The 57,671-nt window shown below is 43.7% G+C and carries 51 protein-coding genes (2 of these 51 running past the window's edge); 30 read left to right on the forward strand and 21 right to left on the reverse strand.

Annotated elements, in window-relative coordinates; genetic code table 11:
• Nucleotides 1-889, reverse strand: the 5' portion of a protein-coding gene (locus ITG09_02105) for a divalent metal cation transporter (GenBank protein UPR52465.1). It extends 389 nt beyond the left edge of the window; 889 of the gene's 1,278 nt are visible here — the first part of the coding sequence; it begins with the start codon at nucleotides 887-889; its stop codon lies beyond the left edge, outside the window.
• Between the two features lie 156 nt (nucleotides 890-1,045).
• On the opposite strand from ITG09_02105, the gene ITG09_02110 reads away from it, so the two are divergent.
• On the forward strand, nucleotides 1,046-1,780 hold the full coding sequence (locus ITG09_02110; protein ID UPR52466.1) for an RNA pseudouridine synthase: 735 nt from the start codon (nucleotides 1,046-1,048) through the stop codon (nucleotides 1,778-1,780).
• A 34-nt stretch (nucleotides 1,781-1,814) separates the two neighbouring features.
• Entirely contained in the window at nucleotides 1,815-2,777 is a 963-nt protein-coding gene (locus ITG09_02115) for a D-2-hydroxyacid dehydrogenase (GenBank protein ID UPR52467.1), read from the forward strand.
• 112 nt (nucleotides 2,778-2,889) lie between these two features.
• On the opposite strand, the gene ITG09_02120 is transcribed toward ITG09_02115, so the two are convergent.
• The 4 genes from ITG09_02120 to argR all read right to left on the reverse strand — a co-directional run bounded on the left by ITG09_02120 (nucleotide 2,890) and on the right by argR (nucleotide 8,050).
• Nucleotides 2,890-3,327: a universal stress protein gene (locus ITG09_02120; GenBank protein ID UPR52468.1), complete on the reverse strand. Its 438-nt coding sequence runs from the start codon at nucleotides 3,325-3,327 to the stop codon at nucleotides 2,890-2,892.
• Nucleotides 3,328-3,434: 107 nt separating this feature from the next.
• The gene (locus tag ITG09_02125) at nucleotides 3,435-6,014 is read right to left on the reverse strand and encodes a TRAP transporter permease (protein UPR52469.1); all 2,580 of its coding nucleotides are present in this window, start codon (nucleotides 6,012-6,014) and stop codon (nucleotides 3,435-3,437) included.
• 254 nt (nucleotides 6,015-6,268) lie between these two features.
• A complete protein-coding gene (locus ITG09_02130; protein ID UPR52470.1) occupies nucleotides 6,269-7,237 on the reverse strand; it encodes a TAXI family TRAP transporter solute-binding subunit in 969 nt (322 codons plus the stop codon).
• A 342-nt stretch (nucleotides 7,238-7,579) separates the two neighbouring features.
• The gene (gene argR / locus ITG09_02135) at nucleotides 7,580-8,050 is read right to left on the reverse strand and encodes a transcriptional regulator ArgR (GenBank protein ID UPR52471.1); all 471 of its coding nucleotides are present in this window, start codon (nucleotides 8,048-8,050) and stop codon (nucleotides 7,580-7,582) included.
• Between the two features lie 332 nt (nucleotides 8,051-8,382).
• On the opposite strand from argR, the gene mdh reads away from it, so the two are divergent.
• Nucleotides 8,383-9,318 carry a malate dehydrogenase gene (gene mdh / locus ITG09_02140; protein ID UPR52472.1) on the forward strand — a complete coding sequence of 312 codons (936 nt, stop codon included), beginning with the start codon at nucleotides 8,383-8,385 and terminating at the stop codon, nucleotides 9,316-9,318.
• 129 nt (nucleotides 9,319-9,447) lie between these two features.
• Nucleotides 9,448-9,639: a hypothetical protein gene (locus ITG09_02145; protein ID UPR52473.1), complete on the forward strand. Its 192-nt coding sequence runs from the start codon at nucleotides 9,448-9,450 to the stop codon at nucleotides 9,637-9,639.
• 80 nt (nucleotides 9,640-9,719) lie between these two features.
• Here the strand turns inward: ITG09_02145 and ispB are convergent, their stop codons facing one another.
• Nucleotides 9,720-10,691, reverse strand: coding sequence for an octaprenyl diphosphate synthase (ispB, locus tag ITG09_02150; protein UPR52474.1), 972 nt, complete (start codon nucleotides 10,689-10,691; stop codon nucleotides 9,720-9,722).
• Nucleotides 10,692-10,959: 268 nt separating this feature from the next.
• Between ispB and rplU the strand changes: the two genes are divergently transcribed.
• From rplU to folA, 6 genes are all read left to right on the forward strand, one after another.
• Nucleotides 10,960-11,271, forward strand: a complete 312-nt coding sequence (gene rplU / locus ITG09_02155; protein UPR52475.1) for a 50S ribosomal protein L21 — start codon at nucleotides 10,960-10,962, stop codon at nucleotides 11,269-11,271.
• Between the two features lie 19 nt (nucleotides 11,272-11,290).
• The gene (gene rpmA, locus ITG09_02160; protein ID UPR52476.1) at nucleotides 11,291-11,548 is read left to right on the forward strand and encodes a 50S ribosomal protein L27; all 258 of its coding nucleotides are present in this window, start codon (nucleotides 11,291-11,293) and stop codon (nucleotides 11,546-11,548) included.
• Nucleotides 11,549-11,870: 322 nt separating this feature from the next.
• Complete coding sequence (gene cgtA / locus ITG09_02165; GenBank protein UPR52477.1) at nucleotides 11,871-13,043, forward strand: Obg family GTPase CgtA; 1,173 nt, start codon at nucleotides 11,871-11,873, stop codon at nucleotides 13,041-13,043.
• A 330-nt stretch (nucleotides 13,044-13,373) separates the two neighbouring features.
• Nucleotides 13,374-14,141 carry a threonine/serine exporter family protein gene (locus tag ITG09_02170; protein UPR52478.1) on the forward strand — a complete coding sequence of 256 codons (768 nt, stop codon included), beginning with the start codon at nucleotides 13,374-13,376 and terminating at the stop codon, nucleotides 14,139-14,141.
• On the forward strand, nucleotides 14,141-14,614 hold the full coding sequence (locus ITG09_02175; GenBank protein UPR52479.1) for a threonine/serine exporter family protein: 474 nt from the start codon (nucleotides 14,141-14,143) through the stop codon (nucleotides 14,612-14,614). Before ITG09_02170 ends, ITG09_02175 begins: the two co-directional genes overlap by 1 nt.
• A 40-nt stretch (nucleotides 14,615-14,654) precedes the next feature.
• The gene (gene folA, locus ITG09_02180) at nucleotides 14,655-15,134 is read left to right on the forward strand and encodes a type 3 dihydrofolate reductase (protein UPR52480.1); all 480 of its coding nucleotides are present in this window, start codon (nucleotides 14,655-14,657) and stop codon (nucleotides 15,132-15,134) included.
• Nucleotides 15,135-15,241: 107 nt separating this feature from the next.
• On the opposite strand, the gene ITG09_02185 is transcribed toward folA, so the two are convergent.
• The 6 genes from ITG09_02185 to lptD form a co-directional block, all read right to left on the reverse strand.
• Nucleotides 15,242-16,045, reverse strand: coding sequence for a symmetrical bis(5'-nucleosyl)-tetraphosphatase (locus tag ITG09_02185; GenBank protein ID UPR52481.1), 804 nt, complete (start codon nucleotides 16,043-16,045; stop codon nucleotides 15,242-15,244).
• Between the two features lie 31 nt (nucleotides 16,046-16,076).
• Nucleotides 16,077-16,457, reverse strand: coding sequence for a Co2+/Mg2+ efflux protein ApaG (gene apaG, locus ITG09_02190; protein ID UPR52482.1), 381 nt, complete (start codon nucleotides 16,455-16,457; stop codon nucleotides 16,077-16,079).
• Between the two features lie 80 nt (nucleotides 16,458-16,537).
• Nucleotides 16,538-17,353, reverse strand: a complete 816-nt coding sequence (gene rsmA, locus ITG09_02195; protein ID UPR52483.1) for a 16S rRNA (adenine(1518)-N(6)/adenine(1519)-N(6))-dimethyltransferase RsmA — start codon at nucleotides 17,351-17,353, stop codon at nucleotides 16,538-16,540.
• On the reverse strand, nucleotides 17,350-18,342 hold the full coding sequence (gene pdxA, locus ITG09_02200) for a 4-hydroxythreonine-4-phosphate dehydrogenase PdxA (protein ID UPR52484.1): 993 nt from the start codon (nucleotides 18,340-18,342) through the stop codon (nucleotides 17,350-17,352). The genes rsmA and pdxA overlap by 4 nt, the downstream gene beginning before the upstream one ends.
• Complete coding sequence (gene surA, locus ITG09_02205; GenBank protein ID UPR52485.1) at nucleotides 18,329-19,627, reverse strand: peptidylprolyl isomerase SurA; 1,299 nt, start codon at nucleotides 19,625-19,627, stop codon at nucleotides 18,329-18,331. The genes pdxA and surA overlap by 14 nt, the downstream gene beginning before the upstream one ends.
• Before the next feature lie 43 nt (nucleotides 19,628-19,670).
• Nucleotides 19,671-22,025 carry an LPS assembly protein LptD gene (gene lptD, locus ITG09_02210; protein ID UPR52486.1) on the reverse strand — a complete coding sequence of 785 codons (2,355 nt, stop codon included), beginning with the start codon at nucleotides 22,023-22,025 and terminating at the stop codon, nucleotides 19,671-19,673.
• A gap of 149 nt (nucleotides 22,026-22,174) precedes the next feature.
• On the opposite strand from lptD, the gene djlA reads away from it, so the two are divergent.
• Both djlA and ITG09_02220 read left to right on the forward strand, forming a co-directional pair.
• Nucleotides 22,175-23,029 (forward strand): co-chaperone DjlA, encoded by an 855-nt coding sequence (gene djlA, locus ITG09_02215; GenBank protein ID UPR52487.1) that lies wholly within the window; start codon nucleotides 22,175-22,177, stop codon nucleotides 23,027-23,029.
• A 59-nt stretch (nucleotides 23,030-23,088) separates the two neighbouring features.
• Nucleotides 23,089-23,634: a DUF924 domain-containing protein gene (locus ITG09_02220; protein UPR52488.1), complete on the forward strand. Its 546-nt coding sequence runs from the start codon at nucleotides 23,089-23,091 to the stop codon at nucleotides 23,632-23,634.
• A 100-nt stretch (nucleotides 23,635-23,734) separates the two neighbouring features.
• Here ITG09_02220 and ITG09_02225 read toward each other — a convergent pair whose 3' ends face one another.
• The 5 genes from ITG09_02225 to leuA form a co-directional block, all read right to left on the reverse strand.
• On the reverse strand, nucleotides 23,735-24,520 hold the full coding sequence (locus ITG09_02225) for a DUF547 domain-containing protein (protein UPR52489.1): 786 nt from the start codon (nucleotides 24,518-24,520) through the stop codon (nucleotides 23,735-23,737).
• A gap of 157 nt (nucleotides 24,521-24,677) precedes the next feature.
• Entirely contained in the window at nucleotides 24,678-25,280 is a 603-nt protein-coding gene (gene leuD, locus ITG09_02230) for a 3-isopropylmalate dehydratase small subunit (GenBank protein UPR52490.1), read from the reverse strand.
• Between the two features lie 14 nt (nucleotides 25,281-25,294).
• Complete coding sequence (leuC, locus tag ITG09_02235; GenBank protein UPR52491.1) at nucleotides 25,295-26,707, reverse strand: 3-isopropylmalate dehydratase large subunit; 1,413 nt, start codon at nucleotides 26,705-26,707, stop codon at nucleotides 25,295-25,297.
• A gap of 117 nt (nucleotides 26,708-26,824) precedes the next feature.
• Nucleotides 26,825-27,916 carry a 3-isopropylmalate dehydrogenase gene (leuB, locus tag ITG09_02240; protein UPR52492.1) on the reverse strand — a complete coding sequence of 364 codons (1,092 nt, stop codon included), beginning with the start codon at nucleotides 27,914-27,916 and terminating at the stop codon, nucleotides 26,825-26,827.
• 97 nt (nucleotides 27,917-28,013) lie between these two features.
• Nucleotides 28,014-29,561 carry a 2-isopropylmalate synthase gene (gene leuA, locus ITG09_02245; protein UPR52493.1) on the reverse strand — a complete coding sequence of 516 codons (1,548 nt, stop codon included), beginning with the start codon at nucleotides 29,559-29,561 and terminating at the stop codon, nucleotides 28,014-28,016.
• Between the two features lie 567 nt (nucleotides 29,562-30,128).
• Here leuA and ITG09_02250 point away from each other — a divergent pair.
• From ITG09_02250 to ITG09_02295, 10 genes are all read left to right on the forward strand, one after another.
• Nucleotides 30,129-30,788 (forward strand): TetR/AcrR family transcriptional regulator, encoded by a 660-nt coding sequence (locus tag ITG09_02250; protein UPR52494.1) that lies wholly within the window; start codon nucleotides 30,129-30,131, stop codon nucleotides 30,786-30,788.
• Nucleotides 30,788-32,125, forward strand: a complete 1,338-nt coding sequence (locus ITG09_02255; GenBank protein ID UPR52495.1) for an HlyD family secretion protein — start codon at nucleotides 30,788-30,790, stop codon at nucleotides 32,123-32,125. The genes ITG09_02250 and ITG09_02255 overlap by 1 nt, the downstream gene beginning before the upstream one ends.
• Complete coding sequence (locus ITG09_02260) at nucleotides 32,122-35,229, forward strand: efflux RND transporter permease subunit (GenBank protein ID UPR52496.1); 3,108 nt, start codon at nucleotides 32,122-32,124, stop codon at nucleotides 35,227-35,229. Before ITG09_02255 ends, ITG09_02260 begins: the two co-directional genes overlap by 4 nt.
• Nucleotides 35,230-35,434: 205 nt before the next feature.
• Nucleotides 35,435-35,959: a phosphatase PAP2 family protein gene (locus ITG09_02265; GenBank protein UPR52497.1), complete on the forward strand. Its 525-nt coding sequence runs from the start codon at nucleotides 35,435-35,437 to the stop codon at nucleotides 35,957-35,959.
• 51 nt (nucleotides 35,960-36,010) lie between these two features.
• Nucleotides 36,011-37,066, forward strand: coding sequence for a glycosyltransferase (locus ITG09_02270; GenBank protein UPR52498.1), 1,056 nt, complete (start codon nucleotides 36,011-36,013; stop codon nucleotides 37,064-37,066).
• A gap of 346 nt (nucleotides 37,067-37,412) precedes the next feature.
• On the forward strand, nucleotides 37,413-38,372 hold the full coding sequence (leuO, locus tag ITG09_02275; GenBank protein UPR52499.1) for a transcriptional regulator LeuO: 960 nt from the start codon (nucleotides 37,413-37,415) through the stop codon (nucleotides 38,370-38,372).
• A gap of 201 nt (nucleotides 38,373-38,573) precedes the next feature.
• The gene (locus ITG09_02280; GenBank protein ID UPR52500.1) at nucleotides 38,574-40,382 is read left to right on the forward strand and encodes a long-chain fatty acid--CoA ligase; all 1,809 of its coding nucleotides are present in this window, start codon (nucleotides 38,574-38,576) and stop codon (nucleotides 40,380-40,382) included.
• 460 nt (nucleotides 40,383-40,842) lie between these two features.
• A complete protein-coding gene (locus ITG09_02285; protein UPR52501.1) occupies nucleotides 40,843-42,582 on the forward strand; it encodes an acetolactate synthase 3 large subunit in 1,740 nt (579 codons plus the stop codon).
• 1 nt (nucleotide 42,583) lies between these two features.
• Complete coding sequence (gene ilvN / locus ITG09_02290) at nucleotides 42,584-43,078, forward strand: acetolactate synthase small subunit (GenBank protein ID UPR52502.1); 495 nt, start codon at nucleotides 42,584-42,586, stop codon at nucleotides 43,076-43,078.
• A 113-nt stretch (nucleotides 43,079-43,191) separates the two neighbouring features.
• Nucleotides 43,192-45,075: a sensor domain-containing diguanylate cyclase gene (locus ITG09_02295; protein UPR52503.1), complete on the forward strand. Its 1,884-nt coding sequence runs from the start codon at nucleotides 43,192-43,194 to the stop codon at nucleotides 45,073-45,075.
• A gap of 584 nt (nucleotides 45,076-45,659) precedes the next feature.
• Here ITG09_02295 and ITG09_02300 read toward each other — a convergent pair.
• Together ITG09_02300 and pykF are read right to left on the reverse strand one after the other, a co-directional pair.
• A complete protein-coding gene (locus ITG09_02300; protein ID UPR52504.1) occupies nucleotides 45,660-46,331 on the reverse strand; it encodes an FCD domain-containing protein in 672 nt (223 codons plus the stop codon).
• Between the two features lie 175 nt (nucleotides 46,332-46,506).
• Entirely contained in the window at nucleotides 46,507-47,919 is a 1,413-nt protein-coding gene (gene pykF / locus ITG09_02305) for a pyruvate kinase PykF (GenBank protein ID UPR52505.1), read from the reverse strand.
• Nucleotides 47,920-48,348: 429 nt separating this feature from the next.
• On the opposite strand from pykF, the gene ITG09_02310 reads away from it, so the two are divergent.
• Nucleotides 48,349-49,119 (forward strand): DeoR family transcriptional regulator, encoded by a 771-nt coding sequence (locus ITG09_02310; GenBank protein UPR52506.1) that lies wholly within the window; start codon nucleotides 48,349-48,351, stop codon nucleotides 49,117-49,119.
• Nucleotides 49,120-49,226: 107 nt separating this feature from the next.
• Nucleotides 49,227-51,059 carry a glutamine--fructose-6-phosphate transaminase (isomerizing) gene (gene glmS, locus ITG09_02315; GenBank protein UPR52507.1) on the forward strand — a complete coding sequence of 611 codons (1,833 nt, stop codon included), beginning with the start codon at nucleotides 49,227-49,229 and terminating at the stop codon, nucleotides 51,057-51,059.
• A gap of 114 nt (nucleotides 51,060-51,173) precedes the next feature.
• On the opposite strand, the gene ITG09_02320 is transcribed toward glmS, so the two are convergent.
• Entirely contained in the window at nucleotides 51,174-52,442 is a 1,269-nt protein-coding gene (locus ITG09_02320) for an O-acetylhomoserine aminocarboxypropyltransferase/cysteine synthase (GenBank protein ID UPR52508.1), read from the reverse strand.
• A 578-nt stretch (nucleotides 52,443-53,020) separates the two neighbouring features.
• Between ITG09_02320 and ITG09_02325 the strand changes: the two genes are divergently transcribed.
• Complete coding sequence (locus ITG09_02325) at nucleotides 53,021-53,503, forward strand: hypothetical protein (protein UPR52509.1); 483 nt, start codon at nucleotides 53,021-53,023, stop codon at nucleotides 53,501-53,503.
• A 15-nt stretch (nucleotides 53,504-53,518) separates the two neighbouring features.
• The gene (locus ITG09_02330) at nucleotides 53,519-53,947 is read left to right on the forward strand and encodes a DUF2787 family protein (protein UPR52510.1); all 429 of its coding nucleotides are present in this window, start codon (nucleotides 53,519-53,521) and stop codon (nucleotides 53,945-53,947) included.
• Nucleotides 53,948-53,990: 43 nt separating this feature from the next.
• Here the strand turns inward: ITG09_02330 and ITG09_02335 are convergent, their stop codons facing one another.
• A complete protein-coding gene (locus tag ITG09_02335; GenBank protein UPR52511.1) occupies nucleotides 53,991-54,863 on the reverse strand; it encodes a WYL domain-containing protein in 873 nt (290 codons plus the stop codon).
• Between the two features lie 235 nt (nucleotides 54,864-55,098).
• Between ITG09_02335 and ITG09_02340 the strand changes: the two genes are divergently transcribed.
• The 4 genes from ITG09_02340 to ITG09_02355 form a co-directional block, all read left to right on the forward strand.
• Complete coding sequence (locus tag ITG09_02340; GenBank protein ID UPR52512.1) at nucleotides 55,099-55,365, forward strand: hypothetical protein; 267 nt, start codon at nucleotides 55,099-55,101, stop codon at nucleotides 55,363-55,365.
• A 300-nt stretch (nucleotides 55,366-55,665) separates the two neighbouring features.
• On the forward strand, nucleotides 55,666-55,845 hold the full coding sequence (locus tag ITG09_02345) for a hypothetical protein (protein UPR52513.1): 180 nt from the start codon (nucleotides 55,666-55,668) through the stop codon (nucleotides 55,843-55,845).
• Between the two features lie 212 nt (nucleotides 55,846-56,057).
• The gene (locus ITG09_02350; protein ID UPR52514.1) at nucleotides 56,058-57,173 is read left to right on the forward strand and encodes a hypothetical protein; all 1,116 of its coding nucleotides are present in this window, start codon (nucleotides 56,058-56,060) and stop codon (nucleotides 57,171-57,173) included.
• A gap of 288 nt (nucleotides 57,174-57,461) precedes the next feature.
• A protein-coding gene (locus ITG09_02355) for a hypothetical protein (GenBank protein ID UPR52515.1) crosses the window boundary here: on the forward strand, nucleotides 57,462-57,671 show its start. Its footprint extends 561 nt past the window's final position; only the first 210 of its 771 coding nucleotides appear in the window; it begins with the start codon at nucleotides 57,462-57,464; the stop codon falls past the right edge of the window.

The raw sequence follows: 57,671 nt of genomic DNA on the forward strand, positions 1-57,671 counted from the left end.
TTAATGGACGAGACCATTCACCAATTGTAGAAGCGTAGATACCGACCAATTGATGGGTGAAGCCAACACCAGAGCGAGACAGTTCAACACCAGTTCCGTGAAGTACCAGTGCACCTAAAGCAACGAATACCAGAGCAAGCAACGCTGTGCCAATGTAGCCTACATTGAAATCGAACAGTGCTGATTGAGCGGTCACCTCTTGTTTCTCTTTTTGGCTTTTTAGCCACATAGAGGTGATGCTTGAGATCTCGATAGGAGCTGGCATCCAACCCATGGTTACCACGATAAAGCCGATAGCAGCCAATGACCAAGGCGACGGTGGAACAAAAGCAGCATCAGGTTCGACTGGAGAGCCAATAGCAATCGCAACAGCAGCCAAGGTTGTGATGGTCAAGATCGCCATGATCGCTTTAGATAGTGTATCGAGAGCACGATAATGGCCAGCAAACAGAATGATCAAACAGGTCGCTAAAACGATCATGCACAATGTGCTGGTAGCCAAATCAAAAGGAATAAAGTAGCTAAGCAAGCTTGCACTGAATAACAGTAAGGCTGCGGTATTCACAACGGCCGAAATAGCACTCAAAATAGAAAAGATCACAAGGTAAGGACGACCTAAGTTAGAGTAACCTTCCACCAAGCTTTGACCCGTTCCCAATGTATATTGGATGCCGGCTTTAAAGAACGGGTACTTAAATAGGTTCACTAGGATAATAAGAGCGGCAAGTTGCCAGCCATATATCGCCCCAGCTTTAGTAGATGCAACTAAATGTGAACCTCCCACAGCAGCTGCAGCCATCATGATACCTGGGCCAAGAGACTTAATTAACGTTGATAGGGGAGCAGAGGTTTGTGCTTTTGTTGTTGTGGTTTTAACCGTACTTTCCATCATTTTTCCTTTGATGCTGACTTCTTATTTTCCGTTCCCCTATCAATACCATGTTTTGTAAGGTCGTCAACTTTTATGTACAAAAAAGACTTAAATTGTATTTTTTAATAAACAACTTGACCATAAATTATTATTTAACAGTAACTAGAGGCTAGAATGGCGTTAGAACATTACGCACCACCACGTGACCCCTGGATTGATATTGTTTATCAAGATGACGATATTCTTGTGGTGAATAAACCTGCTGGCTTACTTTCAGTTCCTGGGAGGTTACCAGAGCATTACGACAGTATGTGGAGTCGCCTAGTCGTGGATTTTTCAGATATTCAGGTGGTGCACCGCTTGGATATGTCGACATCAGGCTTGATGCTGTTGGCTAAGCATAAGCAGGCTGAGCGCTATCTGAAGAAGCAGTTTCAATATCGACTGACACACAAACTCTATTACGCGCGAGTATGGGGTCTCGTTGAAGAAAAAGAAGGCGTGATAGACCTTCCTCTTATTTGCGACTGGCCAAATCGCCCGAAGCAAAAAGTGTGTTTCGAGGATGGTAAATCATCTCAAACTCGCTATGTGGTTGAGCAAGAAGAGGCACAAACGACCTTATTGAAGCTACTGCCTATCACGGGACGATCTCATCAGTTGCGAGTGCATTGTATGGAGATGGGGAATCCAATTGTAGGTGATGAGTTTTATGCCACGCCAGATGCGTTTAATTATAGCGATAGGTTAGCTTTGCACGCGTGTGAACTCAGTTTTTATCACCCGGCCAATGACCAGTTATTCAAAGCCTTTGTCCCTTGTGACTTTTATCCTCAAGCACGACCGCAAATTGAACAGCACTTTGAAATTGCGCCAGAGCTTCCAGACTACAGTAAGCTAAAAGCTTAGAATGATTCAATTGATATAAACTCAAGGACGTACAATGCCGAAGTTTAAAGTGGTCTTTCTCGACAGAGCCACCATCCCATCTCAAATCCATTTAAAACCGCTCAGCTTTGAACATGAGTGGTTGGAGTATGATTTTACTGCTCCAGAGCTCGTTGCTGAGCGCGTTGCGGGAGCAGATGTTGTTATCACCAATAAGGTTGTGCTCAACGCTGATAATTTGGCTCAAGCACGACAACTCAAGTTGATCGCAGTGTCAGCGACTGGCGTCAATAATGTCGATATCGACTATTGCAAGGGTAACAATATCGCAGTAGCTAACGTGCAAGGCTATGCGACTCAGTCGGTACCTGAACATGTGATAGCTATGCTGTTTACGCTAAAACGAAATCTTGTTGGCTACCATCAAGACATTGAAGCGGGAGAGTGGCAAAAGGATAAACAGTTCTGTTTCTTTACACATCCGATTCAAGATGTGGCAGGCAGCACATTAGGTTTAATCGGCAGTGGCAGTTTAGGGCAAGCGACTGCGATACTGGCTAAAGCGATAGGTATGAAGGTCATTTTTGCAGAGCGTAAAGGGGTAGATTCTTGTCGAGAGGGGTATCTGCCTTTTGATACTGTGTTGCAGCAAGCGGATGCGATCAGCTTACATTGTCCGTTGACCGAAGCGACTCGAAACCTGATTTCAGAGCAAGAGTTAGCAATGATGAAACCAAGCGCGGTGCTGATCAATGCGGGGCGTGGAGGGCTTGTCGATGAACAAGCTTTGGTTGAGGCTTTGGTAAATCATCAGATTGCGGGTGCAGGCATGGATGTGTTTACACAAGAGCCAGCAGACAACTCGAATCCACTATTGGCTAACAGTCACTTACCTAACTTACTGCTAACACCACATGTGGCGTGGGGCAGTGACAGCTCAATTCAAAAACTGTCGGATATCTTAATGGATAACATCGAGGCATTTGTTGAGGGTAAGCCACAGAACTTAGTGAGTTAGTTCATTCATGATATGAGTGGCTTTATGGACGCCAATTAAGCGTTTCAGAAACAAAAAGGTTGGCTTTTAGGCCAACCTTTTTAGGTGTTTATCTTAACGTTTATCGAACGGGTTAACCTTGAGGCTTAACCACTAACACATTGATTGGTGAGTTCTGTACGACTTTACTCGCGACTGAACCCAGTACAACTTTGTCGATTTTTGAACGCTTGTGGCTAGGCATGACGATAAGGTCAGCACCAAGTTTTTCCGCGTAATCTAAAATCGTTGTGTAAGTCTTGCCTTCGGCAACGTGAACTTTATACACCACTTCATCGTCAATGTGCTTGTCAGCAAACTCTTTCAGCTGATTTTTAACATCAAGCTTCATTTGGTTCGCCGCATCTTTCGGGAAGTAAGATGCAACCATCGACATGTGAATGCCAGGTAATACGTTCAAGATGTGGATTTCAGCATTACTGTGTTTCGCGTGCCATACCGCTAGCTCGACTGCTTTATCAGAAAAGCCTTTGTCGTTAAGATCAACGGGAACAAGGATTTGTCTATACATGTATTCGTCTCTTTTTGAGCAGCGCTTAGCCAATACCAAACGCTGTAATTATCTTTTCCATGTAGTAAAAAAGCCAAATAGATTAGAGCGCTACTTGGCTCTATCCATTACGCGCTAATCTCATCCTTACGAGCACGCCTTCTTTGGTTCATCGCTAAACCAATCAAAATCAGTAGGGCAGGCAAGAATACCCACTCTTTCATTGGTCGTTCTGCGTCTTGGATAACCGATTTAATTTCCCAATCAAAGTCAATGCCAGCGGCTTCTGCAGGGCTACCAAACTCAACCATATCAACAATCATCTTGTCGTCAGTTTGTGTCAGCATTAGGCCCATTGAAGCAATGCGGTCTTCACTTGTTGTTGCAGAATCTTCAAACGGAAGGCGAACTGTCTTCTCAGAATAGTTACCTTCTAAGTTTTCGCCACCTACTCTCAATTCAAGTGATTGTCCCACAGATAGATTTTCTGTGATTTGAGCGATCTCAACTCCAGGTGAAAGAACTTTCTCTGGATAAATCATGTCCCACCAGAAACCCGGGCGGAAGAAAGAGAAGGTCAGAACGATAAGCAGTATAGTTTCCCACCACTTGTTCTTGGTGAACCACCAACCTTGAGTTGCTGCTGCAAAGATAAGTACCGCAGTAACAGAAGAGAAAATCGTTAGTGCTAAGTGCCACCAAGAATCAATGCCCATCAACAGTAGTTGGGTATTGAAGATGAACATGAACGGCAAGATCGCGGTCCTGATATCGTAGGTAAAACCTTGAATACCTGTACGAATTGGGTCTGATTTCGCAATTGCGGCGGCCGCAAAGGCTGCCAGACCTACCGGAGGTGTGTCATCCGCAAGAATACCGAAGTAGAACACGAATAAGTGAACCGCAATCAGTGGAATGATCAATCCGTGCGCTGCACCTAACGTAACAATTACTGGTGCCATCAGTGTTGAAACAACGATGTAGTTCGCCGTTGTTGGCAAGCCCATACCTAAGATCAAGCTGATTACCGCAGTGAATAGCAACATAAGAATGATGCTACCGCCTGAGATGAACTCAACGAAATCAGTCATTACAAGGCCGATACCCGTCAGAGTCACCACGCCTACAACCGTACCTGCAGCAGCTGTCGCTACACCGATACCGATCATGTTACGTGCGCCTGAAACCAAGCTTTCTGCTAGGTCAACGAAACCCGCTTTAGTTTGCTCAGCAAGATCGTCCGATTTGTTCATCAGAGTCATTAAAGGACGCTGAGTGATCAAAATGAAGATCATGAATACTGTTGCCCAGAATGCAGATAAACCTGGAGAGAAGCGCTCAACGGTTAGACACCACACTAGTACGACAATCGGTAGTAAGAAGTGAAGACCTGATTTAATCGTTGGGCCTGGGTCTGGAACTTCAGTAAGCTCAGCATCGATTTCCATGCCGCCTTCAGCTGCGTATTTTGCTGATACGCGAACCAGAGCAACATAAGCGATCAATAACGCCACAGTTACGATAGGTGTTGCAGCATCGCCAAATACATCTTTCGTCCAACCGACACCGTAGTAAACCGCGGCACTGATAACACACAGACCTAAAATGGTACCAGTGAAAGACAGTAGGCTTTGTACGATAGTTGGTGTATGGCGACGAGGTAGGCCTGTCATGCCTGCTTTACATGCTTCTAGGTGAACAATGTAAATCAGAGCGATGTAAGAGATCAGAGCTGGCAGTAGTGCTGCTTTGATAACTTCTACATACGAAATACCCACATACTCAACCATCAAGAATGCTGCTGCACCCATAATAGGTGGTGTTAGTTGACCATTCGTTGAAGCCGCGACTTCTACGGCACCTGCTTTAGTACCTGGGAAGCCAACGCGCTTCATTAGCGGGATAGTAAAGGTACCCGTGGTTACCACGTTCGCGATAGATGAACCTGATACCAAACCAGACAGACCTGATGCAACAACAGCTGCTTTCGCTGGGCCGCCTTTCATGTGACCAAGTAGTGAGAATGCGACCTTGATAAAGTAAGCACCGGCACCGGCACGTTCTAGCATTGCACCAAACAGTACAAACAAGAATACAAATGACGTTGATACACCAAGAGCAACACCGAATACACCTTCAGTTGTTAGCCACAGATGCGACATTGCCTTGTTTAGGCTCGCACCTTTGTGGGCAATCACGTCTGGCATGTGAGGGCCGCCAAAGGTGTAAAGTAGGAATACTGCTGCCACAACCATAAGAGGTGGACCCAAAGCGCGTCGTGTTGCTTCAAGCAGTAAAACCATACCGAATACGGCCGCAACAATATCGAATGTTGTTGGTGCGCCCGAGCGCTCAGCGAGTTCAGTATAGAAAATATAGATATAAGAAGCTGAAAAGCTACCTACAAGCGCTAGTATCCAATCGACTGCGGGGATGCGATCCCTAGGCGAGTTCTTCATGGCTGGATAAGCGGTAAAGGCTAGGAAAATAGCAAACGTAAGATGAATTGCTCGAGCTTCAGTGTCGTTTAAAATTGCGAAGTTAAAAATGAACGGCAGCGGAGATGCATACCAAAGTTGGAACAGTGACCAACATAGAGGCACAAACCATAAAATACGGCCTTGGATACCACGAGGGTTACGCGCACCAGTATCTGATTGTGCCACCATTTCTTGCACATCTGGAGACGGTGTTGTTGTCTGCGTCATGTACTTTATCCTTATTATTGATGGTCTGCCTTTTCTTACGAACAACCAAACGTTATTTATTTCCTATCAATTGTAGTGAATGGAAAAGGAAATGCGTTCTTTGTTCGTCTTTGTCTTAGGCTTGATACGAAGGTAAGTTCTCCAAATTGGAGAAACTTAAAGGGTTGTTCTTTTCACTTAAGTTATTTTTATAAACGTGAAAAGCCAATAAGGAGGGCTGGCCTCCTTATTGGTATAGTAGGCTTAAAGTAGAGTTACTTTAGAAGGCCTACTTCTTTGTAGTATTTTGCTGCGCCTGGGTGAAGAGGGATAGAGATACCCGCTTTAACCATGTCTTCTTTTTTCAGGTTAGCAAATGCTGGGTGTAGGCGTTTGAAGGTAGCGAAGTTTTCAAATACTGCTTTAGCAACGTTGTATGCAACTTCTTCAGAAACGTCTGAAGTTGTTACCATAGTTGCTGCAACACCGAAGCTGTTTACGTCAGCGTCTGTACCACGGTACATGCCAGCAGGAACTGTGCTGTAAGCGTAGTATGGGTTTTCAGCTACGATCTTGTCGATCTGTGGACCTGTTGCTGAAACCAGTTTTGCATCACAAGACGTTGTTGCTTCTTTGATTGATCCGTTCGGGTGACCAACCATGTAGATGAATGCATCAATCTTGTTATCACAAAGTGCTTGTGAACGCTCAGAGCCTTTAAGTTCAGAAGCAAGCTTGAAGCTGTCGTTAGTCCAGCCCATAGCGTCCATTACAACACCCATCGTTGCACGGTCACCAGAACCTGGGTTCCCAATGTTTACACGCTTACCAGCTAGGTCAGACACATTGTTGATGCCAGCATCGGTACGAGCGATGATGTTGAACGGTTCTGTATGTAGAGAGAACATCGCGCGAAGTTTTTTGTATTCGCCCTGATCTTTGAACTTACTTGTACCGTTGTAGCCGTGGTATTGCCAGTCCGATTGAACAACACCGAAATCTAGTTCACCAGCACGGATGGTATTAACGTTGTAGATTGAACCACCAGTAGACTCTACAGAACAACGAATGTTGTGGTCTTTGCGGCCCTTGTTCACTAACTTACAAATCGCACCACCAGTTGGGTAGTAAACACCCGTAACTGAACCAGTACCAATCGTGATGAACTCTTGAGCGTTAACAGCGCCAGCGCCCATTACAGCAGCTGCAATAGCACCAACTTTAATAAGTTTGGTAAATGCCATGAATTTCCCTTCCTTTATTCATTATTAACCCTGAAACAAGTGTAGTTGCTTCTGGAGTTTCCTATTTGGAAACGGCACCTTTTTCAATCCATGTGATGAAAAAGTGGCTGAATAATATCAAAAATTGGCAGAAAATTACTCAAATGTTAAAAGATATAGCTAAAAAATCTAACAAATGACGGTTAGATCTCGTGTTTAATTTGCTATTGAGTTTTTTAAAATCAATGGTTTAGTGGGTTTTAAGAGGGGAGGGTATGGATATCTTAGGATGTGATTTGGATCACGAAGCGAATAGATGTTCATGATCCATTAGTAGCTGTGATAGTTATGAAACTATGACAATTATCCAGCGTATTCAAACAGTTCGCACACTGAATCAAACAGTTGCTTAGTGGTCACTGACAAGGTTGGAGTAATGAAGATAGTGTCATCACCTGCGACTACGCCCAGTATACCTTCCGACTTACCTAGTGAGTCTAATAAACGAGCAATCAGTTGCGCAGCACCAGGGCCTGTGTGTATCACCACCAATGCATTGTTGTGGTCAATGTCTAGCACCAACTCTCGTAAAGAGCTAGAAACGGTCGGAACACCAAGCTCAGCAGGAAGACAGTAAACCATCTCCATTTTTGCGTTACGAGTTCGAACGGCACCAAACTTGGTTAACATACGCGAGACTTTAGACTGGTTGATGCTTTCAAAACCTTCGTGTTTTAGGGCATCCACAATTTCGCCTTGTGAGCCAAAACGTTCTTCTTTTAGTAAGGCTTTAAATGCACGAACTAAGTTGTCTTGCTTTTCTGTATTGCGCATATGTCATTCTTATTCATTAACAAAGATGTTTGCATATTCTCGCATACATATTCAATTTTAGCCAAAACATCCCTGTAATTTGTTAGTCATATCACTGTAAATGTTTAATAGAATAATGTGTTATTTGCGACGACTTATTTTGTTATTTCAGATGATTATCGCCATAATGCGAACTTGCTGTGTAGCACGGTTTTATTGACTTGCGCGAAGTCGCAAAGCTAGCGTTAATTGATTGTAATCACTTTGTGATTAATATAGTTTTTTAACTTAGATTTAGCTCAAGAATTACCCTACAAAGAATCTATAAGAGAAATCTCTCAAGGAGAATAACAATGAAAGTAGCTGTTATTGGTGCCGCTGGTGGCATCGGTCAAGCCCTAGCCCTACTACTAAAGAACCGCCTACCTGCTGGTTCAGATCTTGCACTTTACGATATTGCACCGGTAACTCCGGGTGTTGCTGCCGATCTTAGCCATATCCCAACGCCTGTTTCTATCAAAGGTTACGCCGGTGAAGATCCAACTCCAGCACTAGAAGGTGCGGATGTTGTACTTATTTCTGCAGGTGTTGCTCGTAAGCCTGGTATGGATCGTGCGGATCTTTTCAATGTGAACGCTGGCATTGTTAAGTCTCTTGCAGAGAAAATCGCAGTTACTTGTCCTACTGCTTGTGTTGGTATTATCACTAACCCAGTAAACACAACAGTCCCAATTGCGGCTGAAGTATTGAAGAAAGCGGGTGTTTACGACAAGCGTCGTCTATTTGGTATTACGACTCTTGATGTGATTCGTTCTGAAACGTTCGTTGCTGAACTAAAAGACAAAGATCCAGGCGACATCCGTGTTCCTGTTATCGGTGGTCACTCAGGTGTAACTATTCTTCCTCTACTTTCTCAAGTTGAAGGCGTAGAGTTCACTGACGAAGAAATCGCAGCACTAACGACTCGTATCCAAAATGCAGGTACGGAAGTAGTAGAAGCTAAAGCGGGTGGCGGCAGTGCGACACTATCTATGGGTCAAGCGGCTTGTCGCTTCGGTCTTGCACTAGTGAAAGCTCTTCAAGGCGAAGAGAACGTGATTGAGTGTGCATACGTTGAAGGTGAAGGCGAGCACGCACCATTCTTCGCTCAACCAGTTAAGCTAGGTAAAGAGGGCGCAGAAGCGATCCTTAGCTATGGTGAACTGAGCGACTTTGAGCGTAACGCTTTAGATAGCATGCTTGAAACGCTAAATGGCGATATTGAGATTGGTGTTGAATTCGCTAAATAAGCGATAGATAGCTGAACTCTGCTAAAAAGACAGTTAATGAAAGTCGATCATTGTGATCGGCTTTTTTGATCCTTGTATTCAACCCACTCGTATTCTTTTTGTTATTACGAAGAATTAGGGTATTGGATTATGACTAGAGTACAAAAGGGAATGAATGTTAACTATCTAGGTCGCTTGGGCAAGATATTGGTTATCGATGAGCAAGAGCAGTTCGCTTTGTTTGAGTCTTACAACAGTCATAAGCAATATGCGGTTCCGTTGGAAGAACTTGAAGAGATAGAAGTGCAATTACCTTTATCATTAGAATCGAGTCGATATTAAAACCCAGAGTAATATCTAGCAGGATCAAAAAAAGAGCCAACCGGCTCTTTTTATTATATAGCTGTTTACTTAGCTTCTATTTACTTGCTACGTTTTACTGCAAGGTGAGCTAGCGTAGTTAAAGCCTGCTTATATTCTGAATCAGGAAGAATAGAAAGCTCAGCTATCGCTTTATCAGCTTCTTCATAGGCTTTATTGGTCGTGTACTCTAACGAGCCTGTCTCTTTCATTACAGACATAATGTCGTCGAGACGTTCCATACCATTGGCTTTTTCGATCGCTTCACGAATCATGCTCGCTTGGTCTGGAGAGCCATTACGCATTGCGTAAAGCAACGGTAACGTCGGTTTACCTTCTGCTAGGTCATCACCAACATTTTTACCCATCTCTTTACCATCAGCGGTGTAGTCCATCACATCATCAATAAGCTGGAATGCCGTTCCTAGGTATTTACCGTAGTTTTGCATCGCCGTTTCGATTTCAGGTGAAGACTCTGTAAGAATCGCGCCGATTTGGGTTGCGGCTTCAAACAAACGAGCGGTCTTTGAATAGATCACCTGCATGTAGCTTTCTTCTGTAGTGTCTGGGTTATTACAGTTCATCAATTGTTGAACTTCACCCTCGGCGATCACGTTTACTGATTCGCTCATTAGCTCAAGGATCCTTAAAGATCCTAGCGTCGTCATCATTTGGAATGAGCGGGTATAAATAAAATCACCAACCAAAACGCTAGCTGCATTACCAAACGCTGCGTTGGCTGTTGCTTTGCCGCGTCTCATGTCCGATTCGTCGACGACATCATCATGAAGTAAAGTTGCTGTGTGAATAAACTCAATAAAGGCAGCTGAGGTGATATGAGCTTCACCTTGATAACCAAGAGCGCGAGCAGATAAAAGAGCAAGCAAAGGACGTAGGCGTTTGCCACCGCCGCTAACGATATAAAAACCAAGCTGGTTGATTAAACTTACGTCAGAATTAAGTTGGGCTTGAATTGTTTCATTCACTTTTGCCATATCATTGGCAGTAAGCGTTTGGATAGCTTTAAAATCCATTGTTCATCCGGCTGAAGTTAGACCCTGTAAGGCTTATACGTTGTATTTAATTGTTGAATAATACACTAAAAAACGTTGATTAATACATCACTTAAGGGCATCATTGCCGCACTTTTCTTTGGCGAACATGTTTTCGCCAATATTTTAAAAATATGGCTTGTCATAGCGCCATGATTCCCGTAGAATCTGCGCCCTATTGATTAGTTTAGCGCACACCCGAGTTGTACAATTAACAACCATAGGCTGTGCGGAAAAAGCGGAGTAAAATATGTACGCTGTTTTCCAATCTGGTGGCAAACAACACCGAGTAAGCGAAGGTCAAACACTTCGTTTAGAGAAATTAGACGTTGAAACTGGTGCAACTGTTGAATTTGATAAAGTTCTTCTTGTTGCTAACGGCGAAGAAATCGCTGTTGGTGCACCTCTTGTAGAAGGTGGTAAGGTTACTGCGGAAGTAGTACAACACGGTCGTGGCGATAAAGTAAAAATCGTTAAGTTCCGTCGTCGTAAGCACTCACGTAAGCAAGCTGGTCACCGTCAGTGGTTCACAGAAGTGAAAATCACTGGCATTAACGCTTAAGTATTAGGAGAGTTTAACAATGGCACATAAAAAAGCTGGCGGTTCTACTAATAACGGCCGCGATTCAGAAAGCAAACGTCTTGGTGTTAAGCGTTTTGGTGGTGAATCTGTTCTTGCAGGTAACATCATCGTTCGTCAACGTGGTACTAAGTTCCACGCTGGCACAAACGTTGGCATCGGTAAAGACCATACTCTTTTCGCTCTTACTGAAGGTAAAGTGAAATTTGCAGTAAAAGGTCCTAAAAACCGCAAGTTTGTAAGCATCGAAGCTGAGTAATTTAATCTTTAACTAGATTATTTATACTAGCTTTCAAGCTGAATTCAAAAGCCCTGCCGATTCGGCAGGGTTTTTTATTTATAGCGAGAATAAAAAAGTAGACGCTCTGGCTTTAGTTTGAGAATCAGTTTGGTTTTTGATAAACAGTTTTGTTTTAAGAAGCCGTTTGTTTTTTAAGAAACAGAAAGCAAAGAACCTCTCCTTATTTGTTCCTTGGTTGCAGATCGATCTAGATCTTAGGTGATCGATCTAAACACGGATCTGCTAGAATTTATATCACTCCTTGATGAGTGGTAACGCAACGTAAGTGCGGAGTTAAAAAATGAAATTCGTTGATGAAGCATCAGTAAAAATAGAAGCCGGTGATGGCGGTAATGGTACAGTAAGCTTTTGGCGCGAAAAATTCGTCGCTAAAGGTGGTCCTGACGGCGGTGATGGCGGTGACGGCGGCGATGTTTACATCCAAGCGGATGAAAACTTAAATACGCTGATCGATTATCGTTTTCAACGTTTTTACAGCGCTGAACGTGGCGAGAATGGCCGCGGTGGTAACTGTACTGGTAAACGTGGTAAAGATATTACACTGAAAGTACCTGTAGGTACTCGTGCTGTGGATATCCACACCAACGAAATCGTTGCTGAAGTTGCTGAACACGGCAAGAAAATCATGGTTGGTAAAGGCGGTTGGCATGGTCTTGGTAACACGCGTTTTAAGTCGTCTGTTAACCGTGCTCCTCGTCAAAAGACAATGGGTACTAAAGGCGAAGTTCGCGAACTACGTTTAGAGCTTCTTCTATTGGCTGATGTTGGTATGCTTGGCTTACCAAATGCAGGTAAATCTACCTTTATTCGCTCAGTATCTGCTGCGAAACCAAAAGTCGCGGATTACCCATTTACTACATTGATCCCAAGCTTGGGTGTAGTGAGCGTGGTTCCTGAGAAGAGCTTCGTTGTTGCTGACATTCCTGGTCTAATCGAAGGCGCAGCTGATGGCGCAGGCCTCGGCATTCGTTTCTTGAAGCACCTTGAGCGTTGTCGTGTTCTTCTTCACATGATCGATATTTTACCGATTGATGGTTCTGATCCTATTCAGAACGCATTGACGATCATTGACGAGCTAGAGCAATACAGCGAAAAAGTGGCGGAGAAACCTCGCTGGTTAGTATTCAACAAAGTTGATCTAATGCCTGAAGAAGAAGCGGACGAAAAGATTCAAGAAATTGTCGAAGCTTTAGGTTGGGAAGGCGAGTACTTCAAGATCTCTGCTGTAAACAAGATCGGTACGAAAGATCTTTGCTTCAAACTAGGTGAGTTCATGGAGAACCTACCTCGTGAAGTTGAAGCTATTGAAGAAGAAGAAAAAGTTAACTTTATGTGGGATGACTACCATAAAGATGCGATGGCCGGTAAGAATGTCGTTACTGAAGATGACGACGATTGGGATGACTGGGATGACGAAGAAGATGACGGTCATGTTATCTATGTTCGTGACTAATCCTCATCGTTTCTTATAAATACTTTGGTCGCTTCTTCTAAAGCACACTGATAGTTTTACTAAACCGCAATGAAAATTGCGGTTTTTTTGTATCTAAATCATTATGTCTTATCAAATTTTAATGCAGAATTTATTTCTAGATAATTAATACCAATCGTAGTAAATAACTGGTCACCCTAGCTTGTTAAAACGCTCGATAACTGCGTTAGAGATTTTGATTGTAGAATAACTACTTATCGAAAATCTCTGCCTTGTTCTCAAGCTTTTTTCCTGCGCTATTTCTGATCACTTACTTACTGTGATTGGTATAACGCCTATGGGAAGGAAATCATGGCATCAGAACAAAGAGCGATCTCAAGGTTAGTCGCTCAATCAGGACAAATGTTATTGGCACACGGCGCTGAGAGCACATTAGTCGGCGATATTATGCGCCGCATCGGTATTGCTTGTGGGGTGAATGAGGTTGAAGTTGCACTGTCAGCCAATGCGTTGGTCGTGACAACAGTAATGGATGATCACTGTATAACGACTACTCGAAGCTGTGCTGATCGTGGCATTAATATGCAGGTTATCACCGATATTCAACGTATTTGCATCATGATGGAGAAGGGAATTCTTGATTATGATTTGGCGAATAAAAAGATTCAAAACATCAGCCCCGAGCGCTACAACCGTTGGTTAGTGGTTGTGATGATAGGGTTATCATGCGCCTCTTTTAGTCATCTAGCCGGTGGGGATTGGCAAGTCTTCATGATGACCTTTATCGCTTCAGCTTGCGGTATGATCGTCAGGCAAGAGATTGGTCATCGCCATTTCAATCCGCTATTAAACTTTGCTATCACAGCATTCGTTACTACGACCATTTCAGCGCAAGCGGTTCTTTATAACATCGGTGGTCAACCCACTATCGTGATGGCTTCTTCTGTGCTGATGCTTGTACCCGGTTTCCCTCTGATTAACTCTGTCGCTGATATGCTCAAGGGTCACATCAATATGGGTTTGGCGCGCTTTACTATGGCCAGTTTATTAACTTTAGCGACGAGCTTGGGCATTGTCGCGGCGATGAGTTTATCGGATGTTTGGGGGTGGGCGAGCTAATGAGTATTTTTGAACTGTTTTTAGGTTTACTCAACGATATGTTTTTCGCAGCGATTCCTGCGGTTGGGTTTGCATTGGTATTTAACGTTCCGCAACGCGCTTTAATTTATTGTGCACTAGGTGGTTCTATCGGTCATGGTAGCCGTTATCTGATGATGCACTTTGGTATTCCAATCGAATGGGCAACATTCTTCGCCGCGACTGTTGTTGGCATGATAGGGGTTCATTGGTCGCATAAACTGTTAGCGCATCCAAAGGTTTTTACGGTTGCAGCCCTAATTCCTATGATTCCTGGTGTATTTGCCTTTAAGGCGATGATTGCCATGGTGGAGATTAACAGGGCCGGCTACACACCAGAATTGCTGGCAATGTTGATGGAGAACTTTTTAAAATCGATGTTCATTATCGCAGGTCTTGCGGTTGGCTTAGCTGTGCCTGGGCTGTTATTCTATCGCCGTAGACCTATCGTCTAGCTTCAATTTTACTCTCATGTAAGGACAGGACCTTCGATTTATGATCATCAGTATGATAGCGGCAATGGCAGACAATCGTGTAATCGGTAAAGACAATCAGATGCCTTGGTATTTACCTGCGGATTTTGCATGGTTTAAACGCTCGACGATGGGTAAACCTGTCGTGATGGGACGTAAGACCTACGACTCAATTGGTCGCCCTTTACCGGGTCGGCTAAATGTCGTAATCAGCCGTGATGAGAGTTTAAAGATTGAAGGTGTAACGACGGTTACTTCTATTGAAAATGCTCTGGAGCTCGTTAGTGATGTTGAAGAGGTGATGATTATCGGTGGCGGTTCAATCTATGAAAGCTGTCTCCCTAAAGCAGATAAGCTGTACCTGACTTATATCGATTTTGACGTTGATGGTGATACTCAATTCCCAGATTGGGGAGAAGGTTGGAAGCAGAGCTTTAGCGATACGTATCAAGCGGATGAGAAAAACAAATACAATATGGAGTTCGTGATTCTCGAGCGCTAACTATGCTGAAAATCGTTCGGCTCTGAAGAGTGCTTGCGCTACCGTTCCAGCTAGCGCAAGCTTCTCGTATCTCGTATCTCGTATCTCGTATCTCGTATCTCGTATCTCTAAAGCGCATCTTGAGTGAAAAACTTTTTATCTTCCCAGCGAAGTGCCGTCAATTGTCCTCCCCAAACACACCCTGTGTCTAAACCAATCACATCTTTCCCTGAGTAGCCTTCTAATGCAGCCCAGTGTCCAAATAAAACCGTCTTATCCAGTTCTATACGTTGTGTAAGGTCAAACCAAGGTACCAAAGGCTCAATGGTAATTTCGTTTGGTGGAAGTTTACAGGCCATATCAAGTCGACCATCAGTAAAGCAAAATCGCATTCTAGTCAGACTGTTGATCGCATAGCGATAGCGCTCAATGCCTTCTAAATCTTGATGCCATAAATCAGGCGTATTGCTGTACATATTCTCGATAAGCCATTGCCATTGTTCTGATTTTAATAAGTCAGCTATTTCTCGGCTTTCGATACGTGCTCGTTCTAGATCCCATTGCGGTGAGATACCTGCATGAGACATTACGAACTCTGAATGTTCCTGAATTAAAGGTTGTTGCCTTAGCCACTCAAGTAACGTCTCCCTATCTTCTGCATCAAGGATAGTTTGAGTTTTATCTTTTGGTTTGGCTGAAAAGAGGCCTAAGGATACCGCAAGGAGATGCAAGTCATGGTTGCCTAATACAACCTTAGCTGCGCCACCAAGGTTGCGAATAAAGCGTAGTGTCTCCAATGATTTAGGACCTCGAGCGACTAAATCACCAGCGACCCATAAAGTATCTTTGTGTTTATCAAAACTGATAGTTTCAAGCAGCAACTGAAGTTCGTCGAAGCACCCTTGAATGTCTCCGACAATGTAATTCGACAAAATAATTTCCTGTAAGTAGTAGAGATGTGTACTAATTAAGAATGTTAGGGATGGCGAGCCTGAACGGGTCGACTTCAGTTATGAAATCGATGCCTTTGTGATCGGTCATCACATAGTGACCCTGCATGACACCCACTGGGGTCTCGATGACAGTACCGCTTGTATAGGTGTATTCGTCGTTGGCTTCAATTACAGGTTGCTGCCCAACCACACCTTCACCTTCAATAGTGAGTTGTTTGCCGTTGGAGTCAGTAATTAGCCAGCGACGTGACATAAGTTGTACCGTTGTTTTACTGAGGTTTTTGATGGTAATGATGTAAGCGAAGACGTAACGATTCTTCGTTGGCTCAGATTGTTCTTCTATGTACTTAGAGTGAACCTGGCATTTGATACAGGGCGTAGATATATCCATATTCGCACCTTTTATTGTTGATATACTTTAAAGTATTACATAAAAAAGGCTCCTAACCGAAGTGTAGGAGCCTTTTTTATTTATTTGTCAGCGTTGTGACTGTCGTACAACCAGTTTGCCATGTCGACAAACTGCTCGAGCGTTAAGTTCTCAGGGCGCATGCCAGGGTTGATACCTAGCTCTTCAAGCACTTCCTTATCGATCAAGCTCTTGTAGCAGTTACGAACTGTTTTACGACGCTGGTTAAAGCCTTCTCGACATACGCGATCAAGCCATTTCAGATCTTTTGCCGGGTAAGGTAGCACTTCGTATGGCTGTAGGCGTACAACGGCTGAATCTACTTTCGGTGGCGGAACGAAGGCCGTTGGTGGCACTTCTAGCACTGGCGTTACTTTACAGTAATATTGAGCCATTACCGTTAGACGACCATAAGCTTTAGTACCCGGGCCTGCTGCTAGGCGGTTCACCACTTCTTTTTGAAGCATAAAGTGCATGTCTTGCACATCTTTATGGAATTCAAAAAGGTGGAACATCAATGGTGTAGAGATGTTATATGGCAAGTTACCGAAGATACGCAGCTTGTTGTTAGGCTTTACAAGTTGTTCGAAATCGAACTTCATGGCATCACCTTCATAGATCGTTAACTTCTCAGCAAGATCTGGGTGATTACGCAAACGTTCTGCAAGGTCTCTATCCAATTCGATAACAGTAAATTTATCGACAAGCTTACCCACAGGCTCAGTAATTGCACCAAGACCTGGACCGATTTCTACTAGGTTTTGACCTGGTAGTGGGTTAATGCTCGATACGATGCCATCAATAATGTATGGATCGTTAAGGAAGTTTTGACCAAAACGTTTACGCGCTTTGTGCCCTAAGTGGACATCATTTCTCATTGCTTTTTCTCTACTAATTCAATGGCGTGCGTGAGCGCTGTTCTAAAGCTCCCTGTATCGGCTTGGCCTTTCCCTGCCAAGTCTAAGGCGGTACCGTGGTCGACTGATGTGCGAATAAACGGTAAGCCAAGCGTGATGTTCACTGAGCGACCAAACCCTTTGTATTTCAATACCGGGAGTACTTGGTCGTGATACATACCTAAAACAGCATCTGCATCTTGCAAATATTTTTCATTAAAGATGGTATCTGCTGGCAATGGGCCAACTAAATTGATGCCATCTTTTTGGCGAATTTTTTCTAGCGTCGGGGTGATGGTTTCAATTTCTTCACGCCCTAAGCAACCATCTTCACCAGCATGTGGATTCAAGCCACACACGTAGATAGTTGGTTTCTCAATAGCAAATTTTTCAACTAAATCTTTATTCAGAATAGCAATAATTTGCTCTAACCTGTCTTCGGTCACTGCTTGAGATACATAAGCTAGTGGGATGTGCGTTGTTACTAGCGCAACACGCAACCCTTCAGTTGCCAACATCATCACTACCAGTGGTGTATTGGACTTCTCTGCAAAAAACTCGGTATGGCCGCTAAAAGCAACACCAGCTCGGTTAATTACACCCTTATGAACAGGGCCGGTGACAATAGCATCAAATTCATTATTCATACAGCCAATTGCTGCGGTTTCTAAAGTATTTAATACGTAATGACCGTTAGCCTCGTTGAGTTGACCTGCAACTGCTGTTTCAGCGAGTGGGACGTGTTTCACTACCAACGTACCTGCGCGTTGAGGTTGCTTAGCTGCGTTTGCGTCATAATCTAGCAGATCGACGTCGATGCCAAGGAGCTTAGCTCGCTCAGATAGCAGTGTTTTATCTGCACAAACCACGAGTTGGTGAGGCCAGCTTTCTTGAGATAGAGCCAGAGTCAAATCTGGACCTATCCCTGCGGGTTCACCTGCGGTTATGACAATACGTTTAGTTGTTGTCATCTTGGTCGCCCTCAACCATTTCAACAAAGGCACTTGCTCTTACTTCTTGTAGCCAAGCGCCAGCTTCTTCGTTGAATTTACGGTTAAATAGAATTTGGTAAGCTTTGTTTTTCAAAGCTGAATCGGTACGGTCTACTTCGCGACGGTCTAGTACTTCAACAATGTGCCAACCGTGCACGGTTTTGAATGGCGCACTAATCTTACCTTCAGGTAACGTTTCTACTTGGTGTTTGAACTCTGGTACATATAAATCTGGTGTTTGGTAACCTAACTCACCATCCTGTACCGCAGAACCTGGATCTTGGCTGTATTGCTGTGCAAGATCACCAAAGCTCGCTTCACCTGCGTTGACACGACGCGTGATCTCTTCAAGTTGTTCTTTTGCGCCATCATCACTCAAGATTACGGTTGGCTTAATCAGGATGTGACGAGCATTAACTTCTGTTACCGCTACGGTTTCCAAGCCTTTCACATCTTCAATTTTCAGAATATGGAAACCAACGCCGCTACGGAACGGACCGATGATGCTGCCTTTGTTTTGCATTTTGATTTGGTCTGCAAAAATGGTTGGCATCTCTTCTTTACGCATCCAACCCCAATCACCACCTTGCAGTGCTTTAGGGCCTTTCGAGTAAGTATAAGCCATAGTGCTGAAATCTTTGCCAGAGTTCAGTTCTTCAACCAGTTCAGTAGCTTGAGCTTCTAGCTCTTCTTTCGTTTGGTTATCATTAAAGCGCAGTTGAATATGGCCAATTTTGTATTGAACGGTCGCGTTAGTCTCTTGCGCTAAGATATCCGCTAGGTTGTCGACTTCTGCAGGAAGAATATTGATGCGACGACGAACTAAGGCGTTACGCGCTTCACTTGCTGCAATCTCTTTTCTTACTTGCTCACGAAATGCATTGTAGCTAAGGCCTTCTTCTGCAACCGATGCGGTAAGTTGTTCAACCGTTTGGTTGTTGTCTTTCGCGATACCTTCAATTGCTTGATCAAGTCTCGCGTCATCAATACGAACCCCAATACGCTCTGCTTCTTGAGTTTGAATCGTATCAATGATCAGTTTTTCGAGTACTTGCTCATTGAGTACGTCTTGAGATGGTAATGTTTGACCACTTTTCTTAGCGTTTGCGCGTAGTGTCTTCATAGAAGCATCGATGTCGCTTTGCAAGATAACGCCTTCGTTAACGATAACTTTTACGCTGTCTAGTTCTACCGGTGCTGCGTAGCTTGTTGATAAAGTACAAGCCGCTGCGATGGCAATTAATGTGCGTTTCCACAATGTCATGTGTAATCCTTTAAATTTACTGATGTTTTACCAGTAAAGAAAATTAGTTGTTTAAGAAGAATGGGCGACCGTATTCTAAAGAATTTTCAGAACTATCGAAGCCCGAAACGTTTGATCCAGACCCAGCAGATGTCCCGAAGCCTACAATACCAAAGTTGACACTAAAGTTGTTTTCGTAAACAGGATCAGCATTTATGTCTGAGTAGCCATTACCAGTCCAGCTTCGGAGTTCGTTGCTATAGGTAACTCCTACATACCAGCAATCATCTTTATAGCGTAGGTTTGCTAACCACTCGATCGCGATGTTTTCATTTACATCATGATAGTACTGAGCGCTCGCGTACCATTTTGGAGTGAACTGGTAGCCAGTGACTAAACCTGCTTGTGAGATACCTTCACGTGTTATCTCATCTATATTAGTAATGGTCTCACCGACATTGTCTTCAATGTATTCTTTGGTGACGTAGCGATAGTTTGCTTGAATAAAACCGTTACTGTCTATTTTATATTCGATAGTACTATTCGCTAGTTGCATTTCTGCAGAGTCGATATCGTATTGAACGCCGCCATGGTAAAAAAGGTAGTCATCATAGTTGAAATCCATTTCAATAGCCCAAGATGAATAGTTGGTTTTTTTACCGGAGTCTTCGCTGCTCAGAGTTTGCTTGGTGTCTTTATCAAAATAGAAGATTTGACCAAAGGATATATTTAATCGCTCTTTATATTCATCATCAAAGAAACGAGAAGACGCACCATAGCTGAGTTGATTTGCAGCTGCTATAAAATCGACGCCGCTGTATTTTCTGCTTCTAAATAAGCCGTAATAATCTGTTTGTAAAAGCGTTGTATCGTAGCGACCAATATTAGTTTGATCTTTTTCAGGAACATAAAGATACTGCATCTGTGGCTCAAGAGTTTGTGTATACCCATTCATTACAGTAGTGTCGCGTTCAAGTACAAGCCCAGCATGACTTCTAAATTCTGGTATTACTCGGCTAACGCTTGCTTCTAAATCCTCATACTCTGATGTAGATGTATCCACATCACTGAGATCTTGGTTATAGTATGTTCCAAGCAGGCGAGCCTCGGTTGTCCATGTTCCCCAAGTTGTACTTAATGGTACTTTTAACCCTGGTTCTATGTGCAATCGTGTTGCTGTCGGTTTTCCCTTTGCATCTGTATCAAATTGAGAGATATGACTAATCATATCAACTTCTACAGAGTCCCATATAATAGGAGCGTAATAGTTAAATGTTAGCTGTGGCATTAAGCGATAGGGTTGGTTACTTCCATCTGTGAGTACTTGGAAATCACGGACAAGTACCGAAGCATTCCAGTTTAGAGTTCGATACGTTACTTGTCCTGACTGTAGAAGCTGTCCATCTTCTCTATTACCTATATTTGAATCTACATCAGAGAAATAATCAACATCACTTACTTTTGAGTAGTCAATATCAAACTTCCATGCTTCTTGATAGATTCCTTCAAAGTTGAACTGCCCACCCCAACGACTGCCTTGTTCTGGATATTTATCATCACTTTCTAGGAACTCGAATTTTAAATTGCTTTCACCAAAATCACTTAAATGGCGGAACTCATTGTTTAGTTGTGTTCCACGCTCTGCCATATATTTAGTTGTGAAAAGTAGATCGTAGTTTGGTGCTATATTCCAATAGAAAGGCACTTCGGTTTCGAAACCGTCACTTGAACCATATGAAATCGTTGGGTACAAAAAGCCAGTTTTACGTTTATCTCCGACTGGAACGGTGAGATATGGCATGTAGAAAACAGGAACATCTAGAATCTCAAAACGTGGATTGTAGAATGTGGCTTGTTCTTCATCTTGGTCTAGCTCGATACTAGAAGCTTTTAGCCTCCATGACTTATCACCCAGAGGGCAAGAAGTGATAGATCCATCCTCCATGGTATAAACGGCTTTGCCAGTGCGAGATATATATTGGGCATCCCCTCTGCCGGGTTCACAAAGGAACTGGTATTGGGTGTTCTCTAATTCGATTTGATCTGTATTTAGATTGTTTATCGCTTTATCTGATACAGATTTAATTTGCCCATCACTAAAGTTTACGTTGCCTTCAGCTACAACGATGTTTTCTTGTTGGTGTAAAGTTACATTATCTGCAAGGATGGTCTTGTTCCCTTGAGTAACTCTTACGTCACCTGAATATATTGCTTTGTCACCATTGATGGCCTCCAAGCGATCTGATTCCACATGAGCGGGCAGTTGTGTCTCGTTTTCGGCAGCGGGCTCGATCAAGCATTGATCTATAGAGGGCATTTCCTGCACACTACTATCGGTGATTGTTTCAGCTTGAGTTGTCGACACGTATAATGCCGTACTTATAGACGCGGCTAACAAGGTGCGGGAAAAAGATTGCATGAAGTTGAACTATCCTGTGTCACTAGATGAAGGGTTGATCTAGTATCAATCCAATTAATAAAGCATTTTCCTTATGATAAAGGAAATATTAGCATTCAGCATCATCAGACAGCGTTACTCAGACAAAATTCATAGATAGAGAACACATAATGCAAATATTTGGCAAAATTTTGGGCGCTTTTTTTGGCTTTTTATTTGGAGGTCCGCTTGGTTTAGTTTTTGGCCTATTTTTGGGGCATCAATTTGATAAGGCTCGACGTTTAAACCAATCGGGGTTCAATAGTTCTGGTTTTGGTCGTGGACCAAGCCAAGCTGAAAGGCAGAACGAGTTCTTTAAAGCGGCTTTTGCGGTTATGGGACATGTTGCTAAAGCAAAAGGGCAGGTAACACCTGAAGAGATTCAGCTTGCTTCTACAATGATGGAACGTATGAACCTGCATGGCGAGCAACGTAAAGCAGCGCAAGATGCGTTCCGTGATGGTAAAGAGAGTGACTTTCCATTAAGTGATGTACTTGAGCGTGTGAAGATCTCATCGGGTGGCCGTTTTGATCTCCTTCAGTTCTTTTTAGAGCTACAAGTATCCGCAGCGTTTGCTGATGGAAGCTTGCACCCTAGTGAGCGCCAAGTTCTGCATAAGATTGCTCAAGGGCTTGGGTTCTCTTCAGAGCAACTAGAGCGTCGTTTACAAATGCAAGAAGCTGCATTCCGATTCCAGCAGCAAGGTGGCAACTTTGGTGGTCATCAAGGTCACGGGCAATCATCAGGTTGGCAACAGGCTTCACAACAGAACCAACTGGCAGATGCTTTCAAGGTACTTGGGGTAAGTGAAAGTGCCGAAGGTAAAGAGGTGAAGAAAGCTTATCGTAAATTGATGAATGAGCACCACCCAGATAAATTGATGGCGAAGGGTTTACCGCCAGAGATGATGAATGTCGCGAAAGAAAAGTCGCAAGAAATTCAAAATGCTTATGACTTGATAAAGAAGGTCAAAGGTTTTAAGTAATCGAACACTAAACCGAGTAATAACAAAATTACTCGGTTTTTTTTATTAAAGGGAATTATATGACGGTAACGTATCAGAATGTTCTAGAGTTTTGGTTCGATGAATTGACGCCTAAAGATTGGTTTACTGGCGGCGCCGAGATTGACGCTTTGATAGCGTCTCGTTTTTCTGAACTGCACAAAGCCGCCATTCAAGGTGAGTTATTTGAATGGCGTCAGACAGCAGAGGGTCGCTTGGCTGAGATTATCGTGCTTGACCAGTTTTCTCGAAATCTTGGTAGAAATAGTCCAGATGCGTTTACTGCAGATCCTATGGCGTTGGTTCTAGCTCAAGAAGCGGTAGCGGGTGGCTTTGATCACCAACTTAATCAACAACAGAAAAGCTTCCTCTACATGCCTTATATGCACAGCGAATCTTTGCTGATGCATGAACAAGCGGTGCTGCTTTTTTCCCAGACAGGGCTAGAGAATAACCTTGATTTTGAGTTTAAGCACAAGGTGATCATTGAGCGTTTTGGTCGTTACCCACACCGCAATGAAGTACTAGGTCGAACTTCGACTCCTGAGGAAATTGAGTTCTTACAGCAACCAGACTCAAGCTTTTAATTGTGGAGATACGGTCAAAGAATTGAGAAGAGGCTAGTGGTTAATAAAACCTCTAGCCTCTTTTTTTGTTTAGCTTTAGTGATTAACTTTCGCGTTAGAACTAGTTTGCTTGGTTAAGTGACCAATCGTAGTCATAACTGATTTTTTCAGTGTTCGTCACCGGCTTTGTTCGATACTGGTCTAAGTGTTGAATGAGTTGTTTCTCCGTACCAAAATCCACAGCAAACCATTCGTAAATCGATGATAACTGAAGCTTATTATTATTTTGAATCAGTACACCTTTGTCACTATTTACAAATTCAGTTGCGGCTTGCTCTAACAGCATGTCGGTGTTGTCAGCGGTAAAGGCTTGATATTGCAGGTTAGGGCAACCTAGGCTCGCACAGTTCACCGCATAATGTGTGCGCGGATCTTGCCAAATCGGTCTTAGAATTCGATGTTCAATATCATTGAGTGTCAGCGACTTCCCATTGACCGTCGCAACGTCATCTCCCCATGGCCCGAAACTAAATAGCCCACCGAGCTTGGTAATTGATTTGATTGGGTAGGCATCAAGAATCAAATCGACAGTCACGGCGTTATATAAGTTAACCCAATAGGCATACTGCTCTGCTTTTGAATAGTCGAGTGGGTTAACCTGTTCTAACTGCTTAATGTATTGCTTCAGTTTTGACTTGTCAGTCGCGGTCACTGCCTGATAACGAATTAACGTATTTTGTCCTCTTTTGACTAAATAGTTATCGAGGAATTGTTGCCAATCTTGATGAGAAACTTGTTCAGAGTTGGCTTCATTACTTTGATTCCAGTACGGCCACAGTTCAGATTTTGGCGCCGACCAAGCTAAGGTTGAGAAAAGTAGGCTGATAATAACAAGTAGTTGTTTCATGGCATTCTCCTGATGACTGACTACTAAGACCTTATGCTTTACGATTTTCTTTCATGGCTCTTTAGTTAAACCACAGATTTGAGTTAAATGAAGAAGTTGAATCGAATAAAAAAGGTTGGCACTTGGCCAACCTTTAGGTTTATTCAGAAATGTCTCATTATTTTAGGAAGCTAGGAATCTGAGCTTCAAACTCTGAAATCTTATCGGCGTGCTGAAGTGTAAGGCCTATGTTGTCTAAACCATTCAGTAAGCAGTGACGACGGAACTCATCAATTTCAAACGAGTATTCTTTACCATTAGCACTGACTTTCATCGCTTCTAAATCAACAGTGATTTCAGCGCCTTCATTCGCTTCTACGAATTGGAATAGCTCATCTACCTCTTGCTCAGTCAATCGAACTGGCACCATTTGGTTGTTGATCGAGTTACCATAGAAGATGTCTGCGAAGCTTGGCGCGATCATCACTTGAATACCATAATCAGCAAGCGCCCAAGGTGCATGTTCACGAGATGAACCACAACCGAAGTTTTCACGAGCTAGGAGAATTGAAGCGCCTTTATAGCGAGGTGCGTTCATTACAAACTCTGGGTTTGGTTGTTGGCCTGCATCATCTAGGAAGCGCCAATCGTGGAACAAGTGCTTACCAAAACCGATGCGGTTTACTTTCTGTAGAAACTGCTTTGGAATGATCGCATCAGTATCGATGTTGGCCGTATCTAGAGGAACGACTAATCCGGTGTGTTGTTGAAAACCTGACATGTTAAATCCTCTAATTAAAGTTCACGAATATCGACAAAGTGACCAGCGATTGCCGCTGCGGCTGCCATTGCTGGGCTAACTAGGTGCGTACGACCATCACGGCCTTGGCGGCCTTCAAAGTTACGGTTTGATGTAGAAGCACAGCGTTCTTGTGGACCAAGACGGTCGTTGTTCATTGCAAGACACATAGAACAACCTGGCAAACGCCATTCGAAGCCGGCTTCTTTAAAGATTACATCTAAGCCTTCAGCTTCTGCTTGTGCTTTTACTTGCTCAGAACCCGGAACGATTAATGCTTGAACATGCTTCGCTACTTGGCGGCCTTTCGCTACCGCAGCAGCTGCACGCATGTCTTCGATACGCGAGTTAGTGCAAGAACCTACGAAGACTTTATCGACGTTGTATTCAGATAGAGATTTACCTGCTTCTAGCCCCATGTAAGCCAACGCTTTTTCAGCCGATGCTTTTTCAACAGGATCTGCGAAGCTTTCTGGTGCTGGGATTGGCGTGTCTACTGAGATAACCTGACCAGGGTTGGTTCCCCAAGTGACTTGTGGTTTGATGTCTGCAGCTTCTAGCGTCACGACAGCATCGAACTCTGCATCAGCATCGGTTTTCAATGTGTTCCAGTATTCAATAGCCGCTTCTAAGTCTTCGCCCTCTGGAGAGAACTTACGACCTTTGATGTATTCGTATGTCGTTGCATCTGGAGCAATCAGACCCGCTTTAGCGCCAAGCTCGATCGCCATGTTACATACCGTCATACGACCTTCCATTGTAAGGTCAGTAATTGCCTCACCACAGAATTCAACCACATAGCCTGTACCGCCAGCGGCTGTTGTCTTGCCGATGATCGCGAGCACGATATCTTTTGCAGTAATGCCTTCAGCGACTTTGCCTTTTACTTCGATCTTCATGGTTTTAGCGCGAGCTTGTTTTAGCGTTTGAGTTGCTAGAACGTGCTCAACTTCTGAAGTGCCGATACCGAATGCTAATGAACCAAATGCACCATGTGTTGCTGTGTGTGAGTCACCACATACGATGGTCATGCCCGGCAGAGTAATACCTAGCTCAGGGCCCATTACGTGCACAATACCTTGGTATTTGTGGTTTAAGTCGTAAAGCGTGACACCAAACTCTTCACAGTTTTTCGATAGCGTTTCCATTTGGATACGAGCCATCTCACCAGAAGCGTTGATGTCTTTGGTTTGTGTCGATACGTTGTGATCCATCGTCGCAAAAGTTTTACCTACTTGGCGAACTTTACGGCCTTTTTCACGCAGGCCATCAAAGGCTTGTGGCGAGGTTACTTCATGGACTAAGTGGCGATCGATATAAAGAATTGGCGTTTCACCCTTCGCTGCAACCGCAACGTGAGCGTCATAAACTTTTTCGTATAAGGTTTTTGCTTGCTGGTTTGTCGACATAGCTTTTCTTCCTTGGGAGCATCAGTCCCAGTGTTTGTTTCGAGCCAAGTCATGCGGTTTAAGCTGACTTGGCTTGATATTATTCTTATGTACTTACTTCTAATTTAAGTATCTAGCTTATGAAGCTAAGATGTACTCAGCGATCTTGTCACCCATTTCTGAGGTAGTCAGCGCTTGGTTTTTGCCTGCAAGGTCTGCTGTTAGCTCGCCTGCAGAAAGTGCCTTAGATACCGCGGTTTCGATGTCTTGCGCTGCCGCTTCTTCGCCTAGGCTGTAACGAAGCATTAGTGCTGCAGAAAGAATTTGCGCGACTGGGTTCGCGATGTTCTTACCTGCGATATCTGGAGCACTGCCACCTGCTGGTTCGTATAGGCCGAAGTTGCTTTCGTTCAAGCTTGCAGAAGGAAGCATGCCCATAGAGCCTGTGATCATTGCACACTCATCAGAGATGATGTCACCGAAGATGTTCGAACAAAGCATCACGTCAAACTGAGACGGATCTTTGATTAGCTGCATGGTCGCGTTATCGATGTACATGTGGCTCAGTTTCACATCTGGGTAGTCTTTCGCGACTTCTTCAACCACTTCACGCCATAGGATAGAGCTTTGTAGCACGTTCGCTTTATCGATTGAGTAAACGTTTTTGTTACGTAGACGAGCAGATTCAAACGCAATCTTTGCAATACGTTCGATTTCGTAACGGTGGTAAACCTCAGTATCAAACGCTTTTTCAGTTGCACCTTCGCCTTCACGGCCTTTAGGTTGGCCGAAGTAGATACCGCCTGTTAGCTCACGTACTACCACGATGTCGAAACCGTTACCTGAAATGTCAGCACGTAAAGGAGAGAAAGACTCTAAACCCTTGTGGATTTGTGCAGGACGTAGATTACAGAACAGTTGGAAGTGTTTACGAAGAGGAAGTAAGGCACCACGTTCAGGTTGGTCGTTTGGTGGAAGGTGTTCCCATTTAGGGCCGCCGACAGAACCAAAAAGTACCGCGTCAGATTCTTCACAGCCTGCAACTGTTGCTTCTGGAAGTGGACAGCCGTGGTTATCAATTGCGATACCACCAACATCATACTCTTCGCGAGAAAAGCTAATTGCGTGTTTCTTTTCAATCGCGTCTAGCACTTTGTGTGCTTGTTGCATTACTTCTGGGCCAATGCCATCACCAGGTAGTACGGCAATTTTGTATGATTTATCTGTCATGTTAATCCTTTAATTCTTGTTACTGAGCTGTTTGGCTCGTTTTAAATTTTGTCCCTAAAGCCAACAACATCGGCTCTAGGGCTCTGTTATTGGAGTATTAAACTGTCGCGAATTTTTGCTGCTTCATTTCAGCAATAGTGTCTGCGCGTTGAATGCTATTGATAACGTGTAGCAACGCTTGACCAGAAGCTTCAACGATATCGGTTGAAACGCCAGTACCGTGGTACTTACGGCCTTTATAGTTAGCAATGATGTCCGCTTGACCTAAGCCATCTTCGCCTTCACCTTTTGCAGTCAGGTCGAACTTGTCCAACGCGATTTCGTAGCCTGTTAAGCGGTAGATACATTGGTATAAAGCATCAACTGGGCCATTGCCGACAGCCGCTTCGCATTTCTCTTCATCGCCACATTGCAATTTGATGCTGGTGGTAGACATAACACTACCAGATTGTACGCTTAGGTAGTTAAGTTTATAGAAGTCATCTTCATCACGTAGATTTGCGAAGTGCATCAATGCTTCTAGGTCGTAATCGAACACTTGTCCTTTACGGTCAGCAAGCTTCAAGAAGTCTTCGTACAATGAATCTAGGTTGTACTCATTATCTTTATAACCCATCGCGTCCATGTGGCTCTTAACCGCTGCTCGGCCACTACGGCTTGTTAGGTTCAAGGCTTTGTTTTTCAAGCCAATAGACTCAGGCGTCATGATCTCGTAAGTGTTCTTGTTCTTAAGCATGCCATCTTGGTGAATACCTGAAGAGTGGCTGAATGCGTTAGCACCGACGATTGCTTTGTTGTCTTGAATCGGCATGTGGCAAAGCTGGCTAACCAACTTACTGGTACGGTGAATCTCTTTATGATCCAAGCCGGTGTGAACACCTAATAGCTCTTGACGAGTTTTGATGATCATTGCGATTTCTTCTAAAGAACAGTTACCTGCACGCTCACCAATACCATTGATTGTGCCTTCAATTTGACGAGCACCCGCTTGCACTGCAGCAATTGAGTTGGCAACCGACATGCCTAAATCATCGTGACAGTGAACAGAGATGATGGCTTGGTCGATGTTGGGTACGCGATCGAATAGCGTTTTGATAATGCCACCAAACTCATTCGGTACTGTATAGCCCACGGTGTCTGGAATATTGATGGTTTTAGCGCCTGCGTTAATCGCGGCTTCAACCATACGACATAGGTTGTCGATAGGGGTACGACCGGCATCTTCACAAGAAAACTCAACATCATCGGTGTAGTTACGAGCGTGTTTGACGGCTTTTACTGCCATCTCTACTACATCGTCGTAGCTGCGGCGTAATTTGTCTTGTACGTGAACTGTTGATGTTGAGATGAAGGTATGAATACGGAACTGGTCAGCAACTTTAAGCGCTTCTGCTGCGGCGTCGATATCTTTCGCTACGGCACGAGAAAGTGCACAAATACGGCTGTCTTTGATGTGCTTAGCGATGGTTTGTACTGATTCAAAATCACCCGGAGAAGAGATAGGGAAGCCCGCTTCGATAACATCTACACCCAGTCTCTCAAGAGCATAAGCGATCTGTAACTTCTCTTTTACCGTAAGGCTTGCAGCCAATGCTTGCTCGCCGTCACGTAAGGTAGTATCAAAAATTATTACTTGATCGTTCATGGGTGCTTCCTTATATCGATAATGAATCGATTGCTATCCAAATTATTATTAAGAATGATGTTCTTTTAAAAGTGCCAGTTACAAAAAAACCCGCTCAGTGCGGGTTTTAATATTTGTGTAGTTCTTGACCCACAACTTACCCGCGCGATTGGTTCACGATAAGGAGAAGTTTCAGCAGTCGAGAAGAAGAAAAAATCATTACACAAATATCCGTAAATAAACTGTTAACACCATATTTACCGCAATTTATTCTGAGCGTCAAACAAGAAAATCCAATATCAGCGTGCATTAGCGACGTTTTGTTTTGGTTTGTGCTGTTTTTTGATTAGTTGTTGGTTAAATCATCTGATTGGTGGTTTTGTGTCGGGAGGTTAGTTTATCGTTTGGCTTATGTGTAGGTTAAAACTTTGTAGTAAATCTTTTTGATGGAACGATTCACCAAAAAAATCACAGCGTGACCAAATTAATTAATCACTTGATTAAATAGTGAGTAATTAATCTTCTACTGTTACGCCTGTTTATCTCTATAATTAATCAGGTGATTAATTATAGAGATGGATTTTTGCCATGACGGCACGAAAAGCTGGGCGACCTCAAAAGAACTTAGATGTTCGACAGTTATTGATTGAGCATGCTCGCGATCTGTTTGTTGTTCAGCCATACGACAAGGTCTCGACACGCCTGATCGCCGAGCGTGCGGGTGTGAACATTGCGATGATCCGTTATTACTTTGGCAGTAAGGCGGGGCTGTTTGAAGCGATGCTGCGTGAAACGCTACGACCGATGCAATTGCAGATGCAAAGGTTGGTTGAAGAAAGCAGTCATGAAAACTTTCTCGATCTAATGAGAACTTATTACAAAGAGATGGTGAAGGTGCCTAAGTTTCCTCGCTTGATAGCCCAAGTAATGAACATGCCGCCTTCAGAAGTACAGAGGGAGTTGCTCGAGAAGGTCTTTCTTGATGTGGCTAAACCTGCCCAAGATGTCATTTTCGAAAAGCTAGTAGAACAAGGTGTTTTAAGAAAAGAGATGGATCCCAAGCTATGTCGCGTTTCGTACATAAGCTTGATGGTGTTCCCGTTCATTGCGCCTCCGCCTTTGCTTGCTATTCATGGTATTGAACTCAATGAAGAATTTCTTAACCGACTTATCGAACACAACATTCAATTGATGACTGAAGGCTTTATTAACGCCCCGACCCCTTCTTCCGTGCAGGACCAAAGATAATGAAAATAAATAAAAAACTACTCTTCTTTCCAGCACTTGCGGTTGGTGTTATTGGGCTTGTCGCTGCGATTAATTTGAAGCCGGATCTTCCAACCAAACCTGCGGAAGATAGAGCTCGCTTAGTTGATACTGTGAGTCTAGAACAACAAATGATCGCACCGTTAGCGGTTGGCTTTGGCAAAGTGGTGCCGAAAGTTGAATGGAAAGCGATTGCCGAGGTGACAGGGCAAATAGTGTATCGACATTCGGATCTTGAAAAAGGGCAGGTGATCCCTGCGGGAACGGAGGTACTTAAGATCGATCCCTTAGATTACGAGTTAAAGTTGGTACAAGCCGAAGCGGATCTTAAATCAAGCCAGACCTCATTAGCTAAGTTGAACCAAGAAGAAGACAATCTTAATCAGACTCTTAAGATCGAAAAGAATCGCTTAGTGATCAGCAATAAAGAGCTGCAACGTAAACAAGATCTACGTAAGAAAGGGCTGACATCTCAATCGGATGTCGACCTCCAGCAACAAAGCGCATTGTCTCAACAGAAGTTAGTGTTAGATATTGCTAACCAAATTACCTTGATGCCTGATGAAAAACGCGTCGCGGAGGCCGTGATTAAGGTGAACGTGTCTAAGGTGAAAGAGGCACAACGCTCTTTGGATAAGACGACCATCACTTTGCCAAGAGCGATGCGAATTGCTCAAGTCGATATCGAACAAAACCAAGTAGTTAATCTTCAGCAAGAAATGTTTGTTGCTCATGGGATTAATATTATGGAAGTTGAAGCACAACTTTCTATTCACGACATGCAAACTTTAGCTTCAAGTTTTACTCAATTCCCTCGCGATGCTGCTGGAATTCCAACCCCTGACCAAGCACCGATCAAAGCGAGTGTTCAACTGAATAGTGGCAGTCTGAATCTGAGCTGGCCTGCAAAGGTAGCGAGAATCAGTGAAACGGTTGATGAAAACCAAGCGACGGCGGGGATTATTCTCGAGATCGCTCAAGACTATTCACAACTGCAGCCAAGCAATGCGACCCCTTTGGTCAACGGTATGTTTGTAAAAGCTGAGATTGAAGGTGTAGCAAATCTAAGTTGGGTGTTGCCTGAACGAGCGCTACATGGTGATAAAATTTATCTAATGGACGATAACTCTCGTCTGAAAATGGTGAATGTTGAAGTGCTTTATCGTAGAGACAACCAAGTGGTTGTGAACGGGGAGCTTCAAACGGGCGACAAACTGGTTCTCAATGACTTATTACCAGCCATTGAAGGCATGTTACTCAAAGAATCGGGCTCAAAAGAAGCGGCACTTGAACCTGATACTCAGGAGAGTGCGTCATGATCAAGTTTTTCTCTAGGCACCCAACAGCAGCGAACCTGTTGATGCTTGGGTTGTTGATTATGGGCTTAACCTCATTATCAACTATTAAGCGTGAGACTTTCCCTGCCTACGACCCACCTTACATTATGGCAGCCATCGTTTATCCCGGCGCTTCTCCACAAGAAGTGGAAGAGAGCTTATGTGTGCGAATGGAAGATGCTGTTGATGGCCTAGCCAACATTGAAGAAACTCAGTGTGAGGCGATTGAAGGCAGCGCGCGTTTAATTCTGAAGCTCAATGAGAAAGCAGACATCGGCCGAATGCTGGTGGACGTGCAAACTCAGATCAACTCGATCAATGACTTCCCGAGCGAGATTGAATCTCCAGTTGTTCAAGAGCTGGATTGGAATGAACCAGTTGTTGATATCGCTATAACAGCCGAAACCTCATGGCCTGAACTCAAGGCTTACGCCGAAGGCCTCAAACGTACTATGAAGCTCGATTACGACGTTTCTTTAGTCGAAGTTAGTGGTTTTTCCGATCACCAATATCGGGTCGAACTGGATACCCAAGCCATTCGCCAGTTGGGTTTGAGTGTCGGCGATATCGCAGACCAAATTGGTCGTCAGAATGTAAAGCTGCCGAGTGGTAACGTTGAGACGCCAGACAAAAACTTCCTGATTCGTTTTGATGAAAGACGAATTACGCCGGTTGAATTAGAGAGTATCGTGGTTGGATCTGCGCCGAATGGCTCAGTGATCCGTTTGAGGGATATTGCTAAGATCACCGATCGCTTTGAACTGGATGAACAGAAGGTTCTGTTTGATGGTAAGCCGTCTGCGCTATTGAAGATCAGCAAGAATAAAGAAGATGATGCGCTACGAATTAAAGAGAACGTTACTCGATTCGTGGAAGATCAAAGCGCGATTGCCCCCGATGGCGTGACGCTACAAATGACCAATGATCTCTCATCGGTACTTTGGGATCGTCTCACCATGATGGTACGCAACGGCTGGCAAGGTATTGTTCTGGTATTTGCCACCATGTGGTTGTTCTTCAGTTTGCGTTATTCATTCTGGGTTGCGGCCGGTTTACCCGTAGCTTTCCTTGGTGGCTTGTTCTTAATGGCCAACCTTGGTCTGTCGATCAACATCATGTCTCTAGTCGGCTTGTTGATGGCGATCGGTATCATGATGGATGACGCGATCGTGATTGCTGAATCGATAGCCTCCCATTTAGATAGGGGGCAAAACGTTGATGATGCGGTGTACAACGGTGTTAAGAAAGTGCTTCCCGGGGTCTTATCTTCTTTCTTAACCACGGTGTGTATTTTCGGTAGCTTACTATTCCTTGATGGGGAAATGGGCGCGGTGCTTAAAGCAGTGCCGCAGGTGCTTATCTTGGTGTTGTCGCTGAGCCTAATCGAAGCGTTTCTTATTTTACCAAATCACTTATCTCATTCATTACACAAAGAAAAAAATGACAAGCCAGCGCTGCGCTTCAAAGTTGTGTTGTTAGAGAAGTTTGAGAACTTCCGCAATACCACCTTGATGAACATGGTCGAGAAGGTCGTGACGTTCCGTTATGCCTTTATGGGCGGTGTGATAACTCTGCTATTGCTATCTATTTCCTTGATTGCTGGTGGCGTTGTCAAATTCCAGCCCTTCCCTGAGTTGGATGGCGATATTGCCGAGGCTCGCATCATTCTTCCACCGGGCGCATCACTGTCTCAAACCGAGCGAGTCGTCGACAAAATCGTCGCTTCTGCTGAACGTTTGAATGCGCAATGGAGTGAAGAAGTTGAGGACGGTAATAAATTGGTGGAGCATATCACCAGCCAATTCAATGCCAACGCGGATGCTAATGAATCAGGGCCGCATTTGGCCACGGTGCGCCTAGACTTGCGTGGTGCAGAGAGCCGTAATACAGTCATCGATGACTTCATTGATGCGTGGCGAGAGGACATCGGCGACTTGGCCGATCCTATTTCTCTGGTTTTCAAACAGCCCACGATGGGACCGGGTGGTCGTGCCATCGAGATCCGCGCCAAACATGATGATCTTGCTGCATTGAAATCGGCTTCTTTAGATATTCAGGAATACCTCAATCAGTTTGATGGTGTGCATGGTGTTCTTGATGACATGCGAATGGGTAAGGAAGAGATCTTGGTGAAGCTGCGTCCAGGTGCGGAAACCTACAATGTGAATGGGCAGATGATTGCATCTCAGTTACGAGCGGCTTTCTTTGGCCAAACGGCGGATGAGATTCAAATCGGTGTTGAGAATATCTCGATAGAGGTACGCCTTGATAAAGAACAGGCTGGCGATTTACAGCAACTGGCTAACTTCCCTATTATCACTGCAGATGGCAGCCAGATCCCGCTAGCAACCTTGGCGACACTAGATTTTCAACGTAACTACGTACGAATCCAGCGTATCGATGGGCTGAGAACCATCAGTATCTTTGGTGATATTGATAATAAGAAGGCGAGCTCTTCAGCAATTTTGGCTCAGTTCCAAAAAGATGAAGCCGCTAAACTTATTCAGAAGTACCCGGGTTTACGCTTTGATTTCGAAGGGGAGGCCAAAGATGCGGCTAAGACGGGCGCTTCAATGGGCAAAGGGTTCTTGCTCGGCTTATTCGGTGTGTTTGCGATTCTTAGTTATCAATTCCGAAGTTACTTGGAGCCTGTGGTCGTGATGTTGGCGATTCCACTCGCCTTTATTGGCGTGGTTGTTGGTCACTGGATACTTGGCCACTCTTTAAGTATGCCGAGTATGATGGGCTTTGTGTCGCTTGCCGGTATTGTGGTTAATGATTCCATCTTGTTGGTGCAGTACATTCGTCACCATATCGATGAGGGTGATAGCGTGCATGACTCCGTGGTGAAAGCCAGTCGCGAGCGGTTCCGTGCGGTATTCTTGACCTCAATGACAACCGCTGCAGGTTTACTACCGCTGTTGACGGAAACCAGCTTACAGGCTCAGGTTATCCAGCCATTGGTTATTTCGATCGTGTTCGGCATATTTGCATCGACCTTACTGGTGCTGTTTATGATCCCTGCGGCCTACGCGATATTGGCGGATTTCGGTTTGGTGAAAAAACACGAACCGTTAACGGACTAGAAACGAGATAGATATCGGTTATTACCTATCCTAAGAACAATAAAGCGACCTTGAGTCGCTTTATTTGTATCTGTGTACTCACGACTACGACTTCGGTTAGTCATTCACTTCAAAATTCATTTTAGTTCATTCAAAACGTCACTTAACTGTCATTTCAGGGGCATACCTTGAGCCTTAACTGAATAAGGATTGTTAAGGAGATCGTATGCGTACTATCGAACCTATTGTCCGCTGGGATGTGGCATTTTCTGTTTTCTGTTTAAACAACCGCTATGGCGGACAACATGCAACGCTCAGTAAAGCGGTGTCTCATACTGGAGATGGACACCTTTATGTTTTGATTGCCTTGATTGTACTGCTGGCTGATAGCAGTACTGGCCAAGATTTTCTATTGGTCGGTTTAACTGCCTTCGCAATCGAATTACCTATCTACTGGCTTGCTAAAAATACCCTTAAACGCCGCAGACCCGCTGAATTCTCTTCACTGCTTTACTCCCATATTGTGCCATCCGATAAATATAGCCTGCCTTCTGGGCACTCCGCTGCTGCTTTTGTTATGGCGACTCTGATCGGACATTTTTATCCGAGTTTGTACCTCTTTAGCTTTACTTGGGCAACAGCGATTGCTGGTTCTCGAATTTTGCTTGGTGTGCATTTTTTAACGGACGTACTGATTGGTGCTGCTTTGGGCATCGCTTGTACGAGCCTTGCTATCAACTTCATTTTGTAATCACTTTTGTCAGTCGTTGCCGAGCTTAAGCTCAAACCTAAAGGAACACCTATGAAAATATTATATGGCGTACAAGGTACAGGGAATGGTCATATCGCTCGTGCAAGAGCAATGGCGGTGGCTTTTCGCCAACAAAATATCGATGTCGACTTCCTATTCTCAGGACGAGATGAGGGCAAGTACTTCTCAATGGAAGCGTTTGGCAACTACCAGACCCGCAGCGGCTTAACTTTTTACAGCGAGCAGGGGCAGGTGAAATACGGTAAAACATTCTTCAAGAACAACATCTGGCGATTCCTCCATGAGATTAACCAGATCGATCTTACGCCTTATGACTTAGTGATTAATGATTTTGAGCCTGTCACTGCATGGGCGGCTAAGAGACAAGGTGTGCCATGCATTGGGATAAGCCACCAGAATGCGTTTCGTTATGATGTACCCAAAGAAGGGGGCAACTGGATTGAACATTCAGTTATTCAACATTTCGCCCCAACCGAGCACTCAATTGGGTTGCATTGGTATCACTTTGAACAGCCGATTTTGCCGCCTATCGTTCACACGCTGGTTGGTGAGCAACAAACCAAAACAGCACAAGACTTTACGTTGGTCTATTTGCCATTTGAGGATCTTGAGTCGATCTCAGAGCTGTTGATTAAGTTTATTTCGCACAACTTTGTCTGTTACCACCCGGATGTTATTGAGCACAGCCGAGTCGAAAATATTGAGTTTAAACCGTTAAGTCATGCTGGCTTCCAATTCGACCTCAATCAGTGTTCTGGTGTGGTAGCAAATGGCGGCTTTGAATTGCCATCTGAAGCCCTAACCTTGGGGAAGAAATTACTTCTCAAACCACTCGAAGGGCAGTTCGAACAACAGAGCAACGTGGCGACGCTAGAGGCTCTTGGATTAGCTCAAACCATGAGCTTTTTAGATGCGGCTATTTTGCGTGCTTGGCTCAGTGAAAAACAGGCCGAAGTGGTCACCTATCCAGACGTGGCGAGTGCACTCGTTGAGTGGGTTTTAGCGGGGAATTGGTCTGATCAAGATGACTTAAGAAAGCAACTTTGGGACAAGGTAGACTTTCCAAGCTATGCATCCCTCACCTGACATATAAGTGTTATTTCTGAATCGAGCAGCTAAACAATTCATGAGTTCAATAAATTGTAACAATTGTAACCAAAAGATAGAACAGCTAAATAAGTCGAAATGAAACTCATAAGTTAAGCTTTTTATGTTTTTTTATAACTCTATAAATTGCTGATTTATAGGTGTTATTTAATCATTAAGGTAAAATAAAATTATTCTTTATCAATCTTGTTGGTAGCTCGAGATGTATTGGTTAATAGTAATGTCAATCCGAAAAGCATCGGTCTGATAAATATAAGAATTAGTGGTTATCTATTCTCATACCATTACCAATTTAACGCTGTCGAACCGACAAGAGGCAACTTGAATGTTAGATAAAAAAGACGCAATGAGTGCTATTGCAAGCTACAGAATGGAAAGCACACTTCGTGGAGTCGACTTAAACCTTTTGACTGTATTTGATGCAGTTATGCAAGAGCAAAACATTACACGTGCAGCTCACAATCTGGGTATGTCTCAGCCTGCTGTAAGTAACGCTGTTGCTCGTCTAAAAGTGATGTTTAACGACGAACTATTCATGCGTCAAGGTCGTGGTATTCAACCGACTCAACGTGCTCGTCAGTTGTTTGGTCCAATCCGCCAAGCACTACAATTAGTACGCAACGAACTACCAAGTTCTGTGTTCTCTCCAGAGTCGTCTTCTCGCCTGTTCAAACTTGCGATCTGCAGCCCTTGTGACATGCGTTTTGCTCCTAAGATTATGTCGACAATCAACGACCAAGCACCGAGCGTGAAACTGCACATGGATGCTGAATTCGATCGTCAACTTTCAGAGCGTATGCGCTATCAAGAAATCGACTTCGTGATTGATTACGCTCGTTTTGATGAGCAAGGTTTCTCAAGCACTGAAATCTTCCAAGACGAATTAGTTGTGGTTGCTTCTGCTTCTCACCCACGTATCAACGGTGAAGTTTCTGCGGCAGAGCTACTTAACGAAAAGCACGCAAAACTGTCTCGCATCCATGGTCAACGTAGCTTCTCTGAGCAAGCTTACCGTGACCTAGATTGCACGCCTTTCTATGAAGGTACGAGTTTGAGCAACGTTCTTTACGTTGTAGGCCAATCTGAACTAGTAACAATTGCTCCTCGTTGGATGGTAGAACATGCAGCAAACAAAGAGCAGCTTCAGATTCTAGATTTCCCATTCGATAATGCGGCGATTTCTGGCTTCCTAAGCTGGCATGAATCAAGTGAAAAGGACAAAGGACACATTTGGTTACGAGATCAGTTAATGATGATCTGTGGCGAAGTAGTGGCACTTAACTAGACACTAATCCCTATGATTTATAAGCCCTAAGCTAGGAGACTGGCTTGGGGCTTTTTTATGCGCGCTATTTTAATGGGTAGAAAACTTAGCGTGAGACGTACTATTACTGATAACTTTGAGCTTCATCAGTTGCCTTTTCCATGATCAGAGGTACACTTGTGCGCTCAAAAAAGCTTACAGGTGTAAGCCAAAGGTAAAGAGATGGCCAATTTAGATTTTCATATCGTAAAAAGACTTCGTGACCAAATTGCCCAAGGTGGCAACCGTACAGCTTTGAAGCACAAAGTAGACAATGTATGGCAAGGCATTAGCTGGGAACAGTTTGGACAACAAATCGATACGCTTTCATTAGCACTGTTGGCTCAAGGACTGAGAGTTCAAGATAAGATCGGTATCTATTCGAACAATATGCCTCAATGGACTGTGGCAGATTTTGCATCTTTACAAGCTCGCCTTGTGACTGTGCCGATTTATCCAACGAACACAGCAGCACAGTCTTCTTACATCATCCAAAATGCAGATGTGAAGATCTTATTCGTTGGTGAGCAAGTTCAATTCGATGCGGCGGTTAGCCTGTTTGAAGAGTGCGAGCAGCTAGAAGTTGTTGTGGCTATGTCTGATGACATCGACCTGCAAGGACACAGCTTTGCCGTATCTTGGAATGACTTCATGGCGCGTGGCGTTGAAGCACAACAAGCTGAGCTTGACGTGCGCCTTGCTGATGCAAGCATGGACGACTTACTGACTCTTATCTATACCTCTGGTACCACGGGGCAACCAAAAGGTGTAATGCTTGATTACACCAATATTGGCTACCAGTTAGAAGGCCATGATGAGCGTCTTAGCCTAACCAAAGACGATGTCTCATTGTGCTTCCTACCGTTATCACACGTATTTGAGCGTGCTTGGACGTTCTACGTTCTCTATAAAGGCGCAACCAACTGCTACCTGCAAGACACGATGCAAGTGCGTGATGCGTTAAGCGATGTGAAACCTACCGTAATGTGTGCGGTTCCACGCTTCTATGAGAAGATCTTCTCTGCGATTCACGAGAAGGTATCGAAAGCGCCATTTATTCGTAAGGTGCTATTTACGTGGGCGGTGAACATGGGAGCAAAGCTTTCAGTTTGTCACCAAGAAGGTCGTACTCCATCGTTGATCCTGAAGAAGAGCCATGCGCTAGCCGATAAGCTTGTGCTATCTAAACTGCGAGCTCTGCTAGGCGGTAACATCAACTTCATGCCATGTGGTGGTGCGAAGCTTGATGAAACCATTGGTCGTTTCTTCCATGCTATCGGCATCAACGTAAAACTTGGCTACGGCATGACAGAAACCACAGCAACAGTATCTTGTTGGGATGACCGCTGCTTCAACCCTGATTCGATTGGTATGTCGATGCCGGGCGCAGAAGTGAAAATTGGTGCTAAGAACGAGATTCTTGTTCGAGGCCCAATGGTGATGCGTGGCTACTACAAGATGCCCGAAGAGACCGCTAAGACATTTGACGAGCACGGTTTCCTAAAGACTGGTGATGCGGGACATTTTGATGAAAATGGTAACCTGTTCATTACTGATCGTATTAAAGAATTGATGAAGACTTCTGGCGGTAAGTACATTGCACCGCAAGTGGTTGAAGGCGCGATTGGTAAAGATCACTTTATCGAACAGATTGCCGTTATCGCTGATACGCGCAAATTCGTTTCTGCTCTGATTGTTCCTTGTTATGACTCGCTTGAAGAGTATGCCAAAGAGCTTAACATTAAGTATCACGATCGTGTTGAGCTTGTTAAGCATCACCAAATCGTCGAGATGCTAGAAAAGCGTGTGAATAACCTACAGCAAGAACTGGCTAAGTTTGAGCAAGTGAAGAAATTCAAACTGTTACCAAAAGCATTTTCGATGGATGATGGTGAACTGACACCAACTCAGAAATTGCGTCGTAAAGTTATCAACGATAAGTATCAAGACGAAATCGAAGAAATGTACAATGAAAAGCCTAAAGATAAGTAGTTTTCTGCTTAGATAAATTTTCAGTTGTTTAAAAATCCCCCTACGAATGTGATTGCATTTTTAGGGGGATTTTTTGTATCTAGCGATCCAGCACAATGTGCGAAAGCGCACACTGATTAAGCTGTTATTTATAGATAAATAGCGATTCATTTAAATATTAAGTGCTTTTTTTTGTTTATTACCTAGTGTTAAAGGCTAAATTTGAGGGGTGGTTTGGGTTTTATTTAATGCTTTGAGCTAATAGTTGGTTTTTTACCACGATTGTCGGATAACAGGTGTTAGACCAGATGATAATAAAGCGTTAAAGTTGTTTCGTATTACTGTTTGTTGTTATCACGACAGACAGCCATAGCCGAAAAAGTGGAAGTATTTCGAATTAGGCTACGAATAAGCCCTAGACTATGAAAAACCAGCCCAACATGTTCACCAAATATGATTGGAAACTGGTGAGGAGAGCAATATGACAACAAAACCTGAAACAGCAATGTTATCCGGCGCTGAGATGGTGGTGCAGTCTCTAATTGAAGAGGGTGTAGAACAAATCTTTGGTTATCCAGGTGGTTCTGTACTTGATATCTACGATGCGCTGCATGCTAAAACTGCTGAAATTAAACACGTATTAGTACGACACGAACAAGCCGCTACCCACATGGCAGATGGCTATACTCGTTCTACCGGCAAACCGGGTGTAGTACTTGTGTGTTCTGGTCCAGGTGCGACCAATACCGTTACTGGTATTGCAACAGCTTACATGGACTCAATCCCAATGATTGTTATTTCTGGTAACGTACCAAATAACCTTATTGGTAATGACGCCTTCCAAGAGTGTGACATCGTTGGTGTATCACGCCCGATCGTTAAACACAGCTTCTTAGTTAAGAAAGCAGAAGATATCCCAGAAGTCGTTAAAAAAGCATTCTATATTTCAACGACAGGACGTCCCGGTCCTGTGGTTATTGATCTGCCGAAAGACATCTTAAACCCACAAATCAAGCTTCCTTATGAATACCCAGAAACGATCAAAATGCGTTCGTATAATCCAACGGTTACGGGTCATAAAGGTCAGATCAAAAAGGCACTAAAAGCCCTTCTTGAAGCGAAGAAGCCGGTACTTTATGTCGGTGGTGGTGCGGTTATTTCTGAGGCAGATAAGCCGCTGTTAAAATTAGCAGAGGCACTGAATTTACCTGTGGTAAGCACCCTAATGGGGCTTGGCGCTTTCCCTGGCACTCATAAGAACTCTTTGGGTATGTTGGGCATGCATGGTTTGTATGAAGCCAATATGGCGATGCACAATGCGGATTTGATCTTTGGTATTGGTGTACGTTTCGATGATCGAACGACCAATAACCTAGATAAGTACTGCCCTGATGCGAAGATCATGCACATTGATATCGACCCATCTTCGATCTCTAAGAACGTAAAAGTGGATCTACCGATTGTAGGTTCTGCTGAAAAAGTTCTAGAGAGCATGGTGAACTTGCTCGTTGAGCAAGGCGGCACTAACGATGCAGAAGCGATTGAAAGCTGGTGGAGTGAAATCAAGCAGTGGCAAGAGCGTGACTGCCTCGCTTATGAGAAGTCGTCTGAGCGCATCAAACCACAACAAGTTATTGAAACACTTCATAAAGTAACTAATGGTGATGCTTACGTTGCTTCGGATGTCGGTCAACACCAAATGTTTGCAGCATTGTACTACCCGTTTAACAAGCCACGTCGTTGGATTAACTCTGGTGGTTTAGGCACAATGGGCTTTGGTCTGCCTGCTGGTATGGGCGTTAAGTTTGCTAAGCCAGATGAAGAGGTGGTTGTAGTAACTGGTGACGGCAGTATTCAAATGAATATCCAAGAGCTGTCGACTGCGCTGCAATACAATATCCCGGTTAAGATTATTAACCTTAACAACCGTTTCCTAGGCATGGTAAAACAGTGGCAAGACATTGTTTATCAAGGTCGTTACTCTAACTCATATATGGACTCTGTTCCTGATTTTGCTGCTATCGCAGAGGCTTATGGCCACGTTGGTATGCGTATTTCATCTCCGGATGAACTTGAATCAGGTTTGGAAAAAGCACTAGCGATGAAAGACCGTTTGGTATTTGTCGACATTAGTGTGGATGACACCGAGCACGTATACCCAATGCAGATCAAAGGCGAGGGTATGGATAACATGTGGCTAAGCAAAACGGAGAGAACATAATATGAGACACATTATTTCACTACTAATGGAAAACCAACCTGGTGCGCTTTCTCGTGTGGTTGGCTTGTTTTCTCAGCGTGGCTACAACATCGAGTCTTTGAACGTATCTCCAACCGATGATCCGACGCTGTCTCGTTTGAACGTAACGACTAACTCGAGCGAAATGCAGCTTGAGCAGATTCAGAAACAGCTGCATAAGCTAATCGACGTGCTTAAAGTACAAGAAGTGTCTGAACTTGAGCACATTGAACGTGAGCTGTTGATGGTAAAAGTACGTGCTAGCGGCTTTGCTCGTGCAGAAGTGAAGCGCACAGCAGATATCTTCCGTGGTCAGATTGTTGATGTAACGGCTTCTCAATATACGGTTCAAATGGCGGGAACTAGCGAGAAACTGGATGCCTTCATTCAGGCGTTGTCTGAAGTGACGGAAGTACTTGAAGTAGCTCGAAGTGGTGTTGTTGGCATCGCACGAGGTGAACGAGCGTTGAAAGCCTAAACGGTAAGTCTTTAAAAAATAACTTTAAAGCCGCTTTTTTAAGCGGCTTTTATTTTGTTAATTTTCTAGAGTGCTATAATCCTGCGCTGCACTTTCATTCATCTGAGTTAGCAATGCGAAATAAAAGATCAATAATTACATTGCTGATTATCTCTATCATATTGTCTTCTGCAGTATGTCTGTATTATTTGCAGCGTTACAAAGAAGTAAAACAGCAGAGCTTTGACTACTCGGCTAAACAAGCCGTACATCAGTTAGTATATGCCAAGCGGGATTATGATCTTCTCAAGACTCAGTTAGTCTCGGTAATGGAGCTACTCAGTCATAGCCAGAGCTTGGTTAACTTTGCTTCTTCTCCCTCTGACCAAACCAAACATCTACTTGAAGAGGTCTGGCAATCTGTTCTTGTAAACCAGAAGTGGTATACACAAATTCATCTGTTAGATATCACAGGCAAAGAACTGGTGCGGGTTAACTATTCCTCTGATACCGGTAGGGTGACGTTACCTCAACAACTGCAAGATAGATCAGATTCTAACTACTTCCAATACGCTCAAAAACTAGAAGCTGAACAGATTGGCGGTTGGGGCATTGAGCTTGAAGCGGAACATGGTGAAGTCACCTTTCCTTATATGCCTGTAATCCGTGTCTTTACCCCTGTAGAAACCCCTGACAAAAGAGTGGGTTATCTTGTCATTAATCTCGATGTATGGGGTTTATCGTCACGTCTTAGCTTTTCACCTGATAACGATCTTAGAGCGGAAGTTCTTAATGAAGCGGGTTACTTTATCGCGAGTAACAACAGCGGCAAGTTGTTCGGAGACTCTATTCCAGAAAGAAAAGGCTACAACCTGCAAAATATCGCGCCTAAGACGTGGGATGCGATCTCCAATGATCAAGTGGGATACGTTTTTGAAGATGGCAATTTATTCGCCTTTAACACGGTTATGCTCGCGAACAGTCAAAAGGTTCATTTGCTGATTCAACTTAATCAGAAACAATTGATGGATCGGGCAGAACCGAGTTTAAGTGACCTCTCTCAAGAAGAAGTGTTTGTGTTGCTAACGGTGCTGATATTCGCCTTTCCGTTTGCTTACCTTGTGACGCACTACCGACGCCGAAGTCTGGAGAGTAAATTGGCGCGCGCCGCATTGAATGGCATGTCGGCAGTGATGATCTCTGACAAGCAGCACCGCACAATGATGATCAACAACGAATTTGAGAACATGACTGGGTACTGTAAAAAACAAGTTATCGGTCAGAATGCATTGCAACTGTTGCTTGAGAATACTGACCAAGTGCTCTCAAGTTCGGCTATCTGGAGTCATTTAGAGCAAGAAGAAGTATGGGAAGGGGAGGTTCAGTGTAAGAACAAACTGCGTATTCCTTTTACTGCGATCATGCGAGTGCATGCGGTCAAAAACAACTCGGGCAAAGTCAGTTACTACATCACTTCGCTGGTTGATATTTCCGTAAGGAAGGAGCTTGAAGTGCGTTTGAGGATTTTAAGTGAACGTGACTCTTTGAGTAACCTTTGGAACCGACGAAAGTTCGAAGAGCAGTTGGCTTACTACTCTCGCTTAGTTGAGCGTTACCCGAACGAATCAACCACTTGCTTAGCCTTAGTCGACATCGATAACTTCAAGCGAATCAATGACGAGCTTGGCCACGACGAAGGTGACCGTGTGATTGCTGGTGTGGCTAAGCTACTACAAGATAGCCTTCGTAGTACCGACTTTGTTGCTCGTGTCGGAGGAGAAGAGTTTGCACTCTTGATGCCACACACCTCATTGCCGGAAGCAAAGCGCGTATTGGATCGCTTGCGAATTGAGATTGAGCTAGCAGCCGGAACTAAGGTAACGGTGAGTGTTGGCTTTACAGATTTAACCAGTAACAGCACTCGCTCATACAAATGTGCCGATGTCGGGCTTTATGAATCGAAATCCTCTGGTCGCAATACGGTCTCTATGTGTCCTAGCCATGCTGATGTTGCTTAGCTTTCTGCCTATTTAGTTTCTTTCTTCTGTCTGACTAATCTCTTTAAGCTGCTTTCCGATTGATTTTACCTTCCCTTCTTTTTATTAAGAATCTCACTTTTGAGCGACCTATGTCACAAAATCTATACAGTTAGACTAAAGTCTAATGTTGGTGATAATTTGAGCTAAACTGAACAATAAGTAAACTACCTTGCTTCAGATTACACCGTGCTTAACGGTGTAATAAATAGAGTGTTTACCAGATGTAGAAGGATGACACCGTTAACTTAATTCAACTGATTAGCTAGCTTTTTCAATGATTTGAAAGGCAGCAGTAGAATTAGGTTAGCTGGAGCAAGAGTTTGGGGATCATACAGTCTGGTTAAAAGAGGCGTGGTATGTTTGTCGATTTTTTAGTGAGGTTAACCATAGGCACATTAGCCATTCTTGGCTTTCAATTGAGTGCTTTGTATTTTTTACCTATGGTTGTGCTGCTTAATACTCATCACAAAGAGTTTTTTGGGTGGTAGTTCAGTCGTAATACTGGAAACAAAAAAACGGAGCCATTGGGCTCCGTTTTTATTTGGTTAGAATCTATCTTGGCGTTATGCCGCTTCGATAACTTCTTCAATTCGTTTCATTGAACCTAGCAAGTGTTGATCAAGCAGTTCTGTCGCTTGTTCTACATTTTTAGATAGTACTAGCTTCATGATCATTTCGTGCTCATCAATATTGAACAGATCATCAGACGCGCTTTCTGCAGACATAGCTAGGAAGCGGTAACGTTTTACTTGGTTAATTAGGTCATCAAAGAACTTAAACATGTTCTCTGAATCTGCACCTTCAAGTAATGCTACATGGAATTGCTGGTGGCGTTCTTCCCACTCAACACAATCAAACTCTTCAGATACGTACTGCACTCGCGACAGTTTGTGGTAAGACGTTAGTACATCCAGTTCCCAACTCTCATCACCCGCTGAAATCGCTTTTTTAAGCAGAACAGATGATACAACACGAAGGCTTTCGTATAGGTCATTCAGTTCTTTCTTTGATACAGGAGATACCCAGCAGCCTTTTTGTGGCTCTAGCTTTACGTATTTGCTCCAAGATAACTGTACCAAGGCTTCGCGAATAGGGGATGCGCCGACGTTGTAGCGTGCTTTTAGATCAGCAACAACAAGCTTTTGACCTGGGGTTAACTCACCATTAAGAATATCTTGGCGAATCATCTTTGATACTTTGTCAGTGAGCGTAGGACTAGACATTACAAACCTCATGTATATTGATTTCTAGTCTGCTAATCCGTCTCTTAGAAAGAGCCAATTGGAAGTTAACAGTACGTAGTTCTATTGTGATTGATAATACAGCGTACTGAAAAGTTAGGCAAGATTTAGTTTCATAAAAAAAGAGGGCCGAAGCCCTCTTTTATATTTTATGCGAATCGGTTCATTCTTATAGAACGTGAACAGATGCCGTGTTTGTAGTACCAGAAGCTACTAGAGCACCAGAAACCATAACTACGATGTCGCCTTTGTTACCTAGGCCAGATTGTAGAGCGATTTCTTTACCGTTGATGTAGAACGCGTCTGTGTTCTCGATAGAGTCAACAAGAACTGGCTTAACACCTTTAGTAAGAACTAGCTGTGCAGCTGTCTTTTCGTTAGTTGTTAGAGCAAGGATGTTTGCAGTTGGGAAGTACTTACGTACTGAACGTGCAGACTTACCGCCTTCAGTTGCAACAACGATTAGAGGAGCAGCTAGCTTCTCTGCTGTGTCTACAGCGCCTTTACATACTGCTTCAGTGATGCGTAGACGTGGGCTGTCTAGACGAGAACCTAGCTCAGCTTTAAGAGCTGAATCAGTGCGGTTCGCGATTTGAGCCATGATAGTTACAGCTTCAACTGGGTACTTACCTTTAGCAGTTTCGCCAGAAAGCATTACTGCATCAGTACCATCCATGATTGCGTTCGCAACGTCACCCGCTTCAGCACGAGTTGGACGTGGGTTGCTGATCATAGAGTCAAGCATTTGAGTTGCAGTGATAACCATCTTACGTGCACGGTTACACTTCTCGATCATCATTTTTTGAGCGAAGATTACTTCTTCTGCTGGGATTTCAACACCTAGGTCACCACGAGCAACCATGATGCCATCAGAAGCTTCAAGGATTGAATCGAAGTTATCTACACCTTCTTGGTTTTCAATCTTAGAAATGATGTGGATGTTTTCGCCACCGTTAGCGTTTAGAAGCTCACGGATTTCTTTAACGTCGTCTTCTTTACGGATGAAAGAAGCAGCTACGAAATCAACGCCTTGCTCACAACCAAACTTAAGGTCAGCTTTGTCTTTCTCAGAAAGAGCTGGAAGTTGAACAGAAACGCCAGGAAGGTTAACACCTTTGTTTTCGCCTAGAGCACCGTTGTTAAGAACTTTACACTTAACTTCAGTTTCTGTTGTTGCGATAACTTCCATTTCGATTAGGCCGTCATCAACAAGAATAGTGTTACCTGCTGATAGGTCTTTAGCGAAGCCTAGGTACGTTACTGCTACTACGTCTTTGTTACCAACAACTGTTGCGTCAGTTGTGAAAGTGAACTCTTGACCAGCTACTAGATCTACGTCGTTACCATCTTCAAGTTTGATAGTACGGATTTCAGGACCTTTAGTATCTAGAAGGATAGCAAGTTGCTCACCTTTGTTTTCCATTACTTTACGGAAGTTCGCGATACGAGTGCCGTGTTCTGCGAAATCACCGTGAGAGAAGTTAAGACGCATAACGTTCATGCCAGCATCTACTAGTTCAGTTAGCTTCTCTACAGATTCAGTTTTAGGGCCAATCGTACATACGATTTTGGTCTTTTTCATGGAAGGTACTCTCCGGTAAGTATTGTTACAATTTGAAATTTATTTAAGTTCTGAAGATTGGTCCGCTACATCAACATTTTGTGCCTGTTGTGTAAAAGCGCGGGACTTCCAATATGTCCTTCAGAGTTGTAAGTCTTTCATCAATTTTAGTCATTTTATGACTAAAAGATTTTGATTCAACGCTGTGTTTCTGTGACTTATACCAACATATCAGGTGAAAGTTGCAGAAAAATAACGGTCAGTTCTGTAATTTTTTTTCTTTTCGGGTGCGGATTCTACCACCTAATGACTTCAATATCACTGCTTAACAATTGTCTTAGGACAAGGTTTCATCGCTATTTATTAATTTTTTGGATCAAAATAAATGGACTAAATAGTTTCGTTGTAACTATAATATGTTTCATATCGAAACTTACTGGCCTTTTTTAAATGTCGAAACGAAACACTCAGCTCAGAAGACATGCAATTTCTAACCTAGTGAATGAAAAGGGGGAGGTTAGTGTTGATGAATTATCCGCTAAGTTTGAAACCTCAGAAGTCACTATTAGAAAGGACTTGGCGTCTTTGGAGAAAAACGGTCAGCTTTTGCGCCGTTATGGTGGTGCGATTTCATTACCGAAAGAGGTTGTGAGCGAAGAACTGGGTCAACAAGTTTCGACTCGAAAGATTTCACTAGCAAAAGCCGCTGCAGATTTGATTCGTGACCATAATCGTATTGTGATTGATAGTGGTAGCACGACTGGTGCCCTAATCCAGCAACTTAATACTAAGCGTGGTTTGGTTGTTATGACCAACTCATTGCATGTGGCTAATGCGCTTAATGAGCTTGAAAGTGAACCGACATTATTAATGACGGGTGGTACTTGGGATACACATTCGGATTCTTTCCAAGGCAAAGTTGCTGAGTCAGTACTGCGTGCTTACGATTTTGACCAACTGTTTATCGGGGCTGATGGTATCGACCTCGACAGAGGCACAACCACATTCAATGAATTGATTGGCCTGAGTAAAGTTATGGCTGAAGTGTCACGAGAAGTGATTGTGATGGTTGAGTCGGAAAAAGTGGGACGAAAGATCCCGAACTTAGAGCTGGCATGGGAACACATTGACATCTTAATTACCGATACAGACTTGGGTGAAGAATCCAAAACAAGTATCGAATCACATGATGTTCGCGTGATCCTGACTGATCCAGCGTAAAAACAAATTTAAATATTATGCATTTACCTTCCTATAATTGATCTTAATAAAGATATGGCCTTTGCTTGCTGCCAATAGGAATAAAACAAAATTGATGGAGTGAAACTATGTGTGGAATTGTTGGTGCAGTAGCACAGCGTGATGTAGCTGAAATCTTAGTAGAAGGCCTTCGCCGTTTAGAATACCGAGGTTATGATTCAGCAGGTGTTGCTGTGGTTGATACTGAATCTAATCTAACTCGTGTGCGCCGTCTAGGTAAAGTACAAGAGCTGGCTGACGCAGTAGAAGAACAACAAGTGATTGGCGGTACAGGTATCGCTCATACACGTTGGGCGACACACGGTGAGCCATCTGAAGCGAACGCACACCCACACATGTCTGGTGATATTGCGGTTGTACACAATGGTATTATCGAAAACCACGAAGCACTGCGTGCTCTTCTTCAAGAGCGTGGTTACGTATTTACTTCACAAACGGATACAGAAGTTATTGCTCACTTAGTTGAGTGGGAACTTCGCACCTCAGCTTCTTTGGTTGAAGCGCTACAGAAAACAGCAAAACAATTAGACGGTGCATACGGTACGGTAGCGGTTGATCGCAAAGATCCTAGCCGTATTGTTGTAGCTCGTTCTGGTAGCCCGATTGTTATCGGTTTTGGTGTCGGTGAGAACTTCCTTGCTTCTGACCAACTGGCGCTATTAAGCGTAACTCGTCGCTTCATGTACCTAGAAGAAGGTGATGTTGCCGAGGTAACTCGTCGTGATGTTACGGTATTTGATGTAGCGGGTGAGCGTGTTGAGCGTGAAATCGTTGAATCAAACGCTGAACACGACGCTGGTGACAAAGGTCAATACCGTCACTTCATGCAGAAAGAGATCTTTGAGCAACCAACAGCGCTAATCAACACAATGGAAGGCCGTATCTCTGAGACTTCGGTCATCACTAACGCGATTGGTGTTAAAGCGGAAGAGATCCTAAGCAAGGTTGAACATGTGCAGATCATCGCATGTGGTACATCTTACAACTCAGGTATGGCAGCGCGTTACTGGTTTGAATCTCTAGCTGGCGTAAGCTGTGACGTAGAGATTGCCTCTGAATTCCGTTACCGTGACTTCGTTGTGCGCCCGAACAGCCTATTGGTAACTTTATCTCAATCTGGCGAAACGGCTGATACGCTTGCTGCACTTCGTCTTGCAAAAGAGAAAGGCTATATGTCAGCAATGACTATCTGTAACGTTGCGGGTTCTTCGCTGGTTCGTGAATCTGACTTTGCTTTCATGACTCGTGCAGGAACAGAGATCGGTGTAGCTTCTACTAAGGCTTTCACAACTCAACTAGCAGCAATGCTGATGATGGTTACGTCAATTGGTCGCCTACAAGGCCGCATCAATGAAGAGAAAGAAGCGGAAATCGTTAAAGCGCTGCATGAGCTACCAACGGCTATCGAGCAAGCTCTAGCATTCGATAAAGAGATCGAAGCGCTAGCACCTGACTTTGCTGATAAGCACCACACATTGTTCCTAGGTCGTGGCGAGTTCTACCCAATCGCAATGGAAGCATCTCTGAAGCTGAAAGAGATCTCTTACATTCACGCTGAAGCATACGCAGCAGGTGAGCTTAAGCACGGTCCTCTAGCACTTATTGATGCAGATATGCCTGTAGTGGTAATTGCACCAAGCAATGACCTACTAGAGAAGCTGAAATCAAACGTTGAAGAAGTACGTGCTCGTGGCGGTCTACTTTACGTATTCGCTGACCAAGACGCAGGCTTTGAAAGCGATGAGAACATGAAGATCATCAAGATGCCTCACGTAAGTGAAGTAACGGCACCTATTTACTACACAGTACCGATGCAGCTGCTGTCTTACCACGTAGCGCTAATCAAAGGTACCGATGTTGACCAACCTCGTAACCTAGCGAAAGCGGTAACCGTTGAGTAATCGACAGCTTATCTAAGAAATAGATAATAAGAAGCCCATCCAGTGATGGGCTTTTTTGTACCTGTTACTTTTCATGCTGCATGAGACTTTAATATCTAGGCGTCGCTACCTTGATTAAGCGTTAAGAGCTTGCTCCAGATCAGCCAAGATATCTTCGATGTGCTCAATACCGACTGAAAGGCGAATCATCTCTGGTGACACACCAGCCTGTTTTTGTTCAGCTTCACTTAATTGACGGTGTGTTGTGGATGCAGGATGACAAGCAAGAGACTTGGCGTCGCCAATGTTCACTAGGCGCTTGAAGATTTGTAGCGCATCATAGAAGCGAACACCTGCTTCATAGCCGTCCTTCAAACCAAAAGATAAAATAGCCGATGGCTTACCTTGCATGTACTTTTCAGCAAGCGGGTAGAATTCTGAGCTAGGCAAGCCAGCGTAGCTTACCCAACTGACTTTCTCATGTTGGCTGAGGTACTCCGCCACTTTCAATGCGTTCTCTGTGTGTCGCTCCATGCGTAGCGACAACGTCTCTAAGCCTTGCATCAGCATGAAAGCATTCATTGGCGACAGTGCGGCGCCTGTATTGCGTAGTGGAACCGTTCTAGCACGACCGATAAACGCAGCCTCACCAAAGGCTTCGGTATAAACCACACCATGGTAAGAAGGCTCTGGCTGATTAAACACAGGGAAGCGATCTTTGTGTTCTGCCCATGGGAATTTACCTGAGTCGACAATCACGCCGCCTAAGGTTGTACCGTGACCACCAACGTACTTGGTGAGTGAGTGAACCACGATGTCAGCGCCAAAATCGATAGGCTTGCAAAGCACTGGTGTCGCTACTGTGTTATCGACAATCACAGGCACACCTTGTGCGTGAGCAAGCTCTGCGACACGCTCTAAGTCGATGATATTACCTGCCGGGTTACCGATACTTTCGCAGTAAACCGCCTTGGTTTTTTCATCGATCAGTGCTGCTAAGCTTTCTGGTTTGTCATCTTTAGCAAAGCGAACTTCAATTCCTTGGTTTGGTAGCATGTGAGCAAATAGGGTGTACGTGCCGCCGTAAAGCTGAGGTGTGGAGACAATGTTGTCACCGATCTGTGCCAACGTTTGAATCGCGTAGTTGATCGCGGCGCTGCCCGCACTCACGACTAAGCCAGCAATCCCGCCTTCTAAGGCCGCCATACGTTTTTCCAACACATCGTTGGTTGGGTTCATTATGCGAGTGTAGATATTGCCTGGCACCGCAAGGTTAAACAGGTCGGCACCGTGTTGTGCATCATCGAATTCGTAAGCTACGGTTTGGTAAATAGGTGTGGCAACGGATTTAGTTGTTGGATCGGTTTCGTAACCGAAGTGAATCGAGAGTGTTTCGTCTTTCATGTGTCTTCCCTGAACTATTGAACGATTTATGTACGTTCATATTGCCGCCTTTTTTATAAAAGAAAAGTAAGCTTAGTCACAGAGAAGCAATTGGAACTGTGTGCGGGGCGATTCGGTATTTGTAGGGAATACAGCGTGAGTTGTCCAGATCTAGAAAAGCAAAAAGCCAGAGCAGCGTGAACTGTTCTGGCTTTTCTAATTTGGTGGCCCCTCCCAGATTTGAACTGGGGACCGAACGATTATGAGCCAAGCTTCAGTCCTGTAATCAACATAGTAACCCTGCCCCGAATCACTCTGAAATCCACCAGCAGAATCACATCACCTGATTATCCGCAAGATTTCTCTGACGTCGACGACGGGGATTATGGGGTTGGAGGGGATGACTTAGTACGACGACGCCGACGAGGTTATGGGGTTAAAGTTGGGTGGAAAGACAGGAACCGGACAGGAAAAGACAGGAAGGAATCCTAGGCGTAATAAGTCTAGAAATGAATTTATATTATTGAATTAGAATAACTTTTACCGATTCGTAACGGTGAGGTTCTTCTTTCTAGTTCAATAAATAAAGGAAAGTTTCTATGAACCAATCTAAAGGCAGTACAGCGAATACAGAAGTTGATGCATCTAAATATACGTCAAAACACAATCCATTCTCGAACATCCTCAAATCAGGGGATGCAGACAAACTAGGTTCAAAATCTCAAGGGAAAGTCCTCTTCGAGATTGCTCAAAACAGTGAGGATGACCAACTCTATTTCCGAATTTCCGGACAAAGTGGTGGGGCAGGGTTACATTCAAAACAATGGATTCCATGTTCTAAGTTATTCGAGGTTATCGAATCTCAGGGTGATAAACCATGGAAAAGTCAGGTCTACAAATCCCTCTATTCTTCTGGCTCCGCTAACAATCAGGGCTTCTGTGCCGCTATCGTTCGTGGCCTAGGTTTAGCCGTGAAAGCTGAGTCGTCTATTTACCTACATGTCGTTTCAGAGAAATACCAAGATAGGAAAAAGGAGCTTCTCGATCTCGTTAATCACATCAAACCTACCCAGAAAAAATAACAGAAGGATCTCATTATGAATTTAGTCTTCGATAAAGAGCGTCTAGTGCTACCAATTAGTACCGACCTTCAAGATGTAATTAACATGGTTATTGATCGCTCTAAGAAACTAACCCCGTCAACCCATGCTGTAACCATCAATTTTCGAGAACGTGCTTACTGTCCTGAAAGTGGAGGGTATCACCCTGTCGAGATTCGTATCACTAGGCTTAACGACCAATGGGTTTTCAACTACATCACTGACTTTAGTTACTGTGGATTGATGCCTGAACTTGAGAAAGAAATCGACTTTGATTTTGGTCACGGTGTGGCTTACATCCGTTACATGGGTGAAGTTCCCATTATTGAATCCAGTGTCGCTGAGTTCTATTCGATGTGGGAAACCAATTTCCTAAGCTACGTCGGAATGGACTGCTTCGATGAGATAGAAGTTTCGATAGATTAGGGTGTCGTCGTCGACGTAATGACGACGCCGTCGATAAACCTACTCATGAACAAGTCGCTAGATAGGCTTCAATATCTCTAACCAAGGCTTGTTTTACCCATGATGGAGAAATTACATCGATATCAGGTAGCCAAGATTTGAGGACTGGCATTAATGCGTGAATATCTGATGTCTCAATGCTTATAAGTGTCGAGCCATAACCCAACTCTTTCAGCACTTGAATTGCCATAGGTTGTTCTAACTTCTGGTAATCATCAATTCGACTAGAACCAACCTGAGCGATGACCTCTACAATACCCTGAGTATTCCAGTGTAATTCTTCTCTGGTTAGTTTCTCGTTGAAGCTAGGGGAGGGAGTGTAAATATCATCGTGTTGAACTAACTCTGAAATCTCTGCCACTCGAAATGAATGTGATTGGTTCCTAAGCACTGAAACCAAATGCCAAATTCCATGTTCGTTAATGAGTTGGTAAGGCTCAACCCGATGATAACGACGACGCTGACACGTTAAGGTTAGAGTGTTTCGCTGATGAATAGCGTTCGCAATGACACGTAATGTTGTCTGAAAGCAACTGGAATCTTCGATAGGTAAATGACGGAAAAGAATAGATTGTGTCTTATGGCTTAGTGCCTGAGTCATGACTGCTCTATCTGGAAACAACTTATCTACTCCCATACTCGATAGTGAGTTCAGAGTTAAAAGAGCTTTAGGATTACGATGATCTAATTGCTTTAAGAAGTAATATCCATCCTCTCTTTCGATAGGTAGAAATGCCAGTCGACTGAAATCTCGAAGTACAGTTCGTTCATGTACTCCAAATTCCTGCTGTAAGTCGATAAGGCTCAGTTTCTCTCCTGAATGTAATCGGGAAAGTATCTGACTCAATCGGTAGGCTAACTTCTCACTCTTATTCATATCACCAATGATGTACTGATTCGCTGACAGGTAGTGTCAGTCATCATTATTTCCCGATAGTCATGAGTAAGTGACCGATTTTGCTATAGGTTTCATAGCCCACGAAACCTAAGCCCTGCCGTTATTCCTCAAATTAATTTTACCAACTGACACCACCTGTCAGTCCACACCTTCAAACTAATCAACAGATGTCTTCTTAGAAAGAGGGCATGCAATCTTCAAGGAAAAAACAAAAATGAAAACATCAATCATCCTGCTAGGTCTAACTTCGCTTTTCGCATCTTCAGTATTCGCAGGTGGCACGTTCGGTGGTAATCCGGGCGATATCTCGAAAATGAAAGAGCTGCTAGAGCCTCAATGGAATGGCAAGGCAGGTATTCAGAATACAGCGTCTTACGGTGTCATCGTGCAATGGAAAGCGGATGTCTGTGGAACCATGAATGGTCATGTCACTGATACGGCGAAATGCGGCCCAGATACCCAGAAAGGTAAAGCACAATAAATTTTGTTGCGGAGCTTGGCTCACGATATCTCAGTTTCGAAATTGGAACTCTCTAGGCTGAGGTATCAATGAACTCCGCAACACCCTAATCAACCAACAACAAGGAGCCTTAACATGGCGATTAAATCAATTACAACACTAGTTACAACCTGTCCTGCATGTGGTGAACGTGCTTATGATGATGGCAGCTGTCAGGTGTGCGGTCACTCTCACTAAAGCGGCATTAACAAAAACTCCAAAGGGTCATGTTCTTCATTGAGCATGGCCCTTTTTCATATCTATATAAAGAGGTAGGGAAGTATGCAAAGTAAAACATTCTCACAATCATCATCCCAATCAAAAAAGAACACTGCTATCCGTGGGGCTCAAGTCGGCGCTGCCATTGGTGCTAGGTATGGTCCATACCCATATTCCATATTAATTGGGGGTATCGTTGGGTACGTAATTGGTGTCGTCGCCGACGAAGTTATTGATGATTGACGGGCAAGTGTGATGAGCAGGGGATAACCTCTGCTTTTTTTTGTCGACGACGCAGATGGTGGGAGTTGAAACCTCCTAGTCATATTAAGCTGTGCTGTGCCATTCAGATAGACAGTTATATATAGATATTAGTTTGCGTATAGGCTGATACTACTCATTAATATATTTAAGTATAATCAAATAATAAGCCACTTATCGAATATGCTCGCACAATGATAAATAACTATACAATTAGCCCTGACGATCCCGACTTAAATGCATATGAAAAGTACATTGCTGATTTTCATCAACAGCTCTCTTACCTAAAGATTGGTGAAGAACCTAGTTACGAAAATGCTGACTTTTTCGAGGAAGCAATAACCGTTGAATACCTTCCTGGAAATGATGATGGGTACTGCGTGTTCGCGGCAAGTCTCTTCAGCGAAGACCTCCTTAATAGTTACAAGCTTGATGCTCATTTAATGTTGCAAAAATCTTACGGTAAAAAAGCGGATAAAACTGTTGATTCAATCAAGAATGATTTTTTGCGTCTTGAAGATAAACCTAGCTTGATAGCTGAGCTGAAAGGTTTAAGTAAACGATGTTGCCAATTGTGGGATTACATAATTTATAAACACTTATCTGATCCTTTAGCCAAGATAACAGAAGATGATGTCAGTATGCTCATCGAGCAATCAGATCAAATTGGTGATGAACTTATTAGACTGTCTCTTTGTGAGGATATGGAACTAGGTGGGACTAAGGCGCTAAGTAACGGAGCAAAGTATGATTGGCTAGCTAAAGCGGTATTGCAACTCTACGAAGGAGAACTGCCGTTATATTCACAATTATTTACGCAAGTGTGCGTTAATAAATTAGGTAATGAACTAGTTGAATATGACCACGGTATCATTAATGTTGTTGACTTGATTCTGACTCATCGTCTAGCGTTAAAATCAGATTGCGCTGCTGGTAGAAAGAAGGTTAGAAAAGAAATGCTACAACTGCCAGCAGAGTATATTTACGTCAGACTCAATGGCAATCTCAAAGCAGACAGCACAAAAGCGGCTTATCGTTGGCTATTTATCAAGGCATGGGCCTATTCTTATTTAAAGGTAAACCCAATGAGTCTGTCAGATTTAGCCCGTGTCATTGCGAAAGATGATCGTTTTTTCTATCGAGATAACATGCATTTACTTAGCTACTGTAAAAGTGAAGCTGAAAAAAATGATCTAATAGACAAGCGTTTTTTGGATTTAAAAAATGAACTATCCAAGTGGAATAAGAATAAAGAAAGTGAAGGGTTCATTAATGGTAAATTGATAGCAATGAGTCAACGTGGCAGTTAATACGTATAAACATTGATACTGAATTGAAAGGGAGAAGCTTAACGGCTTCTCTTTTTTTTGCTTTCCATAAGCCGGAGCAGAGATGACAGCCGGATTGGTTGAATTAAAGGATACTGCATTTGTCAGCGGAAAAGCTGAAATAACGAAAGGCTGATAGGCAATAGCTGGACCACAGATGACAGCTTAAATAACCCATTTGGGTTGTAATTACATCTGTCGACAAGTGACGCACTACATGCACTGAATCGTTCACAGCATGAATGAAAATCAATCAAAAGGATAAGCAAAATGTCATTACTTAATAAATCCATAAAGAAAGCGCTAGCAATTAAATCAATCACTGAGCAGTACGATGCACCTGAGCAGGCCGCATATATTAAAGTGCCAAGTGAAGATGAAGCATTTCACAGCAAACTTGGTGTGGCTGAATTAGTTGTTATTGAGGAGCAGTATAAAAACACTGACTACAAAGTGCAGTTCATCGTAGACCCTGATCTA

The sequence above is a fragment of the Vibrio cyclitrophicus genome, assembly GCA_023206055.1.
Classification (GTDB): Bacteria; Pseudomonadota; Gammaproteobacteria; order Enterobacterales; family Vibrionaceae; genus Vibrio; species Vibrio cyclitrophicus_A.

Bases quoted from the DNA above. Each gene is read 5' to 3' on its own strand.
- ITG09_02110 (UPR52466.1), top strand. From the start codon at position 1,046: ATGGCGTTAGAACATTACGCACCACCACGTGACCCCTGGATTGATATT.
- ITG09_02115 (UPR52467.1), top strand. From the start codon at position 1,815: ATGCCGAAGTTTAAAGTGGTCTTTCTCGACAGAGCCACCATCCCATCT.
- ITG09_02120 (UPR52468.1), bottom strand. From the start codon at position 3,327: ATGTATAGACAAATCCTTGTTCCCGTTGATCTTAACGACAAAGGCTTT.
- ITG09_02125 (UPR52469.1), bottom strand. From the start codon at position 6,014: ATGACGCAGACAACAACACCGTCTCCAGATGTGCAAGAAATGGTGGCA.
- ITG09_02130 (UPR52470.1), bottom strand. From the start codon at position 7,237: ATGGCATTTACCAAACTTATTAAAGTTGGTGCTATTGCAGCTGCTGTA.
- argR (UPR52471.1), bottom strand. From the start codon at position 8,050: ATGCGCAATACAGAAAAGCAAGACAACTTAGTTCGTGCATTTAAAGCC.
- mdh (UPR52472.1), top strand. From the start codon at position 8,383: ATGAAAGTAGCTGTTATTGGTGCCGCTGGTGGCATCGGTCAAGCCCTA.
- ITG09_02145 (UPR52473.1), top strand. From the start codon at position 9,448: ATGACTAGAGTACAAAAGGGAATGAATGTTAACTATCTAGGTCGCTTG.
- ispB (UPR52474.1), bottom strand. From the start codon at position 10,691: ATGGATTTTAAAGCTATCCAAACGCTTACTGCCAATGATATGGCAAAA.
- rplU (UPR52475.1), top strand. From the start codon at position 10,960: ATGTACGCTGTTTTCCAATCTGGTGGCAAACAACACCGAGTAAGCGAA.
- rpmA (UPR52476.1), top strand. From the start codon at position 11,291: ATGGCACATAAAAAAGCTGGCGGTTCTACTAATAACGGCCGCGATTCA.
- cgtA (UPR52477.1), top strand. From the start codon at position 11,871: ATGAAATTCGTTGATGAAGCATCAGTAAAAATAGAAGCCGGTGATGGC.
- ITG09_02170 (UPR52478.1), top strand. From the start codon at position 13,374: ATGGCATCAGAACAAAGAGCGATCTCAAGGTTAGTCGCTCAATCAGGA.
- ITG09_02175 (UPR52479.1), top strand. From the start codon at position 14,141: ATGAGTATTTTTGAACTGTTTTTAGGTTTACTCAACGATATGTTTTTC.
- folA (UPR52480.1), top strand. From the start codon at position 14,655: ATGATCATCAGTATGATAGCGGCAATGGCAGACAATCGTGTAATCGGT.
- apaG (UPR52482.1), bottom strand. From the start codon at position 16,457: ATGGATATATCTACGCCCTGTATCAAATGCCAGGTTCACTCTAAGTAC.
- rsmA (UPR52483.1), bottom strand. From the start codon at position 17,353: ATGAGAAATGATGTCCACTTAGGGCACAAAGCGCGTAAACGTTTTGGT.
- pdxA (UPR52484.1), bottom strand. From the start codon at position 18,342: ATGACAACAACTAAACGTATTGTCATAACCGCAGGTGAACCCGCAGGG.
- surA (UPR52485.1), bottom strand. From the start codon at position 19,627: ATGACATTGTGGAAACGCACATTAATTGCCATCGCAGCGGCTTGTACT.
- lptD (UPR52486.1), bottom strand. From the start codon at position 22,025: ATGCAATCTTTTTCCCGCACCTTGTTAGCCGCGTCTATAAGTACGGCA.
- djlA (UPR52487.1), top strand. From the start codon at position 22,175: ATGCAAATATTTGGCAAAATTTTGGGCGCTTTTTTTGGCTTTTTATTT.
- ITG09_02220 (UPR52488.1), top strand. From the start codon at position 23,089: ATGACGGTAACGTATCAGAATGTTCTAGAGTTTTGGTTCGATGAATTG.
- ITG09_02225 (UPR52489.1), bottom strand. From the start codon at position 24,520: ATGAAACAACTACTTGTTATTATCAGCCTACTTTTCTCAACCTTAGCT.
- leuD (UPR52490.1), bottom strand. From the start codon at position 25,280: ATGTCAGGTTTTCAACAACACACCGGATTAGTCGTTCCTCTAGATACG.
- leuC (UPR52491.1), bottom strand. From the start codon at position 26,707: ATGTCGACAAACCAGCAAGCAAAAACCTTATACGAAAAAGTTTATGAC.
- leuB (UPR52492.1), bottom strand. From the start codon at position 27,916: ATGACAGATAAATCATACAAAATTGCCGTACTACCTGGTGATGGCATT.
- leuA (UPR52493.1), bottom strand. From the start codon at position 29,561: ATGAACGATCAAGTAATAATTTTTGATACTACCTTACGTGACGGCGAG.
- ITG09_02250 (UPR52494.1), top strand. From the start codon at position 30,129: ATGACGGCACGAAAAGCTGGGCGACCTCAAAAGAACTTAGATGTTCGA.
- ITG09_02255 (UPR52495.1), top strand. From the start codon at position 30,788: ATGAAAATAAATAAAAAACTACTCTTCTTTCCAGCACTTGCGGTTGGT.
- ITG09_02260 (UPR52496.1), top strand. From the start codon at position 32,122: ATGATCAAGTTTTTCTCTAGGCACCCAACAGCAGCGAACCTGTTGATG.
- ITG09_02265 (UPR52497.1), top strand. From the start codon at position 35,435: ATGCGTACTATCGAACCTATTGTCCGCTGGGATGTGGCATTTTCTGTT.
- ITG09_02270 (UPR52498.1), top strand. From the start codon at position 36,011: ATGAAAATATTATATGGCGTACAAGGTACAGGGAATGGTCATATCGCT.
- leuO (UPR52499.1), top strand. From the start codon at position 37,413: ATGTTAGATAAAAAAGACGCAATGAGTGCTATTGCAAGCTACAGAATG.
- ITG09_02280 (UPR52500.1), top strand. From the start codon at position 38,574: ATGGCCAATTTAGATTTTCATATCGTAAAAAGACTTCGTGACCAAATT.
- ITG09_02285 (UPR52501.1), top strand. From the start codon at position 40,843: ATGACAACAAAACCTGAAACAGCAATGTTATCCGGCGCTGAGATGGTG.
- ilvN (UPR52502.1), top strand. From the start codon at position 42,584: ATGAGACACATTATTTCACTACTAATGGAAAACCAACCTGGTGCGCTT.
- ITG09_02295 (UPR52503.1), top strand. From the start codon at position 43,192: ATGCGAAATAAAAGATCAATAATTACATTGCTGATTATCTCTATCATA.
- ITG09_02300 (UPR52504.1), bottom strand. From the start codon at position 46,331: ATGAGGTTTGTAATGTCTAGTCCTACGCTCACTGACAAAGTATCAAAG.
- pykF (UPR52505.1), bottom strand. From the start codon at position 47,919: ATGAAAAAGACCAAAATCGTATGTACGATTGGCCCTAAAACTGAATCT.
- ITG09_02310 (UPR52506.1), top strand. From the start codon at position 48,349: ATGTCGAAACGAAACACTCAGCTCAGAAGACATGCAATTTCTAACCTA.
- glmS (UPR52507.1), top strand. From the start codon at position 49,227: ATGTGTGGAATTGTTGGTGCAGTAGCACAGCGTGATGTAGCTGAAATC.
- ITG09_02320 (UPR52508.1), bottom strand. From the start codon at position 52,442: ATGAAAGACGAAACACTCTCGATTCACTTCGGTTACGAAACCGATCCA.
- ITG09_02325 (UPR52509.1), top strand. From the start codon at position 53,021: ATGAACCAATCTAAAGGCAGTACAGCGAATACAGAAGTTGATGCATCT.
- ITG09_02330 (UPR52510.1), top strand. From the start codon at position 53,519: ATGAATTTAGTCTTCGATAAAGAGCGTCTAGTGCTACCAATTAGTACC.
- ITG09_02335 (UPR52511.1), bottom strand. From the start codon at position 54,863: ATGAATAAGAGTGAGAAGTTAGCCTACCGATTGAGTCAGATACTTTCC.
- ITG09_02340 (UPR52512.1), top strand. From the start codon at position 55,099: ATGAAAACATCAATCATCCTGCTAGGTCTAACTTCGCTTTTCGCATCT.
- ITG09_02345 (UPR52513.1), top strand. From the start codon at position 55,666: ATGCAAAGTAAAACATTCTCACAATCATCATCCCAATCAAAAAAGAAC.
- ITG09_02350 (UPR52514.1), top strand. From the start codon at position 56,058: ATGATAAATAACTATACAATTAGCCCTGACGATCCCGACTTAAATGCA.